General features: G+C 38.2%; 59 protein-coding genes, 2 pseudogenes and 1 riboswitch (2 of these 62 running past the window's edge). Of the genes and pseudogenes, 17 read left to right on the forward strand and 44 right to left on the reverse strand.

Annotated features, from left to right (window positions below; all coding sequences use genetic code 11):
* Positions 1 to 292 carry the end of an aldo/keto reductase gene (locus ACP3VS_RS00620; RefSeq protein WP_207889720.1) on the forward strand. 608 nt of this gene lie to the left of the window's left edge, so only the last 292 of its 900 coding nucleotides appear in the window; its start codon lies off the left edge, out of view; its stop codon occupies positions 290 to 292.
* A complete protein-coding gene (locus tag ACP3VS_RS00625) occupies positions 289 to 768 on the forward strand; it encodes a VanZ family protein (protein WP_099805076.1) in 480 nt (159 codons plus the stop codon). The genes ACP3VS_RS00620 and ACP3VS_RS00625 overlap by 4 nt, the downstream gene beginning before the upstream one ends.
* A 175-nt stretch (positions 769 to 943) precedes the next feature.
* Here the strand turns inward: ACP3VS_RS00625 and ACP3VS_RS00630 are convergent, their stop codons facing one another.
* A complete protein-coding gene (locus ACP3VS_RS00630; protein WP_036161004.1) occupies positions 944 to 1,210 on the reverse strand; it encodes a YqkE family protein in 267 nt (88 codons plus the stop codon).
* 22 nt (positions 1,211 to 1,232) lie between these two features.
* Positions 1,233 to 2,417: an acetyl-CoA C-acetyltransferase gene (locus ACP3VS_RS00635; RefSeq protein WP_155273152.1), complete on the reverse strand. Its 1,185-nt coding sequence runs from the start codon at positions 2,415 to 2,417 to the stop codon at positions 1,233 to 1,235.
* Between the two features lie 206 nt (positions 2,418 to 2,623).
* Here ACP3VS_RS00635 and ACP3VS_RS00640 point away from each other — a divergent pair, with 206 nt between their 5' ends.
* Positions 2,624 to 3,595, forward strand: a complete 972-nt coding sequence (locus ACP3VS_RS00640) for an alpha/beta hydrolase (protein WP_200991016.1) — start codon at positions 2,624 to 2,626, stop codon at positions 3,593 to 3,595.
* Positions 3,596 to 3,643: 48 nt separating this feature from the next.
* On the opposite strand, the gene ACP3VS_RS00645 is transcribed toward ACP3VS_RS00640, so the two are convergent.
* From ACP3VS_RS00645 to sirA, 3 genes are all read right to left on the reverse strand, one after another.
* The gene (locus ACP3VS_RS00645; protein WP_051563191.1) at positions 3,644 to 4,147 is read right to left on the reverse strand and encodes an S-ribosylhomocysteine lyase; all 504 of its coding nucleotides are present in this window, start codon (positions 4,145 to 4,147) and stop codon (positions 3,644 to 3,646) included.
* 111 nt (positions 4,148 to 4,258) lie between these two features.
* Positions 4,259 to 4,477 carry a YneF family protein gene (locus ACP3VS_RS00650; RefSeq protein ID WP_004232154.1) on the reverse strand — a complete coding sequence of 73 codons (219 nt, stop codon included), beginning with the start codon at positions 4,475 to 4,477 and terminating at the stop codon, positions 4,259 to 4,261.
* A gap of 99 nt (positions 4,478 to 4,576) precedes the next feature.
* Entirely contained in the window at positions 4,577 to 5,002 is a 426-nt protein-coding gene (gene sirA / locus ACP3VS_RS00655; RefSeq protein ID WP_025114054.1) for a sporulation inhibitor of replication protein SirA, read from the reverse strand.
* Between the two features lie 342 nt (positions 5,003 to 5,344).
* On the opposite strand from sirA, the gene ACP3VS_RS00660 reads away from it, so the two are divergent.
* The 6 genes and pseudogenes from ACP3VS_RS00660 to ACP3VS_RS00685 all read left to right on the forward strand — a co-directional run.
* A complete protein-coding gene (locus ACP3VS_RS00660) occupies positions 5,345 to 5,701 on the forward strand; it encodes a hypothetical protein (RefSeq protein ID WP_012293395.1) in 357 nt (118 codons plus the stop codon).
* Positions 5,702 to 5,716: 15 nt separating this feature from the next.
* Positions 5,717 to 6,355, forward strand: coding sequence for a PspA/IM30 family protein (locus ACP3VS_RS00665; RefSeq protein WP_012293394.1), 639 nt, complete (start codon positions 5,717 to 5,719; stop codon positions 6,353 to 6,355).
* A gap of 103 nt (positions 6,356 to 6,458) precedes the next feature.
* The gene (liaF, locus tag ACP3VS_RS00670; protein WP_235616136.1) at positions 6,459 to 7,151 is read left to right on the forward strand and encodes a cell wall-active antibiotics response protein LiaF; all 693 of its coding nucleotides are present in this window, start codon (positions 6,459 to 6,461) and stop codon (positions 7,149 to 7,151) included.
* Positions 7,148 to 8,188: a sensor histidine kinase gene (locus ACP3VS_RS00675; protein ID WP_012293392.1), complete on the forward strand. Its 1,041-nt coding sequence runs from the start codon at positions 7,148 to 7,150 to the stop codon at positions 8,186 to 8,188. Before liaF ends, ACP3VS_RS00675 begins: the two co-directional genes overlap by 4 nt.
* Complete coding sequence (locus ACP3VS_RS00680) at positions 8,163 to 8,795, forward strand: response regulator (RefSeq protein ID WP_031419087.1); 633 nt, start codon at positions 8,163 to 8,165, stop codon at positions 8,793 to 8,795. Before ACP3VS_RS00675 ends, ACP3VS_RS00680 begins: the two co-directional genes overlap by 26 nt.
* 262 nt (positions 8,796 to 9,057) lie before the next feature.
* Positions 9,058 to 9,359, forward strand: a pseudogene (locus ACP3VS_RS00685) (transposase); the annotation flags it as partial.
* A gap of 317 nt (positions 9,360 to 9,676) precedes the next feature.
* On the opposite strand, the gene tkt reads toward ACP3VS_RS00685, so the two are convergent.
* Positions 9,677 to 11,671 carry a transketolase gene (gene tkt, locus ACP3VS_RS00690; RefSeq protein WP_031419085.1) on the reverse strand — a complete coding sequence of 665 codons (1,995 nt, stop codon included), beginning with the start codon at positions 11,669 to 11,671 and terminating at the stop codon, positions 9,677 to 9,679.
* A 125-nt stretch (positions 11,672 to 11,796) separates the two neighbouring features.
* The gene (locus tag ACP3VS_RS00695) at positions 11,797 to 12,030 is read right to left on the reverse strand and encodes a DUF896 domain-containing protein (protein WP_012293388.1); all 234 of its coding nucleotides are present in this window, start codon (positions 12,028 to 12,030) and stop codon (positions 11,797 to 11,799) included.
* A gap of 190 nt (positions 12,031 to 12,220) precedes the next feature.
* Here ACP3VS_RS00695 and ACP3VS_RS00700 point away from each other — a divergent pair, with 190 nt between their 5' ends.
* Positions 12,221 to 12,748 (forward strand): GNAT family N-acetyltransferase, encoded by a 528-nt coding sequence (locus ACP3VS_RS00700; RefSeq protein WP_031419083.1) that lies wholly within the window; start codon positions 12,221 to 12,223, stop codon positions 12,746 to 12,748.
* Positions 12,749 to 12,891: 143 nt separating this feature from the next.
* A pseudogene (def, locus tag ACP3VS_RS00705) lies at positions 12,892 to 13,456 on the forward strand (peptide deformylase).
* Positions 13,457 to 13,474: 18 nt separating this feature from the next.
* On the opposite strand, the gene ACP3VS_RS00710 reads toward def, so the two are convergent.
* Positions 13,475 to 14,140 (reverse strand): YneB family resolvase-like protein, encoded by a 666-nt coding sequence (locus ACP3VS_RS00710; protein ID WP_031419081.1) that lies wholly within the window; start codon positions 14,138 to 14,140, stop codon positions 13,475 to 13,477.
* Entirely contained in the window at positions 14,137 to 14,454 is a 318-nt protein-coding gene (gene yneA, locus ACP3VS_RS00715) for a cell division suppressor protein YneA (RefSeq protein ID WP_230584541.1), read from the reverse strand. Before yneA ends, ACP3VS_RS00710 begins: the two co-directional genes overlap by 4 nt.
* A gap of 163 nt (positions 14,455 to 14,617) precedes the next feature.
* Here yneA and lexA point away from each other — a divergent pair, with 163 nt between their 5' ends.
* Positions 14,618 to 15,235: a transcriptional repressor LexA gene (gene lexA / locus ACP3VS_RS00720; protein WP_031419079.1), complete on the forward strand. Its 618-nt coding sequence runs from the start codon at positions 14,618 to 14,620 to the stop codon at positions 15,233 to 15,235.
* Between the two features lie 103 nt (positions 15,236 to 15,338).
* Here the strand turns inward: lexA and ACP3VS_RS00725 are convergent, their stop codons facing one another.
* From ACP3VS_RS00725 to ACP3VS_RS00740, 4 genes are all read right to left on the reverse strand, one after another.
* Entirely contained in the window at positions 15,339 to 16,061 is a 723-nt protein-coding gene (locus ACP3VS_RS00725) for a gamma-glutamyl-gamma-aminobutyrate hydrolase family protein (RefSeq protein WP_031419078.1), read from the reverse strand.
* A gap of 34 nt (positions 16,062 to 16,095) precedes the next feature.
* A complete protein-coding gene (locus ACP3VS_RS00730; RefSeq protein ID WP_031419077.1) occupies positions 16,096 to 16,848 on the reverse strand; it encodes a prepilin peptidase in 753 nt (250 codons plus the stop codon).
* Between the two features lie 258 nt (positions 16,849 to 17,106).
* Positions 17,107 to 19,200 carry a DUF2339 domain-containing protein gene (locus tag ACP3VS_RS00735; protein WP_012293380.1) on the reverse strand — a complete coding sequence of 698 codons (2,094 nt, stop codon included), beginning with the start codon at positions 19,198 to 19,200 and terminating at the stop codon, positions 17,107 to 17,109.
* An 81-nt stretch (positions 19,201 to 19,281) separates the two neighbouring features.
* Positions 19,282 to 19,533 (reverse strand): phage holin, encoded by a 252-nt coding sequence (locus ACP3VS_RS00740; protein ID WP_012293379.1) that lies wholly within the window; start codon positions 19,531 to 19,533, stop codon positions 19,282 to 19,284.
* A 235-nt stretch (positions 19,534 to 19,768) separates the two neighbouring features.
* Between ACP3VS_RS00740 and ACP3VS_RS00745 the strand changes: the two genes are divergently transcribed.
* Positions 19,769 to 20,773 (forward strand): acyltransferase family protein, encoded by a 1,005-nt coding sequence (locus ACP3VS_RS00745; RefSeq protein ID WP_257216106.1) that lies wholly within the window; start codon positions 19,769 to 19,771, stop codon positions 20,771 to 20,773.
* Positions 20,774 to 20,949: 176 nt separating this feature from the next.
* Positions 20,950 to 21,681: a CPBP family intramembrane glutamic endopeptidase gene (locus tag ACP3VS_RS00750; protein ID WP_031419074.1), complete on the forward strand. Its 732-nt coding sequence runs from the start codon at positions 20,950 to 20,952 to the stop codon at positions 21,679 to 21,681.
* 15 nt (positions 21,682 to 21,696) lie between these two features.
* Here the strand turns inward: ACP3VS_RS00750 and ACP3VS_RS00755 are convergent, their stop codons facing one another.
* From ACP3VS_RS00755 to ACP3VS_RS00780, 6 genes are all read right to left on the reverse strand, one after another.
* On the reverse strand, positions 21,697 to 23,052 hold the full coding sequence (locus ACP3VS_RS00755; protein WP_012293376.1) for a YjiH family protein: 1,356 nt from the start codon (positions 23,050 to 23,052) through the stop codon (positions 21,697 to 21,699).
* 393 nt (positions 23,053 to 23,445) lie between these two features.
* Positions 23,446 to 24,216 carry an IucA/IucC family C-terminal-domain containing protein gene (locus ACP3VS_RS00760; RefSeq protein ID WP_031419072.1) on the reverse strand — a complete coding sequence of 257 codons (771 nt, stop codon included), beginning with the start codon at positions 24,214 to 24,216 and terminating at the stop codon, positions 23,446 to 23,448.
* Entirely contained in the window at positions 24,213 to 25,040 is an 828-nt protein-coding gene (locus ACP3VS_RS00765; RefSeq protein ID WP_031419071.1) for an ABC transporter ATP-binding protein, read from the reverse strand. Before ACP3VS_RS00765 ends, ACP3VS_RS00760 begins: the two co-directional genes overlap by 4 nt.
* 50 nt (positions 25,041 to 25,090) lie before the next feature.
* Entirely contained in the window at positions 25,091 to 26,131 is a 1,041-nt protein-coding gene (locus tag ACP3VS_RS00770; protein WP_012293373.1) for a FecCD family ABC transporter permease, read from the reverse strand.
* On the reverse strand, positions 26,124 to 27,140 hold the full coding sequence (locus ACP3VS_RS00775) for a FecCD family ABC transporter permease (protein WP_426388291.1): 1,017 nt from the start codon (positions 27,138 to 27,140) through the stop codon (positions 26,124 to 26,126). The genes ACP3VS_RS00770 and ACP3VS_RS00775 overlap by 8 nt, the downstream gene beginning before the upstream one ends.
* A 131-nt stretch (positions 27,141 to 27,271) precedes the next feature.
* Complete coding sequence (locus tag ACP3VS_RS00780) at positions 27,272 to 28,279, reverse strand: ABC transporter substrate-binding protein (protein ID WP_426388292.1); 1,008 nt, start codon at positions 28,277 to 28,279, stop codon at positions 27,272 to 27,274.
* Between the two features lie 456 nt (positions 28,280 to 28,735).
* Here ACP3VS_RS00780 and ACP3VS_RS00785 point away from each other — a divergent pair, with 456 nt between their 5' ends.
* Positions 28,736 to 29,047: a CotD family spore coat protein gene (locus ACP3VS_RS00785; protein WP_025114030.1), complete on the forward strand. Its 312-nt coding sequence runs from the start codon at positions 28,736 to 28,738 to the stop codon at positions 29,045 to 29,047.
* A gap of 91 nt (positions 29,048 to 29,138) precedes the next feature.
* Here ACP3VS_RS00785 and glnA read toward each other — a convergent pair whose 3' ends face one another.
* The 3 genes from glnA to ACP3VS_RS00800 all read right to left on the reverse strand — a co-directional run bounded on the left by glnA (position 29,139) and on the right by ACP3VS_RS00800 (position 32,313).
* On the reverse strand, positions 29,139 to 30,473 hold the full coding sequence (gene glnA / locus ACP3VS_RS00790; RefSeq protein ID WP_031419067.1) for a type I glutamate--ammonia ligase: 1,335 nt from the start codon (positions 30,471 to 30,473) through the stop codon (positions 29,139 to 29,141).
* Positions 30,474 to 30,527: 54 nt separating this feature from the next.
* A complete protein-coding gene (locus ACP3VS_RS00795; RefSeq protein ID WP_031419066.1) occupies positions 30,528 to 30,905 on the reverse strand; it encodes a MerR family transcriptional regulator in 378 nt (125 codons plus the stop codon).
* 157 nt (positions 30,906 to 31,062) lie between these two features.
* Entirely contained in the window at positions 31,063 to 32,313 is a 1,251-nt protein-coding gene (locus tag ACP3VS_RS00800; RefSeq protein WP_426388293.1) for an aminotransferase class I/II-fold pyridoxal phosphate-dependent enzyme, read from the reverse strand.
* 344 nt (positions 32,314 to 32,657) lie between these two features.
* On the opposite strand from ACP3VS_RS00800, the gene ACP3VS_RS00805 reads away from it, so the two are divergent.
* Positions 32,658 to 33,263 (forward strand): trimeric intracellular cation channel family protein, encoded by a 606-nt coding sequence (locus ACP3VS_RS00805; protein ID WP_031419064.1) that lies wholly within the window; start codon positions 32,658 to 32,660, stop codon positions 33,261 to 33,263.
* A 76-nt stretch (positions 33,264 to 33,339) separates the two neighbouring features.
* On the opposite strand, the gene cobT is transcribed toward ACP3VS_RS00805, so the two are convergent.
* Both cobT and ACP3VS_RS00815 read right to left on the reverse strand, forming a co-directional pair.
* The gene (cobT, locus tag ACP3VS_RS00810; protein WP_036160989.1) at positions 33,340 to 34,395 is read right to left on the reverse strand and encodes a nicotinate-nucleotide--dimethylbenzimidazole phosphoribosyltransferase; all 1,056 of its coding nucleotides are present in this window, start codon (positions 34,393 to 34,395) and stop codon (positions 33,340 to 33,342) included.
* 91 nt (positions 34,396 to 34,486) lie between these two features.
* Positions 34,487 to 34,663: riboswitch (cobalamin riboswitch) on the reverse strand.
* Between the two features lie 68 nt (positions 34,664 to 34,731).
* Positions 34,732 to 35,589, reverse strand: a complete 858-nt coding sequence (locus ACP3VS_RS00815; protein ID WP_031419062.1) for a DMT family transporter — start codon at positions 35,587 to 35,589, stop codon at positions 34,732 to 34,734.
* A 269-nt stretch (positions 35,590 to 35,858) separates the two neighbouring features.
* Between ACP3VS_RS00815 and ACP3VS_RS00820 the strand changes: the two genes are divergently transcribed.
* Positions 35,859 to 36,254 carry a hypothetical protein gene (locus tag ACP3VS_RS00820; RefSeq protein WP_012293363.1) on the forward strand — a complete coding sequence of 132 codons (396 nt, stop codon included), beginning with the start codon at positions 35,859 to 35,861 and terminating at the stop codon, positions 36,252 to 36,254.
* 49 nt (positions 36,255 to 36,303) lie between these two features.
* Here ACP3VS_RS00820 and ACP3VS_RS00825 read toward each other — a convergent pair whose 3' ends face one another.
* From ACP3VS_RS00825 to ACP3VS_RS00920, 20 genes are all read right to left on the reverse strand, one after another.
* Positions 36,304 to 36,606, reverse strand: coding sequence for a rhodanese-like domain-containing protein (locus ACP3VS_RS00825; protein WP_025114024.1), 303 nt, complete (start codon positions 36,604 to 36,606; stop codon positions 36,304 to 36,306).
* A gap of 95 nt (positions 36,607 to 36,701) precedes the next feature.
* Entirely contained in the window at positions 36,702 to 36,932 is a 231-nt protein-coding gene (gene hfq, locus ACP3VS_RS00830; protein ID WP_031419061.1) for an RNA chaperone Hfq, read from the reverse strand.
* Positions 36,933 to 37,029: 97 nt separating this feature from the next.
* Positions 37,030 to 37,932, reverse strand: a complete 903-nt coding sequence (miaA, locus tag ACP3VS_RS00835) for a tRNA (adenosine(37)-N6)-dimethylallyltransferase MiaA (RefSeq protein ID WP_426388294.1) — start codon at positions 37,930 to 37,932, stop codon at positions 37,030 to 37,032.
* Positions 37,919 to 38,836, reverse strand: a complete 918-nt coding sequence (locus ACP3VS_RS00840; RefSeq protein WP_031419059.1) for an alpha/beta fold hydrolase — start codon at positions 38,834 to 38,836, stop codon at positions 37,919 to 37,921. The genes miaA and ACP3VS_RS00840 overlap by 14 nt, the downstream gene beginning before the upstream one ends.
* 3 nt (positions 38,837 to 38,839) lie before the next feature.
* On the reverse strand, positions 38,840 to 40,486 hold the full coding sequence (locus tag ACP3VS_RS00845; RefSeq protein WP_031419058.1) for a glycerol-3-phosphate dehydrogenase/oxidase: 1,647 nt from the start codon (positions 40,484 to 40,486) through the stop codon (positions 38,840 to 38,842).
* Between the two features lie 18 nt (positions 40,487 to 40,504).
* A complete protein-coding gene (gene glpK / locus ACP3VS_RS00850; RefSeq protein WP_036160977.1) occupies positions 40,505 to 41,998 on the reverse strand; it encodes a glycerol kinase GlpK in 1,494 nt (497 codons plus the stop codon).
* 17 nt (positions 41,999 to 42,015) lie between these two features.
* Positions 42,016 to 43,878, reverse strand: coding sequence for a DNA mismatch repair endonuclease MutL (mutL, locus tag ACP3VS_RS00855; protein WP_036160973.1), 1,863 nt, complete (start codon positions 43,876 to 43,878; stop codon positions 42,016 to 42,018).
* Between the two features lie 15 nt (positions 43,879 to 43,893).
* Positions 43,894 to 46,464, reverse strand: a complete 2,571-nt coding sequence (gene mutS, locus ACP3VS_RS00860; protein ID WP_426388295.1) for a DNA mismatch repair protein MutS — start codon at positions 46,462 to 46,464, stop codon at positions 43,894 to 43,896.
* Between the two features lie 127 nt (positions 46,465 to 46,591).
* Entirely contained in the window at positions 46,592 to 47,248 is a 657-nt protein-coding gene (cotE, locus tag ACP3VS_RS00865) for an outer spore coat protein CotE (protein ID WP_012293355.1), read from the reverse strand.
* Positions 47,249 to 47,379: 131 nt separating this feature from the next.
* Complete coding sequence (locus ACP3VS_RS00870) at positions 47,380 to 47,817, reverse strand: RicAFT regulatory complex protein RicA family protein (protein WP_012293354.1); 438 nt, start codon at positions 47,815 to 47,817, stop codon at positions 47,380 to 47,382.
* Positions 47,818 to 49,362: a tRNA (N6-isopentenyl adenosine(37)-C2)-methylthiotransferase MiaB gene (gene miaB / locus ACP3VS_RS00875; protein ID WP_031419051.1), complete on the reverse strand. Its 1,545-nt coding sequence runs from the start codon at positions 49,360 to 49,362 to the stop codon at positions 47,818 to 47,820.
* A 178-nt stretch (positions 49,363 to 49,540) separates the two neighbouring features.
* A complete protein-coding gene (locus tag ACP3VS_RS00880; protein WP_426388296.1) occupies positions 49,541 to 50,845 on the reverse strand; it encodes an ATP-grasp domain-containing protein in 1,305 nt (434 codons plus the stop codon).
* Positions 50,846 to 50,922: 77 nt separating this feature from the next.
* On the reverse strand, positions 50,923 to 51,933 hold the full coding sequence (locus ACP3VS_RS00885) for a histidinol phosphate phosphatase domain-containing protein (protein ID WP_036215005.1): 1,011 nt from the start codon (positions 51,931 to 51,933) through the stop codon (positions 50,923 to 50,925).
* Positions 51,933 to 52,715: a DeoR/GlpR family DNA-binding transcription regulator gene (locus tag ACP3VS_RS00890; RefSeq protein ID WP_012293350.1), complete on the reverse strand. Its 783-nt coding sequence runs from the start codon at positions 52,713 to 52,715 to the stop codon at positions 51,933 to 51,935. Before ACP3VS_RS00890 ends, ACP3VS_RS00885 begins: the two co-directional genes overlap by 1 nt.
* A complete protein-coding gene (locus ACP3VS_RS00895) occupies positions 52,712 to 53,713 on the reverse strand; it encodes an ABC transporter ATP-binding protein (protein ID WP_036167487.1) in 1,002 nt (333 codons plus the stop codon). Before ACP3VS_RS00895 ends, ACP3VS_RS00890 begins: the two co-directional genes overlap by 4 nt.
* The gene (locus ACP3VS_RS00900; protein WP_012293348.1) at positions 53,710 to 54,495 is read right to left on the reverse strand and encodes an ABC transporter permease; all 786 of its coding nucleotides are present in this window, start codon (positions 54,493 to 54,495) and stop codon (positions 53,710 to 53,712) included. Before ACP3VS_RS00900 ends, ACP3VS_RS00895 begins: the two co-directional genes overlap by 4 nt.
* Positions 54,492 to 55,337 carry an ABC transporter permease gene (locus ACP3VS_RS00905; protein ID WP_012293347.1) on the reverse strand — a complete coding sequence of 282 codons (846 nt, stop codon included), beginning with the start codon at positions 55,335 to 55,337 and terminating at the stop codon, positions 54,492 to 54,494. The genes ACP3VS_RS00900 and ACP3VS_RS00905 overlap by 4 nt, the downstream gene beginning before the upstream one ends.
* A gap of 70 nt (positions 55,338 to 55,407) precedes the next feature.
* Positions 55,408 to 56,244, reverse strand: coding sequence for an alkaline phosphatase family protein (locus tag ACP3VS_RS00910; protein ID WP_426388297.1), 837 nt, complete (start codon positions 56,242 to 56,244; stop codon positions 55,408 to 55,410).
* Positions 56,234 to 57,322 (reverse strand): ABC transporter substrate-binding protein, encoded by a 1,089-nt coding sequence (locus ACP3VS_RS00915; RefSeq protein ID WP_426388299.1) that lies wholly within the window; start codon positions 57,320 to 57,322, stop codon positions 56,234 to 56,236. The genes ACP3VS_RS00910 and ACP3VS_RS00915 overlap by 11 nt, the downstream gene beginning before the upstream one ends.
* Before the next feature lie 239 nt (positions 57,323 to 57,561).
* Positions 57,562 to 57,671: the 3' end of a 2-oxoglutarate ferredoxin oxidoreductase subunit beta gene (locus ACP3VS_RS00920; protein ID WP_206700921.1), read on the reverse strand. 268 nt of this gene lie beyond the right edge of the window; the window shows 110 of its 378 coding nt (coding positions 269-378); its start codon lies beyond the right edge, outside the window — the gene reads right to left on this strand; its stop codon occupies positions 57,562 to 57,564.

The following is a 57,671-nucleotide window of genomic DNA, read 5'->3' on the forward strand; positions in this document are numbered from 1 at the left end:
ATTAACAAATAGCTGGCAGCAACGTCTTCAGGGAGTAAAAAGTTTTAACAACTATTCTTCAGAAGAGTTAACAACAACGTTAACAAGTTTAGCTTCACAATATAATAATTTACATGCACTGGCACTGGCTTTTAATTTAAAAGAGTCTGCAATCGCTTCTACAGTAATTGGAGCAAGCTCACAGGAGCAACTAGCTCAGACCCTCTCTGCCTATGAAAGCATGGCTGCTATAACCGACTTGGAAGCAGCAAACACTTTAACAAAAAATGAACAATATGTAGAACATCGATGAAAAAGTGGTTGATCTTTATCATCTGTCTAGTTGTGCTAATTATTTCCTCTAGTATGACTTACGAACAACAAAGTATTTTACCAGAGCTTAAAAATTTATTAGCAGATAAACCTTTTGAAAAACAACTATCCTTTTTAAAAATCCCTTATTGGGACACAGTCGTATCAGTTGAAGAACGTGGTTATTTTCCATTTGTCGAATTTTTAATTCGTAAACTAACACATTTTATCGGATTTGGCTGCATTGCGCTTGGGCTATACTTTGCCTGGGGTAAACACCGTTTCGCAGCAACTATTGCTATTGCTGGAACAGCATTTATTGCAATGCTTGATGAATTTCGTCAAAGCTTTACACCAGGTCGTACAATGAGCGGCCAAGATGTGCTTGTTGATACAGCTGGAGCTATTATTTTTGTTAGTGCTGTTGCTGTATTCAGGAAATTGTTGAAAAATAAAAGACAAAAGGCACTATATTAGCCTTTTGTCTTTTATATAAATCAATAAAGGAATCTTCAATAATCAAGAAACTCAGTTTCTTGATACAAGGTAGCCCTGCTTTTTCTAAAACTTGAGGGAAAGCAAAATGATTTGTTGCTTTTCTACTTACAATTAAAAACAGTGAATCCACAAGTGTGAATTCACTGTTTTCTTGTTAATATTTAGTGCCTTTATCGCCATACTCATTTAGTAATTCTTCAAATGATTTATTTTTTTCTCGCTGCTTACGTTCAAAAGCTAGTTTAGCTTGGCGTTCCTCTTCTGCAGCCTGTTCTTTCATGGATAAATCTTGCTTTGCCGCCTTTAATTTAGCTAGCACATCGCCACCTAGTTGGTCTGCCAATGTGACTGCCTCCTGCTTTGGCAAGCTTGCTGTCATGCTATTGCTTGTCTGTTTCTGTTGTTTTCGTTTCTTTCCCATTTCATTCACCTTCTTATTGACATCAAGGACGCTTCACTACTGTGGCTACGCCTTGACCACCTCCGATACATAAAGTGGCTAAGCCCATTTTTGCATCACGCTTTTCCATCTCATGTAAGAGTGTGACCAAAATACGAGCTCCACTTGCACCAATTGGGTGACCAAGAGCAATCGCGCCCCCGTTTACATTTAGTTTATCATGATTAAAGCGTAATTCACGATCAACAGCAATCGATTGTGCTGCAAAAGCTTCATTTGCTTCAATCACATCGATTTCTTCTAAAGTTGTTGCTGCCTTAGCCAGTGCTTTTTGGACTGCTTTAACTGGACCGGTTCCCATAATTGCAGGATCTACTCCCGCACTTGCATTGGCTGTAATAATCGCCATCGGCTGAATACCAAGCTCTTGCGCCTTTTTCTTAGACATCACAACAATTGCCGCAGCTCCATCGTTAATACCTGAAGCATTAGCCGCTGTTACGGAACCATCTTTTTTAAATGCTGGGCGTAGCTTACCTAGAGATTCCTCTGTCACGCCTGCACGCGGAAATTCATCCTTGTCGAATACAATAGGCTCTCCCCTACGCTGTGGAATCTCGACAGCGACGATTTCATTTTCAAATTTACCAGCTGCAATTGCTGCCTCTGCACGTTGCTGAGAACGTGCTGCAAAAGCATCCTGTTCTTCTCTCGAAATTTCATACATATCACATAAATTTTCAGCTGTAATGCCCATATGATAATCATTAAATGCACACCATAGACCATCATGAATCATAGTATCCACAACCTTTTGATCGCCCATTCGGAAGCCTTCACGCGCATTTTTTAAAACATAAGGGGCTTGGCTCATATTTTCAAAGCCTCCAGCCACGATAATTTCAGCATCACCAGCTAAAATAGCTTGCGTCGCTAAATGCACAGCCTTTAAACCTGATCCGCAAACTTTATTAATTGTTAGTGCTGACACCTCATTTGGTAAACCAGCTTTTATCGCTGCCTGACGAGCTGGATTTTGTCCAAGACCAGCCGATAACACATTCCCCATAATGACCTCATCGACTTGTTCCCCAGCTACTCCTGCACGTGCTAAAGCGTCCTTAATAACAATACTACCTAGAGTTACAGCTGGTACGTCTTTTAATGTCCCCTGAAATGAGCCTATAGCTGTTCGAACAGCACTCACGATTACTACCTCATTTATCATGTCCATTCTCCCCTTTTCCCCGTTCAAAAATCAACACTGCTGCATATGCTACTAGCAGATATGTATATTTTAACAAATATTTTGACGATTTTCGATAATAGAAATAATCGCAGTTTTGCCAAAGTTATTGTAAAATGTTGACGTGTTTTAAACAATCTCAGTTGGGAACATTACAAATAAGAAATAGCATGTGGAGGTGTTTTATCATGAAAAAGAAGATGCTTTTATTCTCTGGTATTACAACAACGCTTGCCGCTGCAGCTACTGGTCTGTTCGGCTTCGCGCTTTCCAATAAATTAATGTATATTCAACAAAAAGATCCAGAATTTATTCGTGAACGAGAAACGACTGCCAAACGTTTTGATGAGGCTTGGTACAATAAAAACTTGAAATGCGAACTTAATATTGATTCTCCAAATGGCTACACAATTAGAGGAATTATGTTTCAGCCGTTACAAACCAATAACACCATCATCATATGTCACGGCGTTACAGAAAATAAAATAAACTCCGTCAAATACGCTCGGCTATTTGAAAGGCTAGGCTATAATTCAGTTATCTTTGACCATCGGCGTCATGGCGAATCTGGTGGCAAAACAACTAGCTATGGTCACTATGAAAAAAATGATCTTGATGCTGTAGTTAATACAGTAAAAGCCATGATCGGTGAGGATGCAATACTAGGTATTCATGGGGAATCTATGGGTGCAGCAACAATGTTACTTTATGCAGGTACGGTGGAAGATGGTGCTGATTTTTATATTTCAGATTGTGCATTCTCCGATTTTTCCATGTTGCTCAAGCAAATAGCCAAAACAGAATTTAAATATGGCTCTATTATTCCCATCCGTTTTGCCGATTTCTTTGTCCGCCTCAGGGACGGCTACTCATTTAAAAGTGTAACTCCTGCTGAAGCAGTGACCCATATTGAAAAACCTGTACTTTTTATCCATAGTATTCCAGATACGTTTATTCCAGCGTCAATGTCACTAGATCTTTACAATAAAAAAGTAGGTCCCAAAAAATTAAAGCTTTTTGATACAGGTGCACATGCCCAATCCTTTAATGAAAATATGGATGAATACGAGGATTTAATTCATGATTTTTTAGACAATTTTATTTATCAAAAAATCAATCGGGATTCTTCTTCTTCGAATGTCATTCCATTCCATTTTTAGGGCAATGAAAAACCTTGCGTTATTTTACTCGCAAGGTTTTTATTTTATTTAATCTTCAAAAATAATATGCCATTCATCACGTTTCGCTAAAAACTCTTTCGCTAATGCTTTGGCCCCTTCTAAACTATGGCTAGCAGCCCAGCCACATTGCACTTCATTGCATGCAGGCACTGCGGTTGCCTTTGTCACATCTGTAAATGTGTTCTCTAAAATAGCTAATAAATCCTCATAATCATTATGATTGATCAAGGACACATAGAAGCCTGTTTGACAACCCATTGGACTGAAATCAACAATATGATCAGAGTAATTACGGATAATGTCAGCAGATAAATGCTCCAAAGAATGCAATGCAGGCATTTCCATATGCTCCTTATTTGGCTGTTTAAAGCGAATATCGTATTTATAAACCTCATCGCCATTTTTGCCCGTTTTCACACCTGCTAAACGAACATAAGGTGCCTTTACTTTTGTATGATCTAGATCAAAACTTTCTACATTTGTTTTTTCTTTTTGCAATATACACAACTCCCTTCCGTATAGTAACTCCATTATACATAGTTTCCCGATAGAGTTGTATGATTTTTAAGAATTATTTAAATACTATTAAAAATAAAAAAAACAACTAGTTAAGCTTGAACTAGTTGCTCGGAACATTCCAAATTACTTCTGGAATTTATTCATTTGTGCCATCATTTGACGTACTTGCTTTTCAGACGGCGTACGACCCATTTGTGCCATCATCATACGAATCATTTGCTCATTAATAGGTGGGTTTTCTTTTAAATATTTCATCATAGCTTGACGAGCGAAATAGAAACCAAGTGCCGCTCCCGCTGCTAATGCGATAATTACGATAATAATCCAGCCCCATGTAGGCATACAACCAACCTCCTCCACTACAATATACCGAGAAAAAACTCTCCACGCTCCATTATACACCAAATGATAGCATGTTACTATATATTGTAGTGAAATTTCCTAGTGCATTGTATACTTCATAGGTTTCAACCACCCACATTCATTATCTTGTTTATTGAAAGCTATAAATCGTTCACTCATCTTGGCAAGCATTTGAAATAAATCTAAATCTAGCATTCGTGAGCCTTCACAATAAACACAAATCTTACGATCGACTAAATAAATAGCCATTTTGCCTTTTATCGGATGTTCTAAAAACAAAGCATTACGAGCTCTTTCTAAATGTGCATATTTGGAATCAAGTTGATGCTCTAACATTGCTGCTATTTCATCAAAACGAACGGATTCACATATATACGCAAGCTCTTTTAAGGATTTCTCATTGGCGTCTTCACAGCCTTGCATCATCTCTAATAACTTTCGTTCTCTGCCAAAAATAAACGTTAAATGCTCTTCTTTTATCTTATATATGGAATAGGTTCTCACCAGAAATCCTCCTTCGCTCAGTTTATTTTCCATAAGTATAGCTCATCCCATCTTGTTAATTTGTCAAACGGAGGAAGCTTTCATCTTCTATTTTTGTCGAAAAGCTTCTAGTTTAGGATCTAAAAATTATTTTATGGCAGATGATAATTTGCTCTAAAAATGAACGGCTATTTTTCCTAAAAAACAAGCAATATCTACTCATTGAGTACGCCAAAAATCCACTTTTGTTGCAGCTTAGATAGTTCTCAGCCTCAAGACCTAGTAGAAAATCAATTTCGAGTCCGTTTTAGACAATCTTGATAATAGGTAACATAAAGGTACAAACGAAAGGAGCTAAAACAAATGAGAAAATTTCTTTTATTAACTGGAGGCGTTATCGCAGCATGTGTTGCACTTGCCTTAATCGGACCATTGGCAGGCTTATTATTCTCCGGACTATTTGTAGCACTAGGGATGCATTTCTACATGGCAAGCAAGTCAAATTTCGGTAAAATCTTTTGGTTTGCGGTTGGTTTAATCGGTATTCTATCAGCAGTATCTAATATTCCTGCAATGATTGGTCTTGCAGCAATCGCTATTGTCTATGTCATTTATAAAAAATGGAATGGCGAAGAAGTAAAAATCCCAACAATTGAAGGTAAAAAAGAAGAAGATCCATTTACAAACTTCGAAAAAGAATGGTCAAATTTAACAAAATAAAAGGAGAGAATAAATATGAATTTATTTCAACGTTTTAGATATACAGTAGAAGCAGACTTACATCAGTTATTTGATAAGAAGGAACAAAAAAATCCAATTGCTATGTTAAATCAGTACATCCGAGAAGCTGAAAAACAAACAGAAGAAACAGGTAAATTATTAGAACGTCAAGGACAATTAAAAGAAAAGCTTGAGCAAGAATATCAACAAAATGCAGATTTACTTGCTAAACGTGAATCTCAACTGACATTAGCGAAAACTAGTGGCGAGCAAGATTTAATTGATTTTGCAATGGATGAAGTGACAGCTTACACTGCCCGTAATCATACGTTACAAGCGAGTATCGAAGCAAGTACACGTGAATATTTCGAGCTAGAGCGTAAATTCGAAACAATGAAACATAAAATTAAAGACATGAAAGTTCGTCAATTACAGTTAATGGGCAAAGAAAACGTCACGCGTGCCCATCATCAAATGGACGGTATGATTGCCAAAAACAATAAAACAAATTTTGAAGATTTGGAAGCTTATATTGATAAATTAGCTTATCAAATTGACAAAGATCATGAAGTTACAACATTTGAAGCAAGATTAGCACAATTAGAAAAAAAAGCTGCAGAGGAAAGCTCTCCACTGCTAATTGAAAATAAATAACATGTTATAATGGAAGTAATGCGCCCTCGCTAGCCGGCGCATTCTTTCACGTTTTAAAACAGAGGGTCCCATTCCCTCTTTTATACTATTAGTAGAAAGAAGGGTGACCCTCTTGCAGAATTTCACTACAAATAAGCTCACATTTTGGGTACTATGCTTCTTTTTACTCGTTTTTGTGGAGCTTACTATTTTTAATAATGGTGGCGCCTTTTGCTTATTGATTGGGGCCGTACTGCTTTATTTAAGCTTTTCTAAAAAAGTTCGCTTTTTTAAATGGACCGGCATATTCTTCATCGCGATTGCATTATTCACAATGTGGAGCCTCCGTCTATTCATTGTCATAATGCTCTTATATATGCTTTATCAATACTTACAACGAGAAAATGAACCAAAAATAGTCGGTGCAGAGCTTTTTGAAAAACTATCTACTTCGAAAAACGACTTAATTGGCACCATCCAAGCACCAACAGAGGCATACAAATGGCAAGATGTGCAGATTCAACGTTTAGCAGGGGATATTACAGTGGATACGACTCAAACGATTTTGCCTGCTGGCACAAGTCTAATTACGATTCGTCAAGGTATCGGTAAAGTACAAATCTATGTCCCATATGAAATACCTTTTCGTATACACTATACTACCCTATTCGGTGAGCTTACTTGCTTACATGTGGGCCCACAACGTATTTTAAATGAAAGTGTTAGCTTTTCTGATGGAAATCCAGAGGATGCAAAACGCATATTAATTATTCATGTTGCAACATGGCTTGGAGATTTGGAGGTGCTGCGTAAATGATTGCCTTTATCTCAAGATTATTTACCTTATTTTTCATTTTAATGAGCGCTACATTCGGATTGCTTGTTGCCGTATGGGGAAATCCTGATGAAAAAGCTTGGGAACCTTTATGGCGACAAAATTATAATAATTTTCCTCTTGGCGGAATTATTGTAGTCAGCCTATTTGCTCTAAGCTTCCTCTTTGCCAGTTGGATTAGTATGACTGCTCGTGCCCGAGAGGCTCAAGCAACAAAAATTGTCAAACAGTTAATTGAGCCTGATTTTGTACTTTCTAAAAAGCAAGCCCTTCCGAAACCATTAAAAAAAGCACTTATTCAAACAAGTGAATTAATAGATACACAGCGTAAAAGCCTACAGCGCTTATCCAATGAACGTGCAGAAGCTCATGACAAAATTATTCAGGAACGCATCGTTGCTGAACGTCAACGTCTGGCTAGAGAATTACATGATTCTGTGTCGCAGCAATTGTTTGCGGCCTCCATGTTGCTTTCTGCTTTAACTGAAAGTGACGAAAATGCGACTAGTTTAAAGCAAGTGGAAAAAATAGTACAACAAGCACAGCTCGAAATGCGTGCGTTACTGTTACACTTACGCCCTGTTGCACTCCGCAATAAAACGCTTGCGCAAGGCTTAGAGGAATTAATTATTGAGCTTCAGCAAAAGGTTTACTTTCATATTGAATATGAGCTAGAAGAAATGGCATTAACGAAAGCAGAAGAAGATCACTTATTCCGCATTGCCCAGGAAGCCCTCTCTAATACACTTCGACATGCCAAAGCAAGTGAGGTTGAATTGTTGCTTGTTGCACGAGATGACTTAGCCATTTTACGCATTCAAGATAATGGTTTGGGCTTTGATGTAGAAGCCGATAAATCCACTTCTTACGGCTTGCAAAATATTGCTGAACGTGCAGTTGAAATAGGCTGCACATACAAAATTGTGTCAGTCCCTGAAGAAGGAACGATTGTCGAAGTAAAAATTCCACTACATAAGGAGGAGGTCAATAGTAATGATACAAGTACTCATAGTGGATGATCATGAAATGGTGCGTATAGGCGTTTCAGCTTACTTATCCGCACAGCCTGATATTACAGTTGTTGGTGAGGCTGAAAACGGGCAAGAAGCAGTTGAGCGTGCTCTTGCCTTAAAGCCTGATATTATTTTAATGGATAATGTTATGCCCATTATGACTGGTGCTGAGGCAACAGCAGAAATTTTAGCGGCATGGCCTGAGGCAAAAATCATGATGGTGACTAGCTTTTTAGATGATGACAAAGTCTACCCTGCATTAGAGGCAGGAGCAGTAAGTTATATTTTAAAAACATCTAATGCTAAACAAATTGCGGAAGCCATTCGTAAAACAATGGGTGGTGAAACGGTTTTAGAGCCAGAAGTCACATCTAAAATGATGCACCGTATGCGCAACGGCAATAATACACCTCTTTACGAGCAACTTACTGACCGTGAAATGGAAGTCCTATTATTAATGGCACAGGGCAAAGCCAATCAGGAAATCGCCGATGAGCTATACATTGCTTTAAAAACTGTGAAAACACATGTTAGCAATATTCTAGCAAAGCTAGAAGTGCAGGATCGTACACAGGCTGTTGTCTATGCATTTCAAAATGGGCTTGCCAAATAATTCCTACATAAAAAAACTGCATAACCATATGCAGTTCAGACTGTAGACAAACTCAATGAAATAAAGTAAAGCCGTTGATTTCCACTTCGTGTGGACGCTTTCCGCGGGCGGGGTCGAGCTGCTTCCCTCGCTTCGCTCAGTCCAGGATCTCGTCTTTCCCGCTTTTCCCGCTGGAGTCACCGCCCTTCGTTCCCATCAACTTCTACATAAAGTGCCCCATCTATATAGGATGTTGAAAAGTAAATTTTGAGGTGCTAATACATCGAAACCTTTGATTTGTGCGAAGTGTCAAGCCTTCCCAATGTACGGAAAGTAAGAATTACAAAAAACTCATTCAACGCCATACTTGGGAACTGTATGTGGAGGAAGCTGAACATTTACGCCATTCCTATGACGTCAAACAAATTTATGCAAGCGTAAAGAAACGATTGAGCATGTCTTTGCCGATGCAATGGTATGCGATGGACAACCTAGAGGTCTGAAAAATTGTCCATGCAGGCGATACTAACTCTTGCTGTCATGAATTTAAAGAAACTAGCTACTTGGACGTGGCTGGCGGCTTAAAAGAGTTCTTATACTTGAAGAGTCTGTTTTATGGGATATCAAATTACCATTTTTAAACATAAAGAAAGTAAAAAAATGACAAAAGGAATCGAGTGTGAACTTCTCAATTCCTTTTGTCACAGTCTGAACTGCATAACCATATGCAGTTTTTTTGATTTGGGATATTTTTGAAAATTATTGCCACAGATATATTTGTTAATTCCTTTAGTGATACGTCACTCAATACCTAACATTTGATTCTCACATGCTATAAAAAGTACCGCAACGCCCAGCGAATTGATACAATCGCTGAGTGTTGCGGTACTTTATTAAAAATCTTATAGAGCTTTTACCTTCGCAACTACATTTTCTACAGTGAATCCGTATTTTTCCATTACTACTTCACCTGGAGCTGATGCGCCAAATTTATCGATTGCAAGCACATCACCATCAAAGCCAGTATATTTATGCCAGCCGAATGATGCACCCATTTCAATCGCAAGACGTTTAGTGACAGCTTTTGGTAAAACAGATTCTTTGTAGGCAGCATCTTGTTTTTCAAAGCGATCCATAGATGGCATTGAAACGACAGCTACATCCAAACCTTCACCTTTTAATGCATTTTGAGCTTCAATTGCAAGAGATACTTCAGAGCCTGTTGCAATTAATATAGCATCCGCTACTGCTTTAGTTGCAGGAGATACTGTGTAAGCACCCTTCGTCACACCTTCACGTACTGTTTCAATAGAAGCGTTAAGAACAGGTAAGTTTTGACGAGACAATACTAATACTGTTGGCGTATTTTCTGATGCAACGGCAAGCTCCCATGCAACAGCTGATTCATTTGCATCCGCAGGACGAACAACAGATAAATTAGGCATTGCACGTAGTGATGCAAGGTGTTCAATTGGCTCATGCGTTGGTCCATCTTCGCCAACAGCAATCGAGTCATGTGTAAATACATACGTTACAGGTAGACCCATTAATGCTGACAGACGAACTGCCGGACGCACATAGTCTGAGAACACGAAGAATGTACCACCAAATACATTTAAACCACCGTGAAGTGCCATACCGTTTAAAGCAGCGCCCATTGCAAATTCACGCACACCAAACCAGATGTTGCGACCAGCATAATCGTCCGCTGAGAAGTCGCCTGCACCCTTCATCGTTGTTTTATTAGAGCCAGCAAGGTCAGCAGAGCCACCAAAGAATGATGGAGTTTTCTTAGCAATAGCATTAATCGCATCACCAGAAGAAGAACGTGTTGCTACAGATTTACCAGCTTCATACACTGGTAATTCCGAAGCGAAGTCTGCTGGTAATTCACCCTTCATAGCCTGTTCAAATTGAGCTGCTAATTCTGGGAATTCCTGTTTATAAGCAGTAAATTTCGCATTCCAAGCTTCCTCAGACTGTGCTCCTTGCACCTCAGCCGCAGCATTAAAAGTATCATATACTTCAGCAGGAATTTGGAAAGGCTCATGTGCCCACTCATAGGCAGCTTTTGTTAATACCACTTCATCTGTACCAAGTGGTGCACCATGAGAATCCGCTTTACCCGATTTATTTGGTGAACCAAAACCAATCACTGTTTTCACTTCAATCAATGTTGGTTTGCCAGTTGATTTTTTAGCTTCTTCAATAGTTGCATTAATCGCATCAACATCTGTGCCATCTGCAACTTTTAAATAATTCCAACCATAAGATTCAAAACGTTTTTGGACGTTTTCTGAGAATGACTTTTCTAAGTCTCCATCTAAAGAAATATCATTAGAATCGTAAAGCACGATTAATTTTTCAAGTTTTAAGTGACCAGCTAATGAAATAGCCTCTGCTGCTACGCCCTCCATTAAGTCTCCATCACCACATAATGCAAATGTATAGTGGTCAACGATGTCATGACCTGGTTTATTGTACGTAGCTGCTAAATGACGCTCTGCCATTGCCATACCTACAGTCATGGCAATACCTTGTCCTAGAGGACCAGTTGTTGCTTCCACACCTACTGTATGACCATATTCAGGATGTCCTGGTGTTAATGAATCCCATTGGCGGAAGTTTTGAATTTCTTCCATTGGTAAACCATAGCCGCCAAGGTGAAGTAAGCTGTATAAAAGCATGGAACCATGACCTGCTGATAGTACAAAACGATCACGGTTAAACCATTTTGGATTTGCTGGATTATGGCGTAATTGTTTTGTCCAAAGCGTATAAGCCATTGGCGCTGCCCCCATTGGTAAACCTGGGTGACCAGAATTTGCTTTTTCAATAGCATCGATTGACAAAGTTCGGATAGCATTAATTGCTAATAAATCCGCATGTTGAGTCATTATATTGTGACATCCTTTCTCGTCCTATAATTGTTCTTCTACAGTTTAGTCAACATTGCTTTAGAAAACAATGCTTTTGTTATACTATTTGTATTTTCATACATACTTTATTAAATTGTGTCACATTAATTTAGAAATTTATTTTTTTTCGCTTGTCTTACCTTCTCTGGCGTGACATCATTTCCTTCTGCATCAACCACTTTTACGTTTTCAATCGTATCACGCATCGTTGCTCTAAATGTATCCAAGTATTCTTTACGAAGCGCTGTTCGCTCCTTTGCCTCTTCATCCGTTAGTTGACCATTTTTTGCTTTAGCAGAAAGTTCATTTATACGGTTAATTTTTTCTTTTGATAACATAGTTACACACCTTTCAGTACCTATCTTATTGACTTCGGTATGCAAAGTATAGCACGGTTTCCCATTAAATGCAGTTATACCAACCCTTATTCAAGCTGTTGAAATAAAAAAATACATGACTTCCAGATGTTTGAAGTGTATAAGTATTATATGGAAGGAAAAATTTAACTATATATTGGAGGATATACATGTGAACGTGACAACTAAGCGATTACTCATTCGAACATTTCAAGAACAGGACTGGGAAGCTGTTTATAGCTATACTTCAGATGAAAAAGTGATGCATTATATGCCTGAAGGTGTTTTCACTGAAGATCAGGCAAAGAAATTTATTAAAGAAAATAGCAGCGACAAAGCAAAACATTTTGCTATTGTTTCAAATAATTGCAAGCAAGTGATTGGTCATATTGTTTTCCATCCTTGTTTCGGTGATCATACTTATGAAATCGGTTGGGTACTAAATCCAGCTTACCAAAATCAAGGCTTTGCTTCTGAAGCTGCACATGCTGTATTAGACTATGGATTTAATGAAAAGAAACTTCATAGAATTATTGCAACGTGTCAGCCCGAAAATATCGCTTCTTATAAGGTTATGGAAAAAATAGGAATGAGACGTGAAGGTTTTTTTAAAAAATGTATACCATATGGGGATGAATGGTGGGACGAATACTATTACGCAGTCTTACGTGAAGAGTGGGACAATTTGTTAGGAGGTTAGAAGAACATTAAACACTAAACTACTAAGCTCGTGGAAATGGAAGAAGTTCCTGTAAATGGTATTAGGCACTTGGTCAATAATGGATGATCCGACCATACAAATTAGCTTGAAAAAACTTCTGAATACGGAGGAGGTATTTTTCGATGGCAAAATTTCATCCTGATTACATGATTACTAAAAGAACACTCGGTCCTATTACGTAAACAAACACAAGAGGTTGCCATACCAGTTCCCTTAGAGGACCGACATATATTATTTTCTATGCTTCAATATTTAAAAAACAGCCAAGATCCGATTTTAACAAAAAAGTATAAGCTACGTCCTGGTAGTGGCCTCTCTGCAAATCAAATTGGCGTAGATAAAAGAATGTTTGCTGTCCTTTTTGAAGATCATGACCAAAAACACGAAATGATGTTCATTAACCCAAAAGTAATGAGCCATTCTTTAAATATGATCTATTTGCCTGAGGGAGAAGGGTGTCTGTCTGTTAATCGACCAGTTCACGGTTTTGTACCAAGATATGAACGAATTAAAGTAAAAGCCTATACTATTGATGGACAGGAATTTATTTTGTCTTTAAAAGGCTATGAATCTATCGTTGTACAACATGAAATCGATCATTTAAATGGTATTATGTTTTATGATCGAATTAATAAAGATAACCCTTTTCAACTACCCCAAAATGTTATTATCGAAAGCTTGTATTAAAAAAATTAGCAGGCTATATTATTTGCCTGCTAATTTTTCTTGATGCTCTTGGAATCGGCGATGTACGGTTGCCTTACTTACCTCAAAGCCTAATCCTCTAAGAGTAATGGAAATTTCCTCAAAGGTAAAACCACGATTACGTAGCTTCACGATTTCATCAACAGGGAGTTCCTTCCGTTCCTGACCATGCGGATTCCCACGATTGGATAGGTTATTTTCAGGGCGATAGCCATTTTCCACAGCACGTCGCATACCTCTGCGGATTTTCGCATTATGGATTCTACGTTGATACTCTTCTACAATTGCTAAAATCTCTAGTAGCATCGTATCCATTTCGTTTAATTGAACTGGTCCTGCATCACGAATCGAATAAACATCTGTTGCTGATTTTTGTAATAAATGCAATACTGCCATCCTGGCATTTCCACGGCCTAAACGAGTTTCATCTTGTACAAAAAGAGCTTTTACTTCCTTCTCTTTTATAAAATCAAGCATTTCAAGTAAGCCTTCGCGTTCAACATCATAACCGCTATGCTTATCTTTAAAAACACCCTTTACTTCATAGCCTTGCTCTTTAGCACAGAGCACTAATTCTTCTTGTTGGCGCTCTAACGAGGAGCTTTGCGTTTCTTTTTCAGTACTTACCCGGCAATAGACAACAGCCGTCATTTGATTATTTTTCATTGTTCGTTTCTCGCAATTTCAATGGTTTTGATGGGACTGGCTTGATCACTCAAAACTGGAATGACTAGAGATTTACCCGCCACGATTTTAATATCTGCTAACTCATTTTCTGATTTGACAAGTTTAATCCAATCTTCTTTACTCATTTTACCACGGTATTGTTCGGCTAACGACCACAAGCTATCCCCATGTTCAATTTGAATTTCAGCGTAATTAACATCCCCCGGATCAGTGATGTAAAGGTAACTTGCGAAGAGTAAACAAGCACCTAATAATATAGTGATATGTGTATTTTTCTTTAACCATTTCATCATTATAACCTCTTTTCTAGAATGTTTGTTCGGAATATACGTTCCCATAATAAAGCGAACAAACGTTTTTGTCAAACACTTTTCGAACCTATGTTTGCATACGTGTTCGCATTCTGTTATACTATCAAATAAGAAGAATGATATTAGAAAAAAGAGGTGAGCAATCATGAAAAAAGTATCGAAAAGACAAGAGGACATTTTAGCGTTCATTAAAGACGAGGTACGAGCTAAAGGGTATCCGCCATCAGTCCGTGAAATCGGGGAAGCTGTTGGACTTGCTTCAAGTTCAACTGTTCATGGTCATTTGGCTCGATTAGAACAAAAGGGTTTTATTCGTCGAGATCCAACAAAACCACGTGCTATTGAAATTCTTGAACCTGAAGAATCCATCCAAAAGCAACACGTCATCCATGTACCACTTGTAGGGAAGGTTACAGCAGGTTCTCCTATTACAGCTATCGAAAATATTGAAGAGTATTTCCCACTGCCTGATACATATGGCACGAGTGAGGATCAGTTATTCATGCTAGAAATTATGGGTGAATCGATGATTGAAGCAGGAATTTTAGATGGTGATTTAGTGATTGTGAAGCAAAAATCAACGGCTAATAATGGAGACATTGTTGTAGCCATGACAGCTGAAGATGAAGCTACTGTAAAACGATTCTTTAAGGAAAAAAACCATTTCCGTTTACAGCCTGAAAATTCATCAATGGAACCGATTATCGTCGATCAAGTATCCATTTTGGGACAAGTTGTTGGTCTGTATCGCCGTGTACATTAATTAAATGAGGGTTTGAGGATTGTGTTCCTTCACTGAGCATAAATCCTCTTTTTTACGCAAAAAAAGAATCCATAAACTATTGGATTCTTTTGACAACGGCCTTTTAAGCCTCTTTTTTAAATTTTATGCTCGCTTCAATAAACGCTGCAAATAGCTTTTGTGCATGCGGATCTCCTGCTATAGCTAATTCCTCTGGGTGCCACTGGACAGCCAAGCAGAATGGTAATTCCTCATGTACCACTGCTTCAATAATGCCATCACTTGATTTCGCTGCAACTTTTAAATTCTCCGCTAGTACATTCACTGATTGATGATGAAAAGAATTGACGGCAATTTTCTCTTGTTCCAGAATAGTGGCTAATAAATTCTCCGCAATAATTTGTACATAATGCGTTGCTACTGATCTACCGGCCTGTTGCATATGTTTAATAAGCTTTGTACTATAATGGTCACTATCAATGTCCTGATATAACGTCCCGCCTAATGCAACATTTAATATTTGGATACCCCGACAAATACCGAAAATAGGCATTTTTCGTAAAAATGCAGCCTCAATTAATGCTAATTCTACGGCATCTCTAGCTGGATGAATTTTACCTAACTTTGGTGAAGGGTCCACTCCAAATAAAAAAGGATGTACATCATAGCCTCCCGATAGCAATAAGCCATCCGTAAGGGCTAAAATTTGTGCAGCATCTTCCTCAACCCCTAACGGAATAATGAGGGGGATACCGCCCGCCTCAATAATACTTTTGCTGTAAGCAGCATTTAAATGAGCTGATAAATCATCTTCTACAAAAGCTGTAATTCCAATAATCGGCTTCACTTGATTCCCCTCCACAAAATTGAAGATTAAATACTTACCAAAAACCTAAGTACCACTTGATGAACGAATCTCCATAGAAATAAACAATATTAGCGGCTAATGCAATTGATGGGCCAAAGGGAATAGGTGTTTTTCTTCCCTGTTTACGCTTTAATAAGACAACTATTCCGACTATCATACCAATGATAGCAGCTAAAAATAAAGTCAACAGCGTATGAATAGTACCGAGAACAAGACCAATTAAAAAGAATAATTTAATATCCCCTCCTCCCATTCCACCTTTCGATAAAACCGCAATACTATATAATATGCCAAAACCAACGAGTGAACCCAATAGGCTGTCCCACCAAGGTGTTAAAGGTGATAGTACACGTCCAATGACCAATATAGGCAAAAAGAATAAAAGAATCTTATCTGGAATTAACAGATAAGTAAAATCTGAAACAACTATAATGACTAACAATGAGATGAACGATAAAGCTACTATGAATTCCATGCTCCAGTTTAGCTTCAAATAAGCAAGGGCGAATAATCCTCCAGTCAACAATTCTATCGCTGGATATACTGACGAGATTTTAAAGCCACAGCCCCGACATTTTCCTCTTATAAACAGATAAGACAATACTGGCACTAAATCAAGAACCGTCAATGGTCTTTGACAGTTTGTACAATGGGAGGAAGGAAGTACAAGAGACTCCTTCCGCGGTACACGAAAGCCAACTACATTATAAAAAGAGCCAAAAACTAGACCAAATAAAAAAATGATAATTGTATAAGCCATTTCCAAATTTATGTCCTCCTAAACCAATAGGCGCCCATACAATCCGTATGATGCGCCTATTCGTATAATTATTGTAGTTTTGCTCGGTAATACACGTAACCAATGTTATTCAGAACAAGGGACATAGATAATATGTGATGTATTTGAGGAATATTTTCACAAAGGATTTAAAGTACGATAAGAAGAAAGAAGGAGTAGAGTAAGAGTATTATCAGTTTAGCACAAGATAAAAGAGATTCCAAAAATCATTGGAATCTCTTTTATTTATTTCCTCAGTAACCTACCTGATAACAGCATGCCAATGCCACCAATTGTTATAAATAGAACAGCTCTAATTAATAAATCAAGTGCTGATAGGTCGAAGAAAATCAGCTTGATAAACGCAATGACTAAGATAACAAAGCCTGTAGTGCGAAGTGTTTTTAATTGTTGCGTGGAACTAAGCCATAACGAAATACTCGCGGTTAGAAATAATGTAATCGTTGTAAGAGCTATACTTAGTTTCCAATCAAGTAGATGACTATACGTAAATTGATGAACGAGCCCCCATATCGAGATCATTGTGAGTACGACACCTGAGCTAACAATAGCGTCTACATATTTCCCCATTCGTTCTGCATATAGCCGATAAATACGGCCCTTTACTAGAACGTCCACAATAATCGCCACTATTACTGCTATATAAACTAATCTGGTCATCATACTTAAGCTGTCCAACATAGAAGGCTTTGCGCTGACCATCAAAGAAAATACGATAAAGAATGCTCCCAGCACAGGCGTTAGAACACGCCCTTTGAATTTCTCTGACACGAGCAGAGTTCCTGCAAACAAAGCAGCTAGTGCCATACACATCAAATACTGAATGCCATTTGTTGCCGCAAAATAGGCTGTATCTAGTTTGCTCATATAAGCTAAGAAGTAGCCTGTGGTGATTACTGCTAAAATATCAATAGCATATACATCCTTCATGACTTTCTCAAAAGGTGATAACGTTTCTTTTGGGCGTCTAGCATACAAGTAAATGACTACAAGATAAATAATCGGCATGAACAGGCTTACATGATTAAAGCTCATAAATGGTGTTGGTTCATGGAAAATAAAGTTTAGCAACAATGTCATCACAAGGAAAAATGATGTGACTACCTTCATCATACTGGCCCGTAATCGTAAGCTCATCATTACACCTGCAAATGCGATCAATGGATATAGTAAATCATCCACTTTATCAGGTATATTCATGATAAGTACCGTATTACATACGGTCATAAATGCGAGTGTTATAGCACTATCAAATACTTCCTGCCATTTTTGACGATGACTATAAAACGATAATGCTATGAATAAACCAAACAAAACAAGTAGCACTGCTTCCCCATATTCTAGTGAGCGTATGATCAGGTTCATCAGCAATAAACTAAATGACCCTAACGAAAATTGGAGGCCAATATGAAGAGCTCTCCATTTAGATTGTGCATGAAATAATCGACACCAGCTTGCATAAAAGATGGCTAGTATAGCAAGTAAACCAAAAGCAAAGACAACTTGCTTATCATGATTCATAAATGCAACAACACCTATTGCCACCACTGAGAAAAAGGCTGAAATATAAAGGGCAAGCTTCTGCTTGTGCTGTTGGACAACCAATTGCAGCATGGCAAATAAAACGATAACAAATAGTAAAATAATGATGGCACTAAAGTCCATATATTCTAATAAATAAGGTAGTAATAATGAGGTAAAAGCAACAAAAATAGTTAATGCCTCATTTTTCTTTAAGTAACTTATTGCAATACCATAGCCAATATAAAGAATCGTAATACCAAGCGCTGGTGTGAGATGGATGATCTCGTATAAAATGGCACTAGCTGCAGTCGTTAAAATACCAACAATAAATGCTCCGCCATATAATGAGACGGTAATAGCGGGAGAGCCTACTTTTCTACGTTCCAGAATATAAGCGATAATCGCCAATCCTACCGATAATGAATAGGCAAGGATGATTTTCACGCCATTCGATAAATAACCATAGTCACTAACAAGTTTGAGACCCCAAAGTACCCCCATAACTAAAATAACCATGAATACTTTTGGAAGTGCCCACATAACACGTTCCTCCATCGATGGCTGTGGTTGCACCTCTTTTTGTGCTGTTTTGACTGGGGTAGTCTTCGACTCCACTGTTGGTTTTGGTGTTGGTTTTGGTTTTATTGGAACCGATTGCTCGATCATTGACTGTCTTGCATCAAGAGTATTTATTTTCTCATTGCTTTGAATTCGCCTTAATTCACTTAACTCCTGACGTAACTCTGCCATTTCCTCCTCAAGTTTAGCCACTCTTCGTTCCATTTCAAGGGACATTCAATCATCCTCCCCACTGTATCAATTTTCTAACATTATAACATATTTATCCTTATTGTAAAATTACACTTTTTGAATACTTTATCGTGGTCTCCTATACATTAATGCCTTTTCACTATCACTTGTACCTTTTGTCGTTGGGTCTACTATGACACCCATTAATACAAGAATAGATAGAACTGTATTTAAAATAGCTGCAATTTGCTCACTTATTGCAGCTGTCAAATCAAAGCCGAAAATCGCTCCTACTTGTTGTGCGAGTAAGAGTAACAATGAAAATAGACCTAATAAAAATGGTATATGTTGAAGACGAACCTTCCAGTTAATTCTCATAAAAGCTCACCTCCCCCCCTCTTGAACCAGTATATGCAGGGAGGTTATGTAACACATATGCAAAAATGGAGCTTTTGACAAGTTTACTAGGTATTTTTAATAATAATTTGCGAACTAAACTATTTTCGAGTGAAAGACAGACCGGTTGTAACCATAATGCCAAATTCATATAGTTAGTAAGGTTGCATCCTGGCAGGAGATGCCCGCCAATTTACTGAAATCGAGGGTGATTGAGATGGTGTACGAGTGGAACGCATTGAGAGCTATTGCTTGCTTAAGTATTGTGCTATTGCACGCGACGACAAATATTGAAATTATTAATGGCTTTATTGATCAACCTTTCTATCAATTTTTTAGACTTGTGCTATGTGCCGCCACACCCATTTTCATTTTATTATCCATTTTAATATTAGCTAATCGCTATCAACATCAGCTGCCTTCCCATTTTTTATGGCATCGATTTCAGTTTATCGTCATGCCGTTTGTAGCTGCTGGTATTTTATATGCGGCTAATGCAGCCTTTCATTATCATGAAAATTTTTGGTATGCCCTGTATCGTCACATTATTTTGGGGGATTTTTCTGGGTGGTTTGTCATGACGATTTTTCAGCTCTATATTCTATTTTTTATTGTAAAAAAATATAATCTATCCTGTATATGGTTTGCTCCCATAATGTTCTTACTAGGGGTTTTCTATATGACACTAGCAAAATTAAATATAGATTATTTCGTAAATAACGATCATTTTATACGACTGCTCTTCGTAGGCTGGCTTCCTTATTTTGTATTTGCCTATTTCATGGGTCGTCATTATGAAAGATTCACATATTATCTCGTTAAATATAAATTTTTTACCGTTTTATCGGTTATACTTGCAACAGTCATTATCTATTTAAATTATTATTTGGGCGACCAGCAAATTACATCACGAAGAATCGATATGATTCTATTTGTGTTAGCGATGACGATTTTTATTTTAGCATTTGCCCAAATTTTACCTAAGCTGTCCTTCATCCATACCATAAGTCGTTATTCCTTTGGTATCTTTTTAATTCACTGGCTTATTCAAGAATATCTAGCTCCCTATAGTGCATTACTCCCTACCACTTCTCTACAAGTTATTTCACTTTTTCTAGCTAGTTTTGTCGTCTGTATGTTGCTCATAAAAATTATTTCCTTTCTCCCCTTTAGTGCATATTTAATCGGCAAATCTCACCAAAAAAAGTCAATCCAAAATTGAGGAAAAAATTTGATACAATGGATAATAGTTCATTAATTACGACGAGTACATTTATTACGTGTTGTGGATTTTAACATCATTTTAGAATGTATTTCCCTATTTTTTTTCGGAAGCACTCTCTTTTTAAGTGTCTTCCTATTAATTACTGCTAGCATGATTAGGAGGAAATGAACAGAATGAAACAAAAAGTGATTGCCAAAATAATTGGCTTAGAGTTTCTTATCATACTTTTCTATGTTGGTAACGGAGCTTTTGTTTCTATTAAAGAACCATCAAGCCCTTTGTTACAGTTTGCTATGTTAGTTCCACTAGCATTGGGACTCTTCATTTATATTGCCCTGAAAAAAAACTGGCAAATGTATTTCTTTCATCCTATTCAAAAGAATCATTTATTAATGATTTTACCGCTACTTTTTGTTTTAGGAATCATCCTTGTAAGTACTAAAGGATTAAATCTCACATCGATTAGCGATCTTATTTTTATGTTTTTAATGCAAGTGCTTATTGTGGCATTTATAGAAGAGACCATATTTAGGGGCCTTATGCTGCGAATGCTTCTTGCCAAGGGTGCATTTACAGCGGTATTCATTTCTAGTTTATTGTTTGGCATTACACATGCTTTACAATTACTTGGTGGGCAATCGATTGAAGATACTATTATTCAAATCATCTATGCCCTTTTAGTGGGCCTTGTTCTTTCTTTACTTATTTTAGATGGGCAATCGATTATTATTACCATTCTTTTCCACGGATTCAATAATTTCTTTAACTTTATGGGAAATGTAGAGAGCCCTACGCTTAGTGGTTATCTTATTATTTTAGTGCTATTTGTCTATATGCTTGTTTTATGGAAGCGAGTAAAGAAATCCTATGCTATAAATTCCATGAAAAATGCCAAGTCCATCTAGGACTTGGCATTTTGATTAGAATAAAAGGTGGCCCACTAATGCAGCAATTGGAAGTGAGATAAGTGTACGTAATATAAATATCACCACTAAATCGAAAAATTTCAATGGAATTTTCGTACCTAAAATAAGTCCACCCACCTCAGACATATAAATTAACTGCGTGACTGAAACAACTGCTATGACAAATCTAGTGGTATCAGATTCAATCCCTGCACCTAAAATAGAAGGCAGGAACATATCTGCAAAGCCCACAACCATTGTTTGTGCTGCTTGTGCCGCCTCTGGTAAGCCAAGTACTGTTAAAATAGGCTCAAAGGGTTTGCCTAAAATCACAAAGATACTCGTAAATTCGGCAAGCATTAGGGCAATCGTACCAAAAGCCATTACGATAGGTGCAACACCAACCCATAAATCAATAACATTTCTAAATCCATCTTTAATAAATTTGCGTGGGTCACGATTGTCATGGGCAACAGCAAGTGCATTTTCTAAGCCATGTGAGACTAAATTATAGCCCTCTGGTAATTCCTCACGTGAATAGTCTACAGGCGTACCATCTATATATGTATCTTCTTTCTGTGCAAGTGGATAGATACGGGGCATAATAATCGCTAGTACAATTCCACAAAAGACAACTGTTAAATAGTATGGAATAAAATAGCGTGCCAAATGAACCGTATCCAATACTACGATACAAAATGTAATAGATACTACCGAGAAGCTTGTTGCAATAATAGCTGCTTCTTTTTTGGTATAGTTCCCCATTTCATATTGTTTACTAGTCATTAAAACACCAATCGTTCCATCACCGACCCATGATGTAAGGGCATCAATGGAAGAACGGCCCGGACTTTTAAATAGGGGTCGCATAATTCTCACCATCATTGTACCGAAAAATTCAAGAAGCCCGAAATTAGTCAAAAACGGCAAGAGGAATCCAGCAAACAAGAAGATGGTAAATAAAAATGTGACAAGACCATCATTAGGATCCATCAGTAGTCCACCAGTATTTTCGTTGTTGATGGCAAAAGGACCAAAGTTAAAGACAACCATTGAAGCAAAAACTAAGCCGATACAGCGGGTAATCGTCCAAAACCAATTAACATAAAACAATGTATCTAAAATACTTGGCTCTTTCACGTTTTTACGAGGAATAAATTTAGCCATAAGTGCGCCAATTGCTGAAATAGCAAACATAAAAATTGTAAAATAACTAATAATAGGAGCAACAATAGTTGCTAAAACATTTGCTAAAATTGCAATTGGTACCTTCCAGCCTTCTTCTGTTAAGACAGGTGTCATAAATAGAAAAATACCAATTAAAGAAGGGATGATAAAATAAACATATGTAGAAACAGCATATTTTTTCATTTTTTGATTAAAACCTCATTTCTATTAATCATGAAATTGCAACTTGATCTATTTCTCAATCTACTATTCTATAAGCTCTATATGTTGTGTTCATTCAAAACCTCCCCTCATAACCTGTTATAGTACTATTATAAAAACAATAGAGTTTTGAGTTTTAAACAGAAAAATACTCACATCATTCATGTTTTTATAACATTACTGTGTTATAAAACTATTTTAAACGCTATAAAGCCATTGGTTCAATCTCACATTTTTCTGAATTTTTATACAGGCAACAAATGCTTCAATCAAGTATAACAATTATATAAGATAACAAACAGAAATTTTTAAAGTAAGAAAAAGTGAATAAACATCACATTTATTCACTTTGAGGAATTTGTAAACTTTATGAGGTTAGACGAGTCTTTTGATTTTAGGACAGGAGATACAAAAGTCATTTGCTTCATCAGATGTATGGTAATAGAAACAACATGTTTTTCTTAAGCGGATAGGTTGCTCAGATTCCTTTATTGTCACTTTAGGTCCACAATATTTAGTCAGAGGATTTTTCTTCTCGCCAAAGAGAGCACCTGGTGCCTCATGTACAATATAGGCATAATCCTCTTGTAGGCGAGTAATTTCTTGCTCATTGGCCCCTTCTCTTATTTTCGTTTCATATAGCCAATTGACATAAATAGCTGTATTTTCCCATAAGATTGTTTTTGGGATTTTACTTACTTTCATTAATGACTGCCACACTTTTGCTAGATTGTCCGCAAAAATTCCTTTCAGCACCTCGTCACGCCATGATTTACGATCAATTGTTGGCACAGACACCGTATGATCTATGAACCGAACGTTAGGTAGCCATGGCTTCGCATGTCCTTCTGCTTCCACCCAAATATTATCAATAGCAACGTGTAGCCCTTTATCGTATCTCGACATGGCATAGAATGCTGAAGCCATCGTCAAGACACTATAACGCTTTCCAAATAACGATGCTGTCACTAATAAAGAGGCCGATTGAAAAAAAGGTGCGATTGTTTGTAAATAGACTAGGGCCAGTTCAGAGTCCAATAAATTTTCCGCTCTTATGGAGTAAGTAGCGTCTATCGCGGGCTCAAACGTCAATCGATAATCGCTTAATAGTATGGGTATTTCTTCAGCTGACAATTTGTTGCTCAAGTGGCCGCTACCTCCTCAAATGCTTCCATCTGAACTGTTCTTCCCTTACCATGCGGAACACATAATGGCGTTCCAAATAGAGGGTCTCTCATTATGGTACAGTCCATCCGAAAGACCGCTTGTACCATCTCAGGTGTCACCACTTCCTCTGGCTTTCCTTGTGCGTATACCCGTTTATTTCGCACAGCTACAATATGATGAGCATAACGACAGGCTAAGTTTAAATCGTGTAATACCATAACAACTGTACGGCCTTCATGTTCATTCAAATCAAATAGTAAATCTAAAATTTCTACTTGATGAGCCATATCTAAATAGGTTGTAGGTTCATCTAGTAAAATAAGATCCGTTTTTTGAGCCAATGTCATAGCAATCCACACACGCTGACGCTGTCCACCTGATAATGCATCTACTGGGCGATCCGCAAATTCGGTCATCTGTGTCACCTCAAGAGCATTGTTCACAATAGTTTCATCCTCTGTAGACCATTGCTTTAACCAGCTCTGATGAGGGTAACGACCTTGTTTAATCAATTGTTGGACAGTTAATCCTTCTGGTGCAACAGGTCCCTGTGGAAGAATGGCTAACCGTTTTGCCACCTCTTTAGTTGAAATGGCGTCTAGTGGATGATTTTCTAAGAAAATTTCACCTGACCTTGGTTTTTGCAGTCGGGCAAACGTTCTAAGGAGCGTAGATTTTCCACAGCCATTGGCACCTACTAGTACCGTAATTTTCCCTTTTGGTATTTGAAGATTCAAATCTTCTAAAATAAGATTTTCACCATAGCTAACATCTAGATTTTGTACTTCTAAGACGTTTTTCAAAATCCCTTCACCCTCTTCTCTCACGCTTTTAACTCATTTATCATTGGGCATTATTGATTGCGCGTTCTAAATAGTAAATATATAAAGAATGGTGCTCCAATTGCAGCCGTAAAGACACCTGTTGGTAAATCCTTTGGTAAAAAGGCTGTACGTGCAACAATGTCAGCTACAATGACAATAATGCCACCAATTATAGCCGTAACAGGTATTAATCCTGCAAAAGAACGCCCTACTAGCAATCTACTCATATGTGGGGCTACTAATCCAACAAAGGCAATTCCACCAGCAAAAGCAACTGCAGAACCAGCTAGCATTACACTAATAAGTAAAAAGAGCAAACGGTACACTTGAACTTTTACGCCCAGCCCTATCGCAATGTCATCTCCTAATTCCTTCACATTGACGGTTCTCGCTAAAACAAATGTTAGAGGTAATAAGAGAGTAACCCATGGTAAAAGCAAGTAGACATCTGTCATATTTGCCCCATACAAACTACCTGTCAGCCATAGATAGGCCTTCGTTGTTGCGGCTACCTCGCTGATCACCAACAGCATAGTTACCACTGCCTTTGCTAACGCGGAAATCCCAATTCCAATAAGCACCATACGTATAGGTGTGACACCTTTTCTCCATGACAGCAGGTAAATGATAAAGGAGATAATAGCCGCACCTAAAATGGCAGCTAACGGTAAAAATTGAATGCCCACTGACCCCATAAAATACACGATAAAAATAATCGCACCCATGGACGCCCCACTCGTTACACCAATAATATCTGGAGCAGCTAAAGGGTTGCCTATGATTCCTTGTAAAATTAAACCAGCAACTCCTAGCGCAGCACCAACTAATAAGGCCATTAAAATACGCGGAAGCCTTAATGTATGTAAGACAAAATCGTACTCTCCGTTTCCGTAGCCTAATAATTCCTTCACTACGGTGACAGGATGAATAAAATCGCTACCCGCAGATAAACCAATAATCGTTATGATGACTAATAATAAGCTTAACAGTAGTATAATCCAACAAGTCTTTTTGGCGATTTGAAAAGATATGCGATCGGATTTCGTTCGAATCGTCCTATAATTAGACATTTTTAGCTAACCCCTTTCGTGCAATATAAATAAAGAAAGGAGCACCAATTAATGCAGTCATTACACCAATTGGCATTTCTAATGGCATAATTACGTATCTTGCTGCTATATCTGCAAGCAACAGCAGTATGGCTCCTAATACCGCACTGTACGGTATAATCCAACGATAATCCATGCCAACAAGATGAATCGCTATATGAGGGACAATTAAACCAATAAAGCCAATCGAACCTGCTACAGCAACTGAGCTACCTGCAAGAATAATTATGATGATGCCAAGTGTGAGTTTCGTCACCATTGTTCGTTGTCCCAATCCTTTTGCAATATCATCACCTGATTGTAAAATATTTATAGAACGACACATACCTATTGCTATGATCGTGCCCCCTAAAATAAATGGTAGGACAGGTATGAGCATGTCTATGCTACGACCTGATACTGACCCCGCTAGCCAAAATAGTACACTTTGTAAACCTTGTTCATCAATTACTAAAAGCCCCTGCGTAAACGAGACAAATAGAGCTGTAATCGCTGCACCAGCTAGTACTATTTTAATCGGTGTTAAACCATCTCTTCCTAATGATCCAAGGAAAAACACCATAGCTCCCGCTGCACCAGCACCTAAAAAGGCAATCCACATATAACTCATTAAAGAATTAACAGAAAAAAGAGTAATGGCACTGACAATAAAAAATATTGCCCCTGCATTAATACCTAAAATATCAGGAGCTGCTAAAGGGTTTCTTGTTAATGCCCGCATCAATGCTCCCGAGATAGCAAGGCTTGCGCCAACTACTGTAGCGATCACAGCTCTTGTAAATCTAGATGTTCGAATAATGACATGCTCCTTATTAGCAGCATCATAATGAAAAATGGCATCATAGATTGACGAGAAGGGAATAGATGTTTGACCAATAGTTATGCTGAACATAAACGTCAGCAATAGGACCAAACAACTGATGAACATCCCTATTTGTTTCATCGAGGTAGTAGAAAGAAAAATTCTCATTTTGCGCCAACTTTCTTGAACCACATTTTATCTTTTGAGAAAAGTTGTAGGTTTTTATAGGCGAAACACTACAAGGAGAGGGCTGTCTCTCAAGCATTCTCTAACACTTTAAACAGCCCTAATCACTTTCTCTATTTATCTAATTCAAATTTGTCATAAATATCATCTAGCATTAAATTAGCACTAATCAATCCGCCAGCTAGATTCCAATTGATTTCATCTACTTGGTAAACTTGATTTGCCTTCACAGCATCGAGCTCTTTCCATAGAGGATGATTTGTCCACTCTTCATAATTCTTTTTCACAGCGTCATCATTTTCCATAAACATATAAATGACATCGGCATTCATTTGCGCAATACTTTCTTTATCTGTTAGTTTGACGATCTCCAATGAGTCATCAGTTAAATTTTTAGGACCTTGGAAGCCAAGCTCTGACAATATAGAACCTGCATATCCAGTTACATAAATACGTGCATGGTCTGCTCTGAAATTGACAACCGCAACATGGAATGGCCATTTATCGCCAAGCTTCTCTTTCATTTTTGTTTGGAAATCAGCAACTCGCGTATCCCAATCTCTAAATAACTCTTTAACCTTTTCTTCCTCATTCATTGCTTGACCCATCATTTCTGCTGTACCTTTGAAATCAAATACCGTTTCATGAGCAACGGTTGGAGCGATTTGTGATAACTGATCATAAATTTCCTCATGACGAACTTTCGATGCAATGATTAGATCTGGTTTAAGCTTTGCAATTTCCTCAAGATTTGGTTGTGTTTCTTGTCCCACAACTGCAACACCATCTAAATCTTTTTTCAAATAATTATAAAAAGGTGCTTCTGCCCAAGATTCTACTGCTCCTACTGGCTTAATGCCCATTGCTACTGCAACATCAGTAGCCCCTTGGTATAGCGTAACGATTTTTGTAGGTGTTCCTTCAATTGTCGTAGTACCCATAGCGTGGGTAATTTCACGGCTAGAAGACTCTGTATTACCTTCTTCAGCTTTATCAGTTTCTTGCGAACTACTACTAGTGTTTGATGCTTTATCTCCACATCCAACCATCAAGAGAGAGAAGATTGATACTAATGCAAAAAGAATAAAAATATTTTTGTTACGTAGTGATAATTTCGACATACATTTCCTCCTAAATTATAATCAATAACGATAATCATTATCAATTAAAGAGTATACTGTATGACTGTTTGCTTGACAATATCTATTTTTTCAAAAAATATACTTTTTTAATAATTTTATTGTTAATTTAGCTTCCAACTCAATCATCTATAGTTTGGAAGCATTAGGTTTGTTGGTTATTTGTAAAAATTTCGACACAATTATCGCAAGATGCAGAGGACTATTGTTTAAACACTAGATCGATTCACTACTATTTTGACAACAATAGAATGTGAAAAATGCGATTTGTAGTTCCTTTTTTCACCTAATGTGAAGGCAATTCTACATTAGATGTTCTACCATTCCAGTGACTTGTTAGATTTACCTATTCAATAATAGGCAAATAAATAGTCCCTATTGACGTCTATCTCATATCTTAATAATGAACGACAACTTATCAAAACAGGAGGTTATAACATGTTTCAACGAAGACGCCATCCGGCAAAAGGTCCACACTGCTGTCCGCCACAAACAATGCCCATGCAATTTGATCCACCACAATTTTTACCACCAGAGCAATATGTTCGCACAAATTATATCCATACAGTTGTTCCACATGTACAACCAGCACATGTCACAACAGTGAACAAACATATGATTGATCACCAATACTATTTCCCATGCACAGAGTCAGTTGTTAATGAATGCTGTGAAACACATACAATGTGCGGTATGCCACCTAACCCTTGTCATATGCCGCATCATCCCCATAAACATATGGGCTATTAATAAATAATGAGGGGGGCGAGTCATACCCGTTCATTATTTCAAACAAAAAAACCGAGTATCCTCTCTTAGAGGTACTCGGTTTTATTCGTTATTAATACATTTTTAAATATTGATCGCGTTCCCACTGATGTACAGTTGTACGATACATATCGAACTCGATTTCTTTTGCTTCTTTAAAGTTAGCATAAATATGCTCACCTAAAGCTGCTTGCGCTACTTTATCTTTAGCCAGTAATGTTAAAGCATCGTCAAGTGCTGCTGGTAGGTTTTCAATACCATTCGCTTGGCGCTCTTCTTCCGACATCACATAGATATTACGGTTAATAGCTGCTGGTGGTGTCAAGTTTTGACGAATACCTTCTAGACCTGCCTCTAAAATAACAGCCATCGCTAAGTATGGGTTTGCGGATGGGTCCACTGAACGTACTTCTACACGAGTTGACAGACCACGTGCTGATGGAATACGAATGAGTGGTGAACGGTTTTGTGCTGACCATGCTACATAACATGGCGCTTCATAACCAGGTACTAGACGTTTATAAGAGTTAACTGTTGGATTTGTAACAGCCGTGAAACCTTGTACGTGTGCAAGGACACCAGCCATAAATTGCATAGCTGTATTTGATAGTCCTAATTCCGTAGATTCATCATAAAATGCATTTTCTTTACCTTTAAATAGTGACACGTTAAAGTGCATACCAGAACCAGCTTCACCAAATAATGGCTTTGGCATAAATGTAGCGTGTAAACCGTGTTTACGAGCGATTGTTTTCACTACTAATTTAAATGTTTGGATGTTATCACAAGCTGTAACAGCGTCTGCATATTTAAAGTCGATTTCATGTTGTCCAGGAGCAACCTCATGGTGAGAGGCTTCAATTTCAAAGCCCATTTCTTCTAGCTCTAATACGATATCACGACGGCAGTTTTCACCAAGATCTGTTGGAGCTAAATCGAAATAACCACCATGGTCATTTACTTCTAAAGTTGGTTCTCCTTTTGCATCTAATTTGAATAAGAAAAATTCAGGCTCTGGCCCTAAATTGAAGCTTGAGAAGCCCATATCTTCCATTTTTTTAAGAATACGTTTTAGGTTATTTCGTGGGTCACCAGCAAACGGTTCGCCTTTCGCAGTGTAAACATCACAGATAAGACGTGCCACTTTCCCTTTTTCAGAAGTCCAAGGGAATACCACGAAAGTATCAAGATCAGGATATAAATACATATCTGATTCTTCGATTCGAACGAAGCCTTCAATAGATGAGCCATCAAACATCATTTTATTTTCTAGTGCTTTGTCTAATTGACTTACAGGAATCTCAACGTTTTTGATTGTGCCAAGAATATCTGTAAATTGTAAACGAATAAAGCTTACATTCTTTTCTTCGATGAGACGTTTAATGTCCTCTTTTGTGAATTTACCCACAGTTTTCCACACTCCTATAATTTGTCTAGCTTTTATGTTTACCCTACCCTATTTTTAATAGAATCGAGATAAATCCCCTCGTCGGATGGATGATTTTTGCATGCGCTGTGCTTGACGCATTTCTTCGCGCATAATTTGACGTAATTCAGAATCACTTAAATCTTGTTCTTCAATTGTAGAAACAGGATTTTTCCTTTTAGCAAATATCTTTTTAATCTTCGCCATATTCATACCCTGTTCTAAGTAGTCTTTAATTTCAAGCAATGTGTCGACGTCATTTAATGAAAACATTCGACGGTTGCCTTCTGTTCGGTGCGGCTCAATTAAATGGTGTTCTTCATAATAACGAATTTGTCGTGCCGAGAGCTCAGTTAATTGCATTACAATACTCATTGATAATAACGGCATAGTTCGTCTAATTTCACGACTCATTTAAGTCCTCCTCCAATACCCGCTTATCATATAACGAAATTTTTTCACTGTCAACCAACCATGTTAGGTTTCCTAACATGGTTGGCACTATTTTTTTCAATCCGAGAGAAAATTGTAAAAAACTATTCAAATTTACGGTTTGTCCATTTCCTCATCTCTATTTTTGAATAGCTTGTACCGCACTACAAATTGCAAATTTTACATGTTCATAAGTTAGCCCACCCTGTATAAAGGCTGTAAAGGGAGGTCGTATCGGCCCATCTGCTGTTAGCTCTATGCTGGAGCCTTGGATAAATGTCCCCGCTGCCATAATGACATCATCCTCGTAGCCTGGCATATAGGCTGGTTCTGGTGCGTAATGAGCATTTATTGGCGAGTTGGCTTGTATTTCCCGACAAAAGTCAATCATTTGCTGTGCGGTTTGGAAAGAAACCGATTGTATTAAATCTGTCCGATGTGCCTGGTAACTTGGAGATGTATTCATCCCTATTTCCTCCAGCATAGCTGCCGTAAAAATGGCGCCCTTTAATGCTTGTGATACAACATGTGGAGCTAGGAAAAACCCTTGATAAAAATCACCCAATGTATTTAATGTAGCTCCTGCTTCTGCCCCGATTCCAGGTGAAGTCATCCGGTACGCACATTTCTCCACTAAATCTGCTCGGCCTGCGATATAACCTCCAATTTTCGCTAATCCTCCACCTGGATTTTTAATGAGAGAGCCCGCCATTAAATCAGCACCAATCTCTGTAGGCTCTTGCTTTTCTACAAATTCACCATAGCAATTATCAACAAAAATAATGGCCTGTGGAGCTAGCTCACGAATCTTTGCACACATATCAGCAATCTCTGCTATAGAAAAGGATGGTCGCGTTGCATAGCCCTTTGATCGTTGAATGGCAATCACTTTCGTTTTTGCCGTTATGACCGCTTCCACTCCTTCCCAATCAATGGTTTGATTATCCAGTAACTCAACATGTGAATAACCGATTTGATAATCTTTCAAGGAACCTGTATCTTTGTCACCACCATCAACAATGGATTGTAACGTATCATATGGCTGTCCAGAAATATAGAGCAACTCATCACCAGGACGCAGCACACCGAATAAACTAAGCGTAATTGCATGTGTGCCTGAAATAATTTGCGGTCGAACAATGGCGGACTCTGCTCCAAACACCTCAGCATAGACACGCTCTAAATTATCGCGTCCCTCATCGTCATAGCCATAGCCATTGGATGGGTGTAAATGATAATCACTCACTTGATGCTTACGAAATGCCGCTAGCACTTTTTGTTGGTTATAAAACGCCATCTCTTCCACCCTAGCATGAAAAGGTCTCACTCTTTCTTCTATTGTTGCCGCTAAAGATAGCGTCGATGCTGATAAATTAGATGTAAACGTCATTCTTTTCTTCTCCATTTCACAATTGTCATGCATATTATTCCGTAAACTTTATTCTATATCTAAATGGACCTCGATTATCCTAGGATTCCCTGATTGTCTACTTGTAATGAACGCTTATGACAGATGTTTTTCTTTATTTCATTAACATCTTATCAATTTGTATAGGTCCCTGTAAAACTTGCCTATTGTTTCTGAGTGAAATTTACGCTAAGCTAATGTGCGGACTTATTTCAAGAAGCGTATTTAATGTTTAATTTTGGCTATTAAATTCATAGATTTTGTTACTTACAGGATCTTTCAACTTTAGGAATGAGGTTCATTTATTGATAGAAGGGGTGAAAGGGATGGCTTGGGAAGTTTTTAGTATGATCGGTACAATTGCCTTTGCTATTTCTGGGGCAATTATTGCAATGGAAGAGGAATACGATTTATTCGGTGTTTATATACTCGGTATTGTCACTGCTTTTGGTGGAGGGGCTATTCGAAATTTACTTATCGGTCTACCTGTCACGACATTATGGGGACAGGATATGATGTTTCAAATTGCGCTTGCTGCAATTACCATATTTTTTATTTTTCCACATCATTTGATTCAACATTGGCATCGTTGGGGTAATTTTACAGATGCGATTGGTTTATCAGCATTTGCTATTCAAGGCGCACTCTACGCCGTAAAGCTGGATATGCCGATTAGTGCTGTCATCGTAGCTGCGGTCTTAACAGGGTCGGGTGGTGGTATCGTGCGTGATTTATTAGCTAGACGAAAACCACTTGTACTTCGTGACGAAGTCTATGGTGTGTGGGCTGCTCTCGCAGGGCTTGTTATTGGATTTGAAGTTTTTACAGGAGATATCTTCCTTTATATTTTATTTGCGGTAATTACAGCATTACGTATTCTTTCCTATATGATGAAATGGCGTTTACCTTTGCGAAGGTTGAATCGGGCATAGAGTCTATCATTGATAAAAAAAAACGAATAAGCGCAAATAGCTCTTTAACTATTTGCGCTTATTTGTTTTTCAGTAACTATTTAGCCAAAAGATTCGTTGCTTCTTCCAGCGTCACCATATTTTTCATCATTGAGCAAGCAGCATCTAATAGAGGAAAGGCTAGGGCTGCACCTGAACCTTCTCCTAACCGCATATTCATATGCAGCATCGGTTCCACTCCCAACAATTCAGCGGCTATTTTAGCTCCGGGTTCCTCCGAAGCATGAGAAGCTATGATAAAGTCCTTTACTTTCGGTTCAATTTGATAAGCTATAAGCGCAGCAATAGTCGAAATAAAACCATCAATCACAACAGGTTTTCGGTGACTTGCGGCAGCAAGTATAATACCAGCCATAGCCCCAATCTCTAGCCCTCCAACTTTAGCTAGTACATCAATGATATCGTTAGGATTTGGTTGGTTAAGCATAATTGCTTTTTCAATGACCGCTGCTTTATGAGCAATTCCTCCTTGACCAACACCTGCTCCAAACCCGGTTATTTGAATAGGGTCATAGCCAGTCAAAACAGCTAAGATTGCTGTGCTCGGCGTTGTATTACCAATGCCCATCTCACCTGTTCCAAGTAGGTTGGCCCCTTTTGTAATTTCGTCTGTTGCCACACGAATCCCCACTTCTATGGATTGAATAGCCTCCTCTCTAGACATAGCAGGGCCCTGTGCTATATTACCTGTTCCATATTTCACCTTTTGGATGATTACGTCCGCATTGAGAGGGATATCCTCCTTAACTCCAACATCTACCGTTACAACTTTGGTATTGGTCACACTTGCAATTGCACAAACACCTGTACCTCCCTTCGGAAAATTCAATGTTTGAAATAAAGTAACCTCTTGAGGATTCGGCGTCACGCCTTCTTCACAAACTCCATGATCTGCTGCACAGACAATCATCACCTTTTTATCAATCATCGGATATAACTGGCCTGTAATTCCAGATAGTTGCACAGCAATGGACTCCAATTTCCCTAAGCTTCCTGGAGGCTTACAAAGAATATCTATTCGTTTTCTTGCTTGCTCCCTACTATTTTTATCAGCGCCTTGAATGTTTTGAATCGTGTCATGTAATAATTGCATTGTCATTTCTCCTCTCGTTCTTCATGAAGACAAAATAAAAGCCTGTAGTTTATTGTCATGACAAATAAACTACAGACTTTTCCATCATCTATATTCTTAAAGCAAATAGGCAGGTCTCCTGGCTTAAGTTCAACATTTCATAGTACCTTCCCAGCAATGAGCTAGTGGTCTTCACTATTAAACTCCCTTTTACAGTGGCGGGTCCGCTAAAGTTTTTCACTTTATTCCCTATTCTCCCTTAATGGGCACCTAAAGCTTATATTAAACTACTTTTAATCTACGACAGAGTATTTTTTCTGTCAATATTTGAATGCGTTACTTGTATCATTTCTTCGGCTACCTATTTTTTTCTAGCTCACTTAGCAATGTTGACCCTAATAATAGTATCGCTCCTATTAGTTGTAGTAGCGTCATTTTTTCTCCAATAAACATCGTTGAAATGACTAATGATGTCAGTGGATCTATATAGCTAAGGATGGCTATACTTTGCCCTTTCAGCTTTGACATGCCCCAAAAGAACAATAAAAATCCAACTCCTGCATGGACAATACCTAATACTATTAATAGTAAGACTGACTTAAAACTGATTGTCATGACCTGAAATCCTGTTGTCCCAAGTATATAAAAACAAAGGAAAAATGCTGCTAAAGCTAGTTGAATTAATGTATTTCCTGGTTCTTTTATGTTACCTATACATTTATTTGTAAATGTTAGAGCTGTGTAAAAGCATGCGGCGATAAGACCGTAGACAATGCCAATAAATTGTTTACTGTCCCCAGTGCCTTGACTTTGGACAATCAAATAAAGTCCGATAAGGGCCACACAGACATACATCATTTTTCTGCCAACTAGCTTCTCCTTTAAGATAATTGGAGATAAACAGATAACGAGTACTGGTGCAACATAATAACTAAGTGCAGCATTAGCAATTGTTGTTTCTTTATAAGCCTGAAATAAAAAAATCCAATTCCCACATAAGGCAACACTAGAAAGTACTAATTTCCACTTATTTTTGAGAATACTTCTTTTCGTAAAGCTTTCCTTTTTATAAATAAAAATCACTATCAAAAAACAAGCACCAATTAAGCTCATCCAAAAAGCGATTTCACTTGAAGATAAAGGTATATACTTGGCAAAAACACCAACTGCCCCAAAAATAATCATGGATAATACAAACGCTAATTTTCCGCTCATTACAATTCCTACTTTCTACGTATAAGTATTAACCTACACAGTAGAATCTATTGAAAATGAGCAAACTGTTATTGTATGCCTTACCAGTAGATTCTACTGTAAAGACATTGTTGGGGGTGCTATTGAACGAAACATACAAATCCCTCCTTCACCGATATAATTGTAACATATTTCAGAAAATTAAAGAGTATGTTTTATAGATAAAGGGAAAATGAATCACTAATTACTTCATTAGGTAAGGATAAAATTTTCTTTAAGGAGGAGTTAGAGTGCACGCAAGAGAATTAAGAAACGCTATTGCAGAGACTTGTGAAAACTATGATAGTCAATATGCGCAGTTAGTAAAACCGATTAATCAGTTATTAATGAATGTTGATGCTTTCATCAGTGAAGGAACAGCGTATGTCATTATAGAAAATTTGAAATTATATTATAGTGGAGATAAATACATGGCGGAATGTCACTTCGATGAGAGTGAAAATTTCTTACAGGATGGCATTGAGCTTCTAAAAAAGGGAGACCTGGCGAATGGCGCTTTACAAATATACGGTGCTGGTTTAAATTTTGCCAGTTATGCTTCAAAGGTTCGGGGGCAAAAAAATGTGAACCCGTACATGAACTTTGAAAAAAACTTTAGCCTCATCATGGACTCACTCCAAAAATAAGCACATGAAAAAAGAAAGAGTATACACTCTTTCTTTTTTCATTATGTCATTATTTAAATTCTAATTCGCCATCGTAAGCTAACATGCCACCTTCTAGGTTTGTCACATCAAATCCTTGTGCTTCTAAATAAGAACAAGCATTAGCTGAACGGCCACCAGCCTTACAAACGATAATATATGGCTTTGTTTCATCTAATTCCTCTAGACGTTCTGGGATTGTCCCAAGAGCGATATGCTGAGCGCCAGGAATCATGCCGTGTGCTACTTCATCCTCTTCACGAACATCAATAATATATAGGTCTTCATTTGCATCTAATAGTTCTAATAATTGTGTTGTTTCCATTGATTTCATCAAACTCGTCCTCCAAATATCTATTTCCTTTATCATTATAGCCTGAAGCAAAAAAAACAGCCAGTGTGGAGTACACTAACTGTTTAACAATCTTTTTATGCTTCTGTCTCTAAAAATTCTATTGGTTTTGCTGGAACGAATGTAGAAATAGCGTGCTTGTAAATCAGGTGCTGCTTATTATCAGCATCCAATAATAGAACTGTAAAATTATCATATGATTTCACAGTCCCTTTTAACTGAAATCCGTTTAATAGAAATACAGTTACAAAAACACTGTTTTTACGTAGTTGGTTCAAGAACGTATCTTGCAAGTTGATTGATTTCATCAAATAGCCTCCCTACTAACTTTCTACCTCTTCATTCCTATAGTAGCACGTTCTACCAATTTATCAATTAGTAATTTTTAGAAATTTTTCTTTAATTTTATAATTGTTCACCTGTCATCACAAAATGGACATCCATTTTATTGCGGAAATAAGTAAGTTGCCTTTTCGCATAGCGACGAGAATTTTGTTTTAAGCTGTCTATGGCGCCTTCTAGTGAACATTTGCCATCTAAATAATCATATAATTCCTTATAACCAATGGCTTGTATAGACTGCACACCCCGGATATTTTGTTGCCATAGCCCTTGGACCTCTTCTAAAAGACCATTCTCCATCATCAAATCGACACGGCGGTTAATACGGTCATAAAGCACCTCTCGTGACATATTTTGACCTAGCCCTAAAATCAAGTGATTATAGAGAGGTACCTCGCCTCGATTTTGAGCTTCAGCTGCCTTCGATACACCGCTTAATTCTAGCATCTCTAATGCGCGAATGACACGACGTGTATTATTTGGATGAATGGCTTCTGCAGTTTGAGGGTCTAGTTGTTTTAATTTATCGTGCATTGCCTCGGGACCAAGCTTCGCTAATTCATCATAATAGGCTTGACGTGCTGCCTCATCCACTTTTTCATCAGTAAATTGGAAATCAAACAGAACAGATTGTACATATAAGCCTGACCCACCTACGATAATCGGTAGCTTATGACGAGCTTGTATGTCTGCAATTTTCTCTCTTACTAGCTTTTGATAGTCGGCCACTGAAAATGATGCTGTCGGCTCCAGAAAACTTAGTAAATGATGAGGAACTCCCTCCATCTCTTCTTCCGTAATTTTCGCCGTACCTATATCTAGCCCTTTATAAACTTGCATTGAGTCACCATTAATGATTTCTCCATTATACTTTTTGGCAAGTTCAATACTTAACGCTGTTTTTCCAGAAGCAGTTGGTCCCACAATTGCTACGACCTCAGCCTGCTGTAATTTATTTTCTATCATATTTTTCTAACCACCGTAATAATACTTGAAAGACTGCTTCTTGATTGTCTTCATTTAAAATTTCATGTCTTTTATCTTCAAATAAATAAACAGTGACATCCTCCACACCAGCAGTTGCTAATTGTTCTGCCACTGCGTACACTCCTAGTCCCTGTTCACCGACAGGGTCTTTACTGCCGCTTATCAAAAGTATTGGAAGATCCTTTCTTACTTTGGCAATCTCTTTTTTGCGATTCAAGGTTGAAAAGCCTGTTGTCAAATCTACAAAAAATTGATTGGTTGGAATAAAGCCACAGTATGGATCATCTATATACTTTTGAACTTCTACCTGTACAGAGCATAACCAATCATAGGCAGTCTTCGGATTTGGAAACTGCTTATTAAAACTACCAAAACTTAATTGATTGAGAAGCCTGCTTTCTGTCTCTTTACCAAGACCTTTGGCTAAAGCCTTGGACACGATATTACCAATTGCGTGTAAAGCTGTAACATTACCCGTTCCACAGAGCACAACATTGTCTACCTGTTCCCCATACCGTTGGATATAGCGTCTCGTAATGAATGAGCCCATACTATGACCAAAAATAATGAACGGTTTGTCGACAAATGGTGCATGTAATTGAGTCATTACTTCATGTGCATCTTCTACAACACGTTCAAAGCCGTTATTTTCAGCAAAAAAGCCTAAAGTTCCATTATAAGCAGCTGTTTCACCATGTCCACGATGATCGTGCATCGTCACTACATAGCCGGCTTTTTGAAGAGTGTAAGCAAATTTTAAATATCGACCACTATGCTCCGCCATGCCATGTAATATATGGATATGTCCAATACAAGGCTTTTTAGATTCTAATGTTCGTGTGAATACAAAATGGCCATCAGACATTTGAATATAACGCTCCATCGCTTACTCCCCTTCTTTCACGAAAATAGTGGCATCCAAGATGGCTTGGTCTAATTCAGCCATATAAGCATTTCGTTGCTCCTCCGTATAATTCAAGTGTTGTTGCATCACTTGAAGCACTTGTTGCTTATAAAGCTTGACTGCTTCAATGTCAAAATACAGCATACCAGTACGGCGAATAAAGAAGTCACTTGGCGTATAGACCATTTCAGCTTCTAAGCCATATAATAGCATCGCATGTAAAGTAAGTGGCATTGTACTACCATGCTCATGTAAGTATTTTACGCGATCAAATAAAGCATCCACATTCGTGCCATATTTTTGAACAAGTTGCTTAGCTTCATCGTAATTTAAACCATACTGAACACCTTCTCGAGCTTTATAGGCAATATAGTCAGGGAAATTGATGGCATTAATCCCCTTTGCTCCTGACAGTGATAACTCTCGAGTTATGGATGCGCTCGCATGCTTATAACGACGGATTTTTACAATTTTATCTACAATCGATTCTGCCATTTGTCGGTAGCCTGTTAACTTGCCACCTGCTATCGTCATTAAACCACTCGGAGCCGTCCAAATTTCATCTTTTCTTGAAATTTCTGAAGGATTCTTTCCTTTTTCATAAATCAATGGACGAACGCCTGCCCACGATGATTCAATAGTAGCTCTCGTAATATTGGCTGTAGGAAATACTTTCTTTGCCGCCTCTATTAAATAGTCCACATCTTGCTGTGTTGCAACAGGATGTACTGGATTGCCCTCGAAGACAGTATCCGTTGTACCTACATAGGTTTTACCATCACGCGGAATAGCAAATGCCATACGTCCATCAGCAATATCGAAATAAACTGCTTGCTTTAATGGAAAATCTTTTTGATTTAGGACAATATGAACACCCTTCGTCAACCGTAATTGCTTATTATCAGCTACTTTATCCCTTTGACGTACATCATCTACCCACGGACCTGTAGCATTAACAATTTGTGCGGCGTGTACATTCAAAATGCGTCCTGTTAAATGATCTTCTACTTTAATTCCAATTAGCTTTTTCTTGTCGTAGATAAATTCCTTCATCTCCGCATAATTAAGACAAAGTGCCCCATATTCAACAGCCTTTTTTAATACTTCAATCGTAAGACGCGCATCATCGGTACGATATTCAACATAATAGCCTCCACCGACAAGTCCTTCTTGATTGAGTAAAGGTTCTAATGCTAAGGTTTCTTGCGCATTTAGCATTGTTCTACGTTCCTGTTTTTTGACACCTGCTAAACGGTCATAAACTTTTAAGGCTAGAGATGTTGTCATTGGGCTAAGGGAACCCTTTTTATATAAAGGCAAAAGCATTTTTTCTGGTGTTGTCACATGAACAGCATTGTCATAGACGATTTCACGTTCACGTCCCACCTCTGCTACAACTCCTACATCAAATTGCTTTAAATATCGTAGTCCACCATGGATGAGTTTAGTCGACCGACTCGATGTTCCGGCAGAGAAATCCTGCATGTCGATACATGCAACGGACAATCCCCTTGAGGCAGCATCCAGAGCAATACCTGCACCCGTAATGCCTCCACCAATGACTAAAACGTCAAAACTATAGTGCTCTAAATAATATAAAATTTTTGGACGATGCTCATATGAAAACATACCTTTTTCCCCCAATAGCTAAGATTTAAAAATTCGTGTTGCCTCTACAGCTCTTTGCCAGCCAGCATAATGAGCTGTCGCTTGGTCTTTTTCCATTTTCGGCTGGTAGGTTTGACCATTTACCCTCAGTGCTGATAAAACCTCTTGATTTGGCCAAAAATTTGTAGCAAGTCCTGCTAAATAAGCTGCACCTAATGCCGTTGATTCATTGAGCTTTGCCAGCTCAACATGCAACTGTAATATATCACTTTGGAATTGCATCAATAACTCATTTTTTACCGCACCACCATCTACACGGAGTACTTCAATAGGTGCCCCGGCTGCTACTTCCATAGCATCGAGTACATCCTTCGTTTGATAGGCTAATGATTCAAGTGTCGCACGGATGAAATGTTCTTTAGAAGTGCCCCGCGTTAGCCCAAAAATGGCACCACGAGCATCTGTATCCCAATAAGGTGTACCTAGTCCAACGAAGGCAGGTACAACATAGACGCCATCCGTATCGGCTACTTTTTTAGCATAGGTTTCAGAATCCTCTGCTGTCCGAATCATACGTAGTCCGTCTCGTAGCCATTGAATCGCTGAGCCTGCTACGAAAACACTTCCCTCTAATGCATAGGTCACTTTACCATCTATTCCCCAAGCAATTGTCGTCAATAACCCATTTTTCGATTTTACAGCCTGTTTTCCTGTATTCAATAACATAAAGCAGCCTGTACCATAAGTGTTTTTGGCCATGCCTTTTGTAAAACAAGTTTGCCCAAAAAGGGCCGCCTGCTGATCACCAGCAATACCTGCAATCGGAATGTTTTCACCAAAGAAAATACTTGCTGCCGTCTCAGTGTAAATTTCTGATGAATTTTTCACTTCAGGAAGCATCGACATCGGAATATCTAATAACTGACAAAGTTCCGCATCCCATTGTAATTCATGAATATTGTATAGTAATGTTCGAGCTGCATTTGAATAATCGGTAACATGAGCCTTTCCCTTTGATAATCGCCAAACAATCCAAGAATCAATCGTGCCAAATAATAAATCTCCATTGTCAGCCATTTCACGGGCGCCCTCTACATGATCTAATATCCATTTAATTTTTGTGGCTGAAAAATAAGCATCTAGACGTAATCCCGTTTTTTGCTGAAAAAGCTCCTCATGCCCTTGTTCTTTCAGGTCATTCACGATTTCCTGCGTTTGACGCGACTGCCAGACAATGGCGTTGTAAATAGGCTGTCCTGTATGTTTATCCCACACAACAGTTGTTTCTCGCTGATTCGTTATTCCAATAGCATGGACCTCGCTAGCATCATGCCCACTTTCTGTTAAGACGGTTGCAATTACTGAAAGGACCGAACCCCAAATTTCATTGGCATTATGTTCTACCCAACCAGCCTTTGGAAAAATTTGCTGAAACTCCTTTTGTGCTACATGAATAATTTCACCTTTTTTATTGAATAAGATAGCTCTTGAGCTTGTTGTGCCTTGATCAATCGCTAAAATAAATTCGCCCATTATTTTCCCCCTCTTCACTACATGACTCGTTTGAACATTTTTTCCACTTCATACGATGTAAAATGAATTAGCACTGGACGTCCATGTGGACATGTAAATGGATTATCAGCCTTGCGTAAATCTCTAAGCAAAATTTCCATTTGTTCTTTCGTTAAATAATAATTGGCTTTGATAGATTTTTTACAGCTCATCATAATCGCTGCGGCTTCACGTAATTTTTTAATATCTGCCTTTTTAGTCGTCAGCACCTGTTCAATTAAATCTTCAATGATTTCCTGTTCCTCACCTTGAGGGAACCAACTAGGGTGCTCTCGTACTACAAAGGAAGATTGTCCAAATTCCTCTAAAAATACGCCTACTGCTTCTAACTCTTGTTTGTGTTCTCGTAATAAAAGTGCCTCATCAGCCGCATAGTGGAATGTTAGTGGCAGCAGTAATGCCTGACGTTCATGTGGATTAACTTGACCAACCTTTTCCCGGAAAAATTCATATTTAATGCGCTCTTGTGCAGCATGTTGATCAATTAAATAAAAACCATCCTCCATTTGGGCGACAATGTATGTGCCATGGATTTGCCCTACTACTTCCAGCTCAGGGAACGGTTCCTTACCCGTTTCATCTACTAAATCCTCATGTTGCTCGGTAATAGTTATTTCTTCTATTTCTTCAGCCTCTAATGACGGAGTTGTCTGCCCATAATCCTTTACAATAGTAGAAACAGGCTCTGGCTCTACTGGAGTTTCTCGTTGGTTTTCTCGAATGGTTTGCACATCATATAACTTCTCTACAATTGCGTTCATTTTCTCCACATCTATCTTAGGTGCAGGCTTCCAAATATTTAATTGCTCTGTAGCTGGTTTGACGATTTTTTCTTTTTTCTCCATTTGTGGTACACGAATAACGCTACGTATTCTCTCACGAATAGTTTCTTCGATTAATTTTAAAAGCTCTGGCTCCTTACTTAAACGAATTTGATGTTTAGCAGGATGCACATTGACATCTGTCAAATATGGATCTCCCTCAATATAAAGCACCACAATGGGAAAACGTTCAATTGGTAAATACGTATGGTAGGCATCAACAATGGCTTTTTGTACTAAATAATGCTTAACCCAGCGACCATTGACGAATAGAGACATATAATTTTTTGAAGCACGAGTTACCTCTGGTAGGGTCACATAGCCGGAAATACGATAATCGTGTGACTCTCCTTGGAAGGACACCATCTTCTTGGCATTATGTACTCCATAAATGGCAGCAAGCACTTGTTGCACATCTCCTCGTCCGTTTGTTTGGAGCAATATTTGACCATTATGCAGTAATCTAAAAGCAATTTGCGGATTACTAAGGGCAAGACGATTCATTAAGTCAATTGTGTGCCCAAGCTCAGTTTGAATAGTTTTCATATATTTTAAGCGAGCAGGTGTGTTAAAAAACAATTGTGATACCGTCAGATCTGTACCTTTACGTAAAGGGCCGGGCTTATGCGTCAACATATGACCACCCTCCAGCTCCAAATGTGTACCAGATTCACCGTTCGATGTAATTAGAGTCATTTTTGAAACAGAAGCAATAGATGCTAATGCCTCACCACGGAAGCCCAATGTACGAATACGAAATAAATCATGTTCTTGATGAATTTTACTCGTTGCATGGCGAGAGAATGACATAATAGCATCCTCTTCATCCATACCGCTACCATTATCAATTACTTGAATGGAAGTGAGACCCGCTTCTAGTAAAAAAACATCAATGGACGTACTTCCCGCATCAATAGCATTTTCTACTAGCTCTTTGACAACTGAAGCTGGTCTTTCAACTACTTCTCCTGCTGCAATTTTATTGGAGAGCCATTCGTCCATAATTTGTATGTTTCCCACTAACGTATCACTCCTTTATTTTTTCATGTTTAATAACTCTTGCTGTAACTCATATAAAATATTCATCGCCTGCATCGGTGAAGTTCCTAAAATATTAACTTTCTCTAATTTTTTTAGTACCTCTGCCTCAGCTGGTGCCATTGGCTCTTCTTCAGTAAATAAAGACATTTGCAGTGGTGGTTCTGCTATTTTCTGTGCTTCAGCCACTACTTCGTTCCCAGCCTCAAAGTTTTCCAATAGCACACGAGCTCTTGCCAAAATTTCTTCTGGTAGCTGCGCCAATTGTGCCACATGAATACCGTATGATTTATCAGCAGCGCCTTTTTTCACCTTATGCAGGAAGACAACCATGCCATTTTTTTCGGTAGCTGCCACATGGACATTTTGTAAGCGTGGCAAATCCTTTTCAAGAGCTGTTAATTCATGATAATGCGTAGAAAACAACGTATTGGCACCGATTTTGTCATGAATATACTCCATCATGGATTGAGCTAAACTCATCCCATCATAAGTAGAGGTTCCTCGCCCAATTTCATCAAATAACATTAAACTGTTTTTTGTGGCATGCATAATGGCGTGTTGAGACTCAAGCATTTCCACCATAAATGTTGATTGCCCAGCTGCTAAATCATCAGCTGCTCCGATGCGAGTGAAAATTTGGTCAGTGATAGGTAGCTTAGCCTTTTCAGCAGGTACATAGCAGCCCATTTGTGCCATGACGACAATTAATGCTACCTGACGCATGTAGGTACTTTTACCAGACATATTTGGTCCCGTAATAAGCATCATGTTGTTCTGTTCCTCTAGCACACAATCGTTTGGTACATACATTTGCTTGTTTAACATTTTTTCCACAACAGGATGGCGACCCTCAATGATTTCGAGCGCTCGTCCATTATGGAATTGTGGTTTTGTAAAACGATATTTTTCTGAGATGCTAGCAAAGCTTAGCAAAACATCTAACTCACTTATGCTCGCTGCCAGTGCCTGTACACGTGGAATAAATTCCTTTAATGCATCTCGAATTTCTACAAATAAGTGATACTCTAGTGCTAGGCTTTCTTCCTCAGCATTTAAAATCAACGCTTCTTTTTCTTTTAGTTCCTGTGTAATATAGCGCTCTGCATTAGCAAGCGTTTGTTTACGTTCATAACGAGTTAAATCCGCTAAATGAATATTAGATTTAGTAATTTCAATATAATAACCAAAGATGCGATTATAGCCTATTTTTAAGTTTTTAATGCCTGTTTTTAGTCGCTCCTCTTGCTCCAACTGAGCGATCCAATCCTTACCATTACGGGCGGCATATCGAAGCTCGTCTAATCGTCCATGATAGCCGTCTCGAATCACATCACCTTCTTTAATGGTAATAGGTGGATTGTCCGTTATGGCTTTTGCTAAAAGTTCCTCAACATCTGTACATGTATCGAGTGCTACCCCTATTTGTTGGAGGGTCTCCTTACCTGCACTCATTAGCTGCTGCTGAATAGCTGGCACTTGGCGCAACGAATCTCGTAATTGTGCTAAATCACGGCCACCTACATTGCCAAAAGCAACTCGACCAGCTAGACGCTCTAAATCATATACCTGTTTTAAGGCAGTTTGTAACTCTGTTCTAACAAAATATTCTTCCAATAAATCAGTCACAATCGCTAGTCTAGACTCAATAGCTGAGTGTGTGGCAAGCGGCTGATGTAGCCATTGTTTTAATTTACGGCCACCCATTGCTGTGACGGTATCATCGAGTAACCATAACAGTGTCCCTTTTTGATCTCCACCGCGAATGGATTGAATGAGCTCTAAATTCCGCTTTGAGCTAGAATCAATGCGTAAATAATGCTTCATTTCATTAAACGTAAATGCTTGAATATGTGATAACGAACGCATTTGTGTTTTATCTATATAGGCCAATAATCGAAGGCATGAAATTTGTAAGGCTGGCGGAACAGCTTCTACATAGCTAGCTGCTTTATCCATCGTCATTTCATCGGCTTCCACTGACAGTACAATGGCAGCATTTGCAGCATGTTCTGCTAACAATAGCTGTAAACTATCCGTTACAATAAGTTCACGAATACCATAGGCCTGCATTTGCATTAATAATGCTTTGCCATCGCCTTCAATGGAAGAAGCCACGGCTTCACCTGTTGATAAATCTAGATATGCATAGCCAAATGTTGTGTCATCCAGTTGTTCGGCTGCTCCAATAAAATGATTGGATTTCCCTTCAAGTGTCTTACCTTCCATAATTGTACCTGGTGTGATGAGTTGAACCACTTCACGTTTGACCACGCCTTTTGCTTGCTTTGGATCTTCCGTTTGTTCACAAATGGCCACTTTATAGCCTTTTTGCACAAGTGTTTCAATATAATTTTTAGCTGAATGATGCGGCACACCACACATGGGAATTCGCTCTTTTGCCCCTGCATCTCGGCTCGTTAATGTAATTTCTAAAATTTGTGAGGCATTGATGGCATCCTCAAAAAACATTTCATAAAAGTCACCTAATCTAAAAAATAAAAAGGCATCCTTGTAATCTTCCTTAACCTGCAGATACTGTTGCATCATTGGTGTATATGTTGTCATATAAATATTTACCTCGCTCTTACCTATAGATACTTTTATTATAACAAAAGATACATGCGAAACGCTTCATTCACCTTTTTTAAGATGCTAGCGTTTCGCATGTATCGAAAAATGATGGTTTCTAAAATTATCTTGGTCGTTCATCAGGAAACGATGATGACTCTAATACATACCTACCTTCTCCATCAGAGCTTGAAGATGAGCTTGAGCTCGAGCTAGATGAGGATGAGGATGATGAACTCTCATCATTAAAGCTCCAGTCTTCTTCATAATCTAGCGGATGTACACTAATACAAATTGTTGTTTCACCCATTACTTCCACAACCACTTCACGTTCCACTACAATTTCAAATTTCGTACCACATGAAGAAATAACTGCTTCAATACAATTTGGTTCTTGTATTACCCGTACACGAACATCATCACCAACACTAATTTCCCCTTCTCGATAGTGAAGCTTCACTTTGTCTTTATAGTGAATTGTTTCCGAAAACACAGCTGTCTTCGAATGATTACTGTAGGCATACCATACATTGACATCAAATTTCCCTGTTACTTCTACAAATTTCCCGACTCTTTTAGCAGAGCAAGTATGGTTAATTACCCAGCATCCTAAAATACTTGTCGGTTTATTTGTTGGTGATAATGTTACACGCTCTTCCGTTCTCTTCTTCCCTTTGGCAACTACTGCTTTCGTCACGATTTGTCGTAAACGTTTCAGCGCAATTCCTCCTTCGACTCTTTTCACTCCATCATATGCAGGTTGCGCCCATTGGGTGAACATATATTTTAGAGAATTAAATGATTCCTCTAGAACTCTTTCAGAAAGAGACTGCTATAGCATGAGCATTCCTCCATAGAAATGAACATAAAAAAGCTCGAATGCTGTCATTCGAGCTTTACTTCTATAATCTGTTAAGAACAGCTACCTGGTTGAGAATTATCTACATATGAACCCGTTTCACCACGTAGCACATCGCCGCCTGTTGAGCGGATAATCTCATTTGTTACATTATTAGCGATTGTATTCGATACTAATTGCAATAAATCATTAACATCGCCTTGTGATTCTTTAAATTGTTGAACAACTGGGATATCATTAATTTCTTCTTCGATTTTTGCAATTTTATCTTCAATCATTTTAAGCGCTTTTTCTTTCCCTAAGTGTTGGAAATTAACAGCCTGTTTTTGTAAACTTTTTAGACTAGCAATTCGTTCACGTACTTGTTGATTTTCATTGATTTGAGCTTCTGCTTTTTTGAAAAATTCAACCTCTGGTGTATTTGCAATCATATGTGCAATTTCATGTGATTTTTTAATTAAATCTTCTTTTGTGTATAAGATTTGTGTCATTTACGCTTCCACCTTTTCATTTTTTACGACTTCCAAAAACTCACCAGTAAGTGAATAAGATGTAGTCTCGATAATTTTAACCTTTACTAATTGACCAATTACTTCTGCTGGTCCTTTAAAATTGACCAAACGATTTTTACGTGTATAGCCTGCTAGCACATCATCTCGTCGTTTACTTGTTCCTTCAACTAACACTTCGACAACCTCACCATTTAAACGCTCTAAGGCTTTACGAGAATACTCACCCACAACTTCATTTAAACGTTGAAGTCGTTCCTTTTTCACCTCTTCAGGTACATTATCGACCATTTTTGCAGCCGGTGTCCCTTCACGAGGAGAATATATATACGTAAATGCTGCCTCAAAGCCAACTTCACGGTATAAGGAAAGCGTTTCCTCGAATTGTTCCTCTGTTTCATTTGGGTAGCCAACAATAATATCTGTCGTTAATGTTACTTCAGGAATGGCAGCCTTAATTTTTTCTACTAATGTCAGGAAATGCTCACGTGTATATTTACGAGCCATAATTTTTAAAATGTCATTAGAGCCAGATTGTACTGGTAAATGAATATGCTCTACTAAATTACCACGTTTTGCAAGTACTTCGATTAAATGATCATCAAAATCTCGAGGGTGACTCGTTGTAAAACGAATTCTTGGAATATCAATTTTTCTTAAAGCATCCATTAAATCACCAAGACGATATTCGATATCCTCAAAGTCTTTCCCGTAAGCGTTGACATTTTGACCAAGCAACATGATCTCTTGATAGCCCGCTGCCGCTAGCTCTCGAACCTCAGCAATGATCTCCTCTGGACGACGACTCCGCTCTTTTCCACGTGTATACGGTACGATACAATACGTACAGAATTTATCGCAACCATACATAATATTAACCCATGCTTTAATGGAACCAAGGCGTTTTTTCGGCAGATTTTCAATCACATCGCCTTCTTTTGACCAAACTTCTACGACCATCTCTTTCGACATGTAAGCTTCCTTAAGAATGTTTGGTAGGCGGTGAATATTGTGCGTTCCAAAAACCATATCGACATGTGGATAGCTTCTTAAAATTTTATTAACAACAGATTCCTCTTGCGACATACAGCCACAAACCCCGATTAGCATCTCTGGGTTTTTTCGTTTATATTTCAACAGGAAACCAAGTTCTCCAAATACTTTGTTTTCAGCATTTTCTCGAATGGCACATGTATTCAGCAAGACCACGTCAGCCTCTTCAATTATTTCAGTTGGTGTGTAACCCAGCTGCATAAAAATACCAGCCATTACTTCTGTGTCATGCTCATTCATTTGGCAGCCATAAGTACGAATGTAAAAAGTACGATCTTTACCCATTCCTGCAAATTGTTCGTCAATGTTAAAATCCTTATGGTATTTCACATCTTCTTTGCCACGTTTTTTAGCATCTTTTAAGGAAGGTGCCGTAAAGACCTTCTCAAAATATTTACTGTAATCCTTTTCAGGCTTGTCTTCTTTTTTTGGTTGATTGACCTGTTGATTAGCTAAGCGTTGTTCCTCATTCATCGCAATCAGGTAACTCCTTTCAAACGAAATCCATGCACTTGAATTTCCATCTTACTATTATACTGAATAGTTGATACTTCCTACAAGGCTTGCGCTTCAAATGTCGTGGTTTCGACTTAATTACAAGTAGCTGAAAGGATTGATTCGTCCATTTTCAAGTTCTATTATCTATTAGGCGCTAAACGTCCCGATTAATAAAATACTTCCTATGCTTGATATATAAGTATCCATCGTATAATTTCAGCTTAATCCAACGCTTCATACTCATATCCTCTTTATAAAATAAAGCATTTGTATATTGACCTTGTTTCACTAAACGTTTTGCTTCTATTTTTAATTTTTCATTCCCCATACATTTATATAAGGTTCTGGGAGGCAGTAGTGACCACAAATGCTTAGTTTGGACATATGTTCGTTCAAGCGGGATGTGGAATAGATAATCATCCACTACATATTGCATGTAGTTATGGCCGCTCGCTGTCACATAATAGCTGGAAGAACCGGCTCGTAAATTCAGCTCAAATAACTTGTACTCCCCATCTCGCGGATCATATTTCATATCAAAATTGGCATAGCCCGTATAACCAATGTCCTCCAACAGATGCCGGATTGTATCCATCAATTGCTCATCATAATCGGTCATGACAGCTAAAGAGATGCCCTTGTTTTGCGGAGAGGGGTCCTCAAATAGCTTATTGCTTAAACACATCAATTTCACTGTTTTATCCCTCCCTACATAAACATCTAACACACGAATGAACGAATCATCACCGGGGATAAACTCTTGTAAAATTAAGGAATCTTGATAGCTTGAGCGATAAATACAGTGAACAATCTTTTGCACCTCACTGTCATTATGGGCAAGATAAATTTTTTTCTTCTCAGGAAAGGAGCAGCTAGAGTACGCCACAGAATTAGAAGGTTTAATAATGATTGGGTAGTGGAATGGTATAACGCAGTTTGTCTGTTGTTCCTTTGTTACAGTCACTGTTTGAGGGTATTTTAACTTATATAAGTCACAAAGTTGATAAAATTTTTCCTTCGTTTGAACCTTCTTTAGCAAAGCTTGGTCGATATAGGGTAAAATAAAATATTTTTCTAGCTCCTCTTTATTTTGAATGATTAGCTCTGCGTAAAAGCAGTCACACACTAATAAAATCAATCGTTGATGCTGAAACTGCTTCGCCAGCATCTGCAGCGCTTGCACAAAATAGTGAGGGTCATCTAAATGCTCTACATATTGAAATTCGAGGATACCACTATTTTGAGTGGCGATGCCCTGGGCACCACCGGAGAAAAGTGATCGGAAATTCCCTCGCTCTCTAGCTGGCTCAATAACAAGGCTCTTAATATGATAAGCTTCATAAAAAGAACGGGCTACCCCGTAGGCATGCTGTCCTGACTGTATAACAATAGGCAAAAAAGGTTGTTCCTGTAGATATGACAATTCGATCGCCTCTCTAGTAAAAATGAATTTATTCATTTGTATGCGCACTAGATTGTACATATGTAGCACCCATAAAAGACACTAATATAAAACTTTAGTGCCTTCTCCAGTATCTATATTTCTATAAATTTTTTAATGCGTTGTTCAAAAGAGACAAGAGATTGAACCCCATGACTCTTGAGCAAGTCCGTATTGGCAAATGTATATTTTCCTAAATCATCAGGGAAATGGGCATCTGAGGATACAGTAAAAATAACCCCATAATCAAGTAAGGTTTGTAAAAAACGAGGGCCAGGGCACATTTCTTTTACAGGATAACGATAATACAAGCCGGCATTGATCTCAGTGGCAGTTTGGGTTGACGTTAAAGCTTGTGCGATACGCTCATACCAAACTTTCAGAAAAGCCTGATCCTCTACCTGATAATTAAATACTTTAAAGTTGTCAAGATGGGCAACAAAATCAAATAGTTTGGACTGAATCATGTTTTCAACAGTCATAAAGAATCGTTCATAATTTTCTTGTAATGCTTGCGGATTCATTTGTTCAAATAGATGTTCTGTTTGGGGATTATCAAAGCCCCATCCATCCACAAAATGGACTGAACCGATGACATAATCCCATGGGTGGTCTGCTAATAAGGAAGTTAGTTCCATCTCCCCACCTATAAAATAATCTGCCTCTATACCTAGCTTTAAGGCAATTCCTTCTTGGTGCCATTTTTCCTTCGCCTGCTGAATGGTAGAGACAAAAGAATCGATATTTTCTGTCATGACACGATCCAGCCAATATTGCTGTAATTGACCAATCTCACTATCGTCCAACTTCATAAAGCGCTCGAAATAAGCACGCGTCTCCTTAAAACGATATAAGTGATCAACAATGCCTACCTCACGTAATCCAAGCCGCTTTGCTTGCTGAAGATATAAATCTAACCATTCCTCACTATAACAGCCATTTTGAACCCTCTTTGTTAACCTCTGAAGTTGATAGGTCATTTGCTCCTTTGAACCTTGTGCAGATGCATCCACACATTCAAAGAACTCAAGCGCCTGTGATGTACGCTCTAGCCAGCGCGATGAATAAGGACCCTCTTCTAAATGTACATGATAATCAATAGTCATCAACTTTTCCCTCCATTACATACCGTCCATTTTTCTTCATAAGCCTGCCATTCTAATGGACAAGTACTTTCACAAAAAATTTCCGTACATTCTTCAAGATGACAGATTTGGAAAAATGATTTTCCATTAATCTTTGATGCATCCGCTAATAAATAATTAACCTTACTATGCTTTTGCATTTTTTTTGAAATAAGAGATTCATCTAAATCATAATCATACACGACACCCTCACTAATGCCGCCACAGGAGATAAATGCTTTGTCAAAATTCATATTATCTAACATTTCCAAAGTCATAGCGCCTGCGACAGAGGATTGTCGAGGATTCGCAGTACCTCCTAGTAAAATAACCTTCCCCGTCATGCGCCTTTCTTCTATTGCTAAATTGAACTGGACAGCTGCTGCAATCGAGTTCGTAACAACTGTTATATCGTCAACAGCCAGTAGAAAATCTGCAATATGGACCGTTGTCGTCCCCGTATCAATGGCTATCGTATCTCCATCACCAATACGTTTTGCGGCCATGCGAGCAATTTGACGCTTAGCCTCTTTTTGCATTTGAAGCTTACGCAAAAAGGCAGGCTCATTCCGCACGTTCGTATATTTAATAGCTCCTCCATGCACTCTTGTTAATAATCGCTGTTGCTCTAATTCATCAAAGTCTCTGCGTATTGTTTCAGGGGCTACTTGAAGCGCATCAGCAATATTCGCAACAATAATTTTCCCTTCCCGCTCTAATTGTTTTAAGATAAATTCAAATCTTTCTAGTTTTGCGTAAGTCATGATAATGCAATCACATCTTCTTTTGCGACATAACACTTATAGGTTGTTCCCATTTCAATTGAATCACCCTGTTGATGCAGTTGCTCCATTGTAAATATGGTTTCTCCCTCAAATGTTGTTCGAATGATATTGCCACTCATTAATGATTGTCTCGCTGTTCCTGTTATAGACAGATCACCGTTTCTTTTATCGAAATGCAGAGCTTCTGGACGAATCGCAAATTTACGGTAGGTTTCTGGTAAAGATTCTCCGAGCATTCGCTCTAATACCTGTCGGGAAAAAACATTATAATGCCCGATAAAATTAGCAATAAATTCATTATCAGGTTTTGTATAAATCTCAGTTGGTGTCCCACTTTGCGCAATACTGCCATTATTCATTACAAATATTCTGTCTGAAACAGCCATGGCCTCTTCCTGATCATGCGTTACTAAAATCATCGTCATATTGAGCTTCCGTTGAATGGCTCGTAAATCTGTTTGAAGCTTCTTTCGTATTTGAGCATCTAGCGCACTCAGTGGCTCGTCTAATAACAACACTTTAGGTCGAACAATTAAGGCTCGTGCTAGTGCAACACGTTGTTGTTGACCTCCCGATAGTTCTTTCGGATATGCGTGGGCTTTTTCACTTAAATGAACAAGCTCCAGCATGTCTTGAACGCGTTTTTCTAAATCAACTGAATTCTCCTTTTGCATACGTAAGCCAAAGGCGACATTTTCTTGCACGGTCATATTCGGAAAAAGTGCATAGGATTGAAAAACCATCCCTACTTGGCGATCCTTAGGTTGTACACCATTCATATCTTTGTCTTCAATGGAAATAAGCCCTGCCGATGCATCTGTCAAGCCTGCGACAATGCGAAGAATCGTACTCTTTCCACAGCCACTTGGCCCTAATAAAGTAATAAATTCACCTTTGTCAATTTTCATATTAATATTCGATAAAACAGTTGATGACCCATAGTTTTTATGAAGCCCTTCAATAACAAGATAACTCATAGATTTGTAGCACCTTTCGATCGTTTCGTTACTAAAGCAATGACAAATGTTAATAAACCCATCAGCACGATATAAATGAAAACTACTGCACTAGCAATATGTCCACTAGTACTAAGTTTTTTCATTAAATAAATTTGAACTGTTTCAAAGCGAGAGCCAACAACAAGATTAATTAAGACAAATTCACCAAATAAAACAGAGAAAGATAACAGCGCACCTGCAAATAAGCCTGGATAAACAGTAGGCAGTAAAATTTTTGTGAACGCTTGCCTTTTAGATGCCCCAAGTAATTGAGCTGCATCAAGAAGCTGCCTTGCATCTATATTTCGCAAACTATTTCGTGTGCCCTGATAGATATAAGGTAGAATTCCAACAACATAGGCCCCTAGAACAACGAAAATCATCGGTATCCCTATTTGACTATAAACACGGATAAGCCCAACCGCTAAAATGATTCCTGGGAAAGAATAGACCATGACAACGGCCATCTGTATCCATTTTTCATACGTTGGAAAGTACAAGACAATAACGAAGATGGCTGGCACAATAACGAGGAGTGCGATACTAACAGCACCACCTGCTAGCAATACTGAACGTCCAAATGCCTGAATAAATTCACTATCCTGAAACAATGTGGAAAACCATTTTAATGTAAATCCTTCTGGTAATATAGTTGAATTCCATTTTGATGCGAAAGCGTAGAGCATCGTTGCTAGAACGGGCAATATAAGATACCCCATTAACAGGAGGAAAAATAAATCAGCCAAGCCTCGCTTTTTCATTTAAGCTTCCTCCTTGTGTTTGAGATGCTCCACTCACTAATTAACATCGCCGTTACCATCGATACGGCTAAAATGACCGCAATTGCACTTGCTAGCTCTGGTTGGGCAAAGATATCACCTTTAATTAATGAGCCAATACGAATCGCCACTAAATTGTAATTACTGCTAGTCAGTGCATAGGCTGAGGCATACGCACCCATAGCATTAGCAAATAATACACTAAAAGTTCCGACAATCCCTGGAAGCATCACGGGTAGACCAATTTTCCTCCAAAACTGCCAACTGGATGCCCCTAAAAGTGCAGCTGCCTCCTTCCACTGCTGCTGGATTCCATCATAAATCGGATATAACAGCATAAGCGATAGTGGAAGCTGAAAGTAAATATAAATTAATAAAAGGCCACCCCAACTATAAAGTGAAAATGATGACAGTGCATCGATATCCCATTTTTCAAATAACAGGGTAAATAAACCACTGTTGCCAAGTAACACGATAAAGGCAAAAGCTAACGGAATACCCGAAAAATTAGATGTTAAATTTGTTAGTATTAAAATTTTCTCTCTCACTGGCTCAGAAAACTTCATCATCGCATAGACCGCGAACAATGTAACCATTAACGCGATAATAGCTGAAATGATGGATAAGGTAATACTATTTTTAAAACCTTGTAAAATATAGCCGTTCGTAAAGACAGCCTTGTATTGCGTTAGCGTGAAGCCATCACTATTTTGAAAGCTAGTTATGAGCATATACAATAAAGGGACAAGGAAAAATAATAATAGTAATACTAGAAAAGGAGAAAGCCAGGCAATGGATTGCCGCTTCGATATCAACACAATCACTTCTTTCTATAATTACTGCTGCCCAAGGGGATAATAGTCGCTCTAGCCTAACAGGAGCGACTATTATGATTTAAATCTCTTTTGCTGTATATACACCTTCAAGTAAAAGTGGCACCATTTCATCAGTAGGCTCCATCTTCAATAAATGACAGCATAGTGGTGCAATTTGTAATTGGGAAACAACACCCTCATTTATCCCTGCCTTGACAGAATCGGCGATTACAAACAGTGGAACATAACGATCCTCATCCGTTGTTCCTCCATGATTGCCATCACTCGTCATGCCATGATCAGCTGTAACAATGACCTCATACCCTTGCGCCATACATTTTGGAATGAATAATGATAATATGGCATCCATCGCTAAAACACGATTGCGATATTGTGCGGAATCCGCAGTAAATTTATGACCATCATCATCAACATTCATCGGATGAATATAAAGGAAATCAGGCTGCTTTTCATCCATTAACCAGGCTGCATCTGCAAATACATGACTATCCGGATAATGATCCTCAAAATAGAACAATCCATTGTCAATTGGTAAGGATGTATCCAGTTGAATTCTGTCAGCCATATGGTTAAATGGCGCTCTGTTATAAAGTTCACTTACCCAATAATAGGCTGAGGCTGCTGTAGACAATCCGTGTTCCTTTGCAACGTGAAAGACACTTTTTTGAGTCGATAAACGGACGGTCATATTACTTGTGACACCATGAACAATTGGGGGTGTCCCTGTTAAAATGGTTTCATATAATGGTCTAGATAACGCAGGAACCTCCGAACAAATTTTATAGCGGGCTGCTACCTTTCGCTCTACTAAATGGTGTAAAAATCCCATATGGGTACAAGCAGTATCAAAGCGTAGTGCATCAACGACAATTAAAACTACTTTCTTATTTTGCATGGATTAACACCTGCTCCTGATATAATTGTGGAATTTGCTTTGTTGTATCTTCCCATTTCTTTTGATCGTTTACTGGTTGAGCATTGTTATACATATCAGCTGGTAACAATAAATCTTTTACATCCTGTGGTAGGTCCACCTTGTCTCGAATTGGTCTTGCATAGCCTTTTGCTAAATTTTCTTGACCTGCATCAGATAAAATATATTCACGTGCTAGCATGGCTGCATGTGGGTTTTTAGCATACTTATTAATGATCGTTGCATAGCCCGAAGTAACAGAACCCTCTTTCGGTATCACTACATCAAAACGTTCCTCATCAATTTGGTGACGATAGCCTAATGCATTAAAATCCCATAAGATAGCGACATCAATTTCTCCCTTTTCTAAATTTGCGACAGATGGGTCACCCTGTAATCTACCTTGCTTCGCTAACTCTGCAAAAAAATCAATCCCGGGTTGAATATTGGACTCATCTCCACCAAAAGCCATGGCAGCAGCTAAAATGGAAAACTGTGCTTGGTTAGCTGTTAATGCATCTCCAATACTGACTGTATAATTGCCATTTTTTAAATCCTCCCACGATTTCGGAGCATCTTTTACATTATTTTTATCTGTTAAAAATGAAATAGTTCCTGTATAGCCTACAATCCAATGACCTTCATTGTCTTTTGCCCAATCAGGTATCTCTTCCCAATAAGAAGTTTTGTATGGTAATGTGAGGCCCTTGTCCTTAGCAATCGGACCAAAAGCAATCCCTACATCACCAATATCTGCTGTAGCATCATCTTTCTCTGCTTCAAACTTTGCTAATTCTTCAGCACTCGACATATCTGTATCTTTGTGTTTAATGCTATATTCAGTTCCTAGCTCCTCCCAAGTCTCCACCCAGTTCGCCCATGTATCAGGCATACCAACAGAATTGACAGCCCCCTCTTCCTTTGCTTTTGTCGTAATTTCTTCAAGCGTTACATCTTCCTTTACCTCATTTGTACCTGATGAACTGTCTGAACAAGCTGCCAACATGGAAATGGCTAATGCACCAATTAAGCCTTTTTTCCACAACTTTTGAATTGCCATGTGTTGGACCCTCCATTTGTTTTGGTTTATTTTTATTTGCTTACATCCGTAATGGTATAAAACAAACATTAAGCAAGTATGGAGGTCATTAAAATATTTAGTAAAAATTATTGAGAAATTATAAAATCTATGAATGTAAATAATAATTGAAGGAGAATTGTAAAATGGAAGGAAGGAGATAAGGAGAAATCTAGTTCTGTATGTGCACGTTTGTTTGAAGAGACGTACACATACCTAGATTATTTGGAGAGACCTAAAAAATTTGCATATGTATGCGGCTCATTTTCCTTTAAAATTGTTAAAAATGTAAACGCTAGTTGAACAACAGACCACCATCTCATATTATAAG

Source organism: Lysinibacillus sp. VIII_CA (assembly GCF_049943995.1).
Taxonomy (GTDB): Bacteria; Bacillota; Bacilli; order Bacillales_A; family Planococcaceae; genus Lysinibacillus; species Lysinibacillus pinottii.

Coding starts and splice junctions, on each gene's coding strand:
- ACP3VS_RS00625 (WP_099805076.1), top strand. CDS start 289: ATGAAAAAGTGGTTGATCTTTATCATCTGTCTAGTTGTGCTAATTATT.
- ACP3VS_RS00630 (WP_036161004.1), bottom strand. CDS start 1,210: ATGGGAAAGAAACGAAAACAACAGAAACAGACAAGCAATAGCATGACA.
- ACP3VS_RS00635 (WP_155273152.1), bottom strand. CDS start 2,417: ATGATAAATGAGGTAGTAATCGTGAGTGCTGTTCGAACAGCTATAGGC.
- ACP3VS_RS00640 (WP_200991016.1), top strand. CDS start 2,624: ATGAAAAAGAAGATGCTTTTATTCTCTGGTATTACAACAACGCTTGCC.
- ACP3VS_RS00645 (WP_051563191.1), bottom strand. CDS start 4,147: ATGGAGTTACTATACGGAAGGGAGTTGTGTATATTGCAAAAAGAAAAA.
- ACP3VS_RS00650 (WP_004232154.1), bottom strand. CDS start 4,477: ATGCCTACATGGGGCTGGATTATTATCGTAATTATCGCATTAGCAGCG.
- ACP3VS_RS00660 (WP_012293395.1), top strand. CDS start 5,345: ATGAGAAAATTTCTTTTATTAACTGGAGGCGTTATCGCAGCATGTGTT.
- ACP3VS_RS00665 (WP_012293394.1), top strand. CDS start 5,717: ATGAATTTATTTCAACGTTTTAGATATACAGTAGAAGCAGACTTACAT.
- ACP3VS_RS00675 (WP_012293392.1), top strand. CDS start 7,148: ATGATTGCCTTTATCTCAAGATTATTTACCTTATTTTTCATTTTAATG.
- ACP3VS_RS00680 (WP_031419087.1), top strand. CDS start 8,163: ATGATACAAGTACTCATAGTGGATGATCATGAAATGGTGCGTATAGGC.
- tkt (WP_031419085.1), bottom strand. CDS start 11,671: ATGACTCAACATGCGGATTTATTAGCAATTAATGCTATCCGAACTTTG.
- ACP3VS_RS00695 (WP_012293388.1), bottom strand. CDS start 12,030: ATGTTATCAAAAGAAAAAATTAACCGTATAAATGAACTTTCTGCTAAA.
- ACP3VS_RS00710 (WP_031419081.1), bottom strand. CDS start 14,140: ATGAAAAATAATCAAATGACGGCTGTTGTCTATTGCCGGGTAAGTACT.
- yneA (WP_230584541.1), bottom strand. CDS start 14,454: ATGATGAAATGGTTAAAGAAAAATACACATATCACTATATTATTAGGT.
- lexA (WP_031419079.1), top strand. CDS start 14,618: ATGAAAAAAGTATCGAAAAGACAAGAGGACATTTTAGCGTTCATTAAA.
- ACP3VS_RS00735 (WP_012293380.1), bottom strand. CDS start 19,200: ATGTCCCTTGAAATGGAACGAAGAGTGGCTAAACTTGAGGAGGAAATG.
- ACP3VS_RS00740 (WP_012293379.1), bottom strand. CDS start 19,533: ATGAGAATTAACTGGAAGGTTCGTCTTCAACATATACCATTTTTATTA.
- ACP3VS_RS00745 (WP_257216106.1), top strand. CDS start 19,769: ATGGTGTACGAGTGGAACGCATTGAGAGCTATTGCTTGCTTAAGTATT.
- ACP3VS_RS00750 (WP_031419074.1), top strand. CDS start 20,950: ATGAAACAAAAAGTGATTGCCAAAATAATTGGCTTAGAGTTTCTTATC.
- ACP3VS_RS00755 (WP_012293376.1), bottom strand. CDS start 23,052: ATGAAAAAATATGCTGTTTCTACATATGTTTATTTTATCATCCCTTCT.
- ACP3VS_RS00770 (WP_012293373.1), bottom strand. CDS start 26,131: ATGTCTAATTATAGGACGATTCGAACGAAATCCGATCGCATATCTTTT.
- ACP3VS_RS00775 (WP_426388291.1), bottom strand. CDS start 27,140: ATGAGAATTTTTCTTTCTACTACCTCGATGAAACAAATAGGGATGTTC.
- ACP3VS_RS00780 (WP_426388292.1), bottom strand. CDS start 28,279: ATGTCGAAATTATCACTACGTAACAAAAATATTTTTATTCTTTTTGCA.
- ACP3VS_RS00785 (WP_025114030.1), top strand. CDS start 28,736: ATGTTTCAACGAAGACGCCATCCGGCAAAAGGTCCACACTGCTGTCCG.
- ACP3VS_RS00795 (WP_031419066.1), bottom strand. CDS start 30,905: ATGAGTCGTGAAATTAGACGAACTATGCCGTTATTATCAATGAGTATT.
- ACP3VS_RS00800 (WP_426388293.1), bottom strand. CDS start 32,313: ATGACGTTTACATCTAATTTATCAGCATCGACGCTATCTTTAGCGGCA.
- ACP3VS_RS00805 (WP_031419064.1), top strand. CDS start 32,658: ATGGCTTGGGAAGTTTTTAGTATGATCGGTACAATTGCCTTTGCTATT.
- cobT (WP_036160989.1), bottom strand. CDS start 34,395: ATGCAATTATTACATGACACGATTCAAAACATTCAAGGCGCTGATAAA.
- ACP3VS_RS00815 (WP_031419062.1), bottom strand. CDS start 35,589: ATGAGCGGAAAATTAGCGTTTGTATTATCCATGATTATTTTTGGGGCA.
- ACP3VS_RS00825 (WP_025114024.1), bottom strand. CDS start 36,606: ATGAAATCAATGGAAACAACACAATTATTAGAACTATTAGATGCAAAT.
- hfq (WP_031419061.1), bottom strand. CDS start 36,932: ATGAAATCAATCAACTTGCAAGATACGTTCTTGAACCAACTACGTAAA.
- miaA (WP_426388294.1), bottom strand. CDS start 37,932: ATGATAGAAAATAAATTACAGCAGGCTGAGGTCGTAGCAATTGTGGGA.
- ACP3VS_RS00840 (WP_031419059.1), bottom strand. CDS start 38,836: ATGGAGCGTTATATTCAAATGTCTGATGGCCATTTTGTATTCACACGA.
- ACP3VS_RS00845 (WP_031419058.1), bottom strand. CDS start 40,486: ATGTTTTCATATGAGCATCGTCCAAAAATTTTATATTATTTAGAGCAC.
- glpK (WP_036160977.1), bottom strand. CDS start 41,998: ATGGGCGAATTTATTTTAGCGATTGATCAAGGCACAACAAGCTCAAGA.
- mutS (WP_426388295.1), bottom strand. CDS start 46,464: ATGACAACATATACACCAATGATGCAACAGTATCTGCAGGTTAAGGAA.
- cotE (WP_012293355.1), bottom strand. CDS start 47,248: ATGTTCACCCAATGGGCGCAACCTGCATATGATGGAGTGAAAAGAGTC.
- ACP3VS_RS00870 (WP_012293354.1), bottom strand. CDS start 47,817: ATGACACAAATCTTATACACAAAAGAAGATTTAATTAAAAAATCACAT.
- miaB (WP_031419051.1), bottom strand. CDS start 49,362: ATGAATGAGGAACAACGCTTAGCTAATCAACAGGTCAATCAACCAAAA.
- ACP3VS_RS00880 (WP_426388296.1), bottom strand. CDS start 50,845: ATGAATAAATTCATTTTTACTAGAGAGGCGATCGAATTGTCATATCTA.
- ACP3VS_RS00885 (WP_036215005.1), bottom strand. CDS start 51,933: ATGACTATTGATTATCATGTACATTTAGAAGAGGGTCCTTATTCATCG.
- ACP3VS_RS00890 (WP_012293350.1), bottom strand. CDS start 52,715: ATGACTTACGCAAAACTAGAAAGATTTGAATTTATCTTAAAACAATTA.
- ACP3VS_RS00895 (WP_036167487.1), bottom strand. CDS start 53,713: ATGAGTTATCTTGTTATTGAAGGGCTTCATAAAAACTATGGGTCATCA.
- ACP3VS_RS00900 (WP_012293348.1), bottom strand. CDS start 54,495: ATGAAAAAGCGAGGCTTGGCTGATTTATTTTTCCTCCTGTTAATGGGG.
- ACP3VS_RS00910 (WP_426388297.1), bottom strand. CDS start 56,244: ATGCAAAATAAGAAAGTAGTTTTAATTGTCGTTGATGCACTACGCTTT.
- ACP3VS_RS00915 (WP_426388299.1), bottom strand. CDS start 57,322: ATGGCAATTCAAAAGTTGTGGAAAAAAGGCTTAATTGGTGCATTAGCC.